This is a genomic window from Massilimicrobiota sp. An142, assembly GCF_002160725.1.
GTDB classification, from domain to species: Bacteria; Bacillota_I; Bacilli_A; order Erysipelotrichales; family Coprobacillaceae; genus Allocoprobacillus; species Allocoprobacillus merdigallinarum.
Map to the genome: position 1 here is coordinate 57672 of NZ_NFLD01000002.1, position 57671 is coordinate 115342.

Annotated in this window: 59 protein-coding genes, 1 riboswitch and 3 other annotated features (1 of these 63 only partly in view); of the genes, 49 read left to right on the plus strand and 10 right to left on the minus strand. The window is 32.6% G+C overall.

Translation table 11 applies throughout. The features are described 5' to 3' along the window. Positions 1-286 precede the first annotated feature (286 nt). The 6 genes from mltG to greA all read left to right on the plus strand — a co-directional run bounded on the left by mltG (position 287) and on the right by greA (position 5264). Positions 287-1327, plus strand: coding sequence for an endolytic transglycosylase MltG (mltG, locus tag B5E87_RS01375; protein ID WP_087243149.1), 1041 nt, complete (start codon positions 287-289; stop codon positions 1325-1327). Position 1328: 1 nt separating this feature from the next. Next, a complete protein-coding gene (locus B5E87_RS01380; RefSeq protein WP_087243150.1) occupies positions 1329-1928 on the plus strand; it encodes an O-methyltransferase in 600 nt (199 codons plus the stop codon). Then, on the plus strand, positions 1925-2857 hold the full coding sequence (locus B5E87_RS01385) for a peptidase U32 family protein (protein WP_087243151.1): 933 nt from the start codon (positions 1925-1927) through the stop codon (positions 2855-2857). The genes B5E87_RS01380 and B5E87_RS01385 overlap by 4 nt, the downstream gene beginning before the upstream one ends. Beyond that, entirely contained in the window at positions 2832-4082 is a 1251-nt protein-coding gene (locus B5E87_RS01390; RefSeq protein WP_087243152.1) for a peptidase U32 family protein, read from the plus strand. The genes B5E87_RS01385 and B5E87_RS01390 overlap by 26 nt, the downstream gene beginning before the upstream one ends. Further along, entirely contained in the window at positions 4079-4705 is a 627-nt protein-coding gene (gene udk / locus B5E87_RS01395; protein WP_087243153.1) for a uridine kinase, read from the plus strand. Before B5E87_RS01390 ends, udk begins: the two co-directional genes overlap by 4 nt. A gap of 73 nt (positions 4706-4778) precedes the next feature. Continuing rightward, on the plus strand, positions 4779-5264 hold the full coding sequence (greA, locus tag B5E87_RS01400) for a transcription elongation factor GreA (RefSeq protein ID WP_087243154.1): 486 nt from the start codon (positions 4779-4781) through the stop codon (positions 5262-5264). Between the two features lie 46 nt (positions 5265-5310). Here the strand turns inward: greA and B5E87_RS01405 are convergent, their stop codons facing one another. Beyond that, entirely contained in the window at positions 5311-5631 is a 321-nt protein-coding gene (locus tag B5E87_RS01405) for a PTS sugar transporter subunit IIB (protein WP_087243155.1), read from the minus strand. 156 nt (positions 5632-5787) lie between these two features. Between B5E87_RS01405 and B5E87_RS01410 the strand changes: the two genes are divergently transcribed. Beyond that, positions 5788-6084, plus strand: coding sequence for a hypothetical protein (locus B5E87_RS01410; protein WP_087297163.1), 297 nt, complete (start codon positions 5788-5790; stop codon positions 6082-6084). Between the two features lie 66 nt (positions 6085-6150). Here the strand turns inward: B5E87_RS01410 and B5E87_RS01415 are convergent, their stop codons facing one another. Next, positions 6151-6504 carry a DUF3792 domain-containing protein gene (locus B5E87_RS01415; RefSeq protein WP_087243157.1) on the minus strand — a complete coding sequence of 118 codons (354 nt, stop codon included), beginning with the start codon at positions 6502-6504 and terminating at the stop codon, positions 6151-6153. A 41-nt stretch (positions 6505-6545) separates the two neighbouring features. On the opposite strand from B5E87_RS01415, the gene B5E87_RS01420 reads away from it, so the two are divergent. Then, positions 6546-7190: a DUF421 domain-containing protein gene (locus B5E87_RS01420; protein WP_087243158.1), complete on the plus strand. Its 645-nt coding sequence runs from the start codon at positions 6546-6548 to the stop codon at positions 7188-7190. On the opposite strand, the gene B5E87_RS01425 is transcribed toward B5E87_RS01420, so the two are convergent. The 6 genes from B5E87_RS01425 to glmS all read right to left on the minus strand — a co-directional run bounded on the left by B5E87_RS01425 (position 7187) and on the right by glmS (position 14334). Continuing rightward, on the minus strand, positions 7187-7981 hold the full coding sequence (locus B5E87_RS01425; protein WP_087243159.1) for an ABC transporter ATP-binding protein: 795 nt from the start codon (positions 7979-7981) through the stop codon (positions 7187-7189). The two genes, B5E87_RS01420 and B5E87_RS01425, sit on opposite strands and share 4 nt — an antisense overlap. Then, positions 7974-8900, minus strand: coding sequence for an ABC transporter permease (locus tag B5E87_RS01430; protein ID WP_087243160.1), 927 nt, complete (start codon positions 8898-8900; stop codon positions 7974-7976). The genes B5E87_RS01425 and B5E87_RS01430 overlap by 8 nt, the downstream gene beginning before the upstream one ends. Before the next feature lie 2 nt (positions 8901-8902). Then, the gene (locus tag B5E87_RS01435; protein WP_241147107.1) at positions 8903-9880 is read right to left on the minus strand and encodes an ABC transporter substrate-binding protein; all 978 of its coding nucleotides are present in this window, start codon (positions 9878-9880) and stop codon (positions 8903-8905) included. A 48-nt stretch (positions 9881-9928) separates the two neighbouring features. Then, positions 9929-10151: a binding site (T-box leader), on the minus strand. 127 nt (positions 10152-10278) lie between these two features. After that, the gene (locus B5E87_RS01440) at positions 10279-11067 is read right to left on the minus strand and encodes a ZIP family metal transporter (RefSeq protein ID WP_087243161.1); all 789 of its coding nucleotides are present in this window, start codon (positions 11065-11067) and stop codon (positions 10279-10281) included. Between the two features lie 69 nt (positions 11068-11136). Then, entirely contained in the window at positions 11137-12390 is a 1254-nt protein-coding gene (locus B5E87_RS01445; RefSeq protein WP_087243162.1) for a hypothetical protein, read from the minus strand. Positions 12391-12531: 141 nt separating this feature from the next. Continuing rightward, complete coding sequence (gene glmS, locus B5E87_RS01450) at positions 12532-14334, minus strand: glutamine--fructose-6-phosphate transaminase (isomerizing) (protein WP_087243163.1); 1803 nt, start codon at positions 14332-14334, stop codon at positions 12532-12534. Between the two features lie 370 nt (positions 14335-14704). Between glmS and B5E87_RS01455 the strand changes: the two genes are divergently transcribed. The 4 genes from B5E87_RS01455 (at position 14705) to B5E87_RS01470 (ending at position 20801) form a co-directional block, all read left to right on the plus strand. Further along, positions 14705-15226: a hypothetical protein gene (locus tag B5E87_RS01455; RefSeq protein ID WP_087243164.1), complete on the plus strand. Its 522-nt coding sequence runs from the start codon at positions 14705-14707 to the stop codon at positions 15224-15226. 40 nt (positions 15227-15266) lie between these two features. Next, positions 15267-15962 carry an AzlC family ABC transporter permease gene (locus B5E87_RS01460; protein ID WP_087243165.1) on the plus strand — a complete coding sequence of 232 codons (696 nt, stop codon included), beginning with the start codon at positions 15267-15269 and terminating at the stop codon, positions 15960-15962. Then, entirely contained in the window at positions 15962-16273 is a 312-nt protein-coding gene (locus B5E87_RS01465; protein WP_087243166.1) for an AzlD domain-containing protein, read from the plus strand. Before B5E87_RS01460 ends, B5E87_RS01465 begins: the two co-directional genes overlap by 1 nt. Positions 16274-16424: 151 nt before the next feature. Continuing rightward, positions 16425-20801 carry an MSCRAMM family protein gene (locus B5E87_RS01470; protein WP_087243167.1) on the plus strand — a complete coding sequence of 1459 codons (4377 nt, stop codon included), beginning with the start codon at positions 16425-16427 and terminating at the stop codon, positions 20799-20801. Between the two features lie 61 nt (positions 20802-20862). Here B5E87_RS01470 and B5E87_RS01475 read toward each other — a convergent pair whose 3' ends face one another. Beyond that, positions 20863-22053: an acetate/propionate family kinase gene (locus B5E87_RS01475; RefSeq protein ID WP_087243168.1), complete on the minus strand. Its 1191-nt coding sequence runs from the start codon at positions 22051-22053 to the stop codon at positions 20863-20865. A gap of 110 nt (positions 22054-22163) precedes the next feature. Then, a riboswitch (TPP riboswitch) is annotated at positions 22164-22263 on the plus strand. A gap of 66 nt (positions 22264-22329) precedes the next feature. Between B5E87_RS01475 and B5E87_RS01480 the strand changes: the two genes are divergently transcribed. The 25 genes from B5E87_RS01480 to B5E87_RS01600 all read left to right on the plus strand — a co-directional run bounded on the left by B5E87_RS01480 (position 22330) and on the right by B5E87_RS01600 (position 45976). Continuing rightward, positions 22330-22878 (plus strand): energy-coupled thiamine transporter ThiT, encoded by a 549-nt coding sequence (locus tag B5E87_RS01480; protein WP_158095522.1) that lies wholly within the window; start codon positions 22330-22332, stop codon positions 22876-22878. Positions 22879-23651: 773 nt separating this feature from the next. Then, complete coding sequence (locus B5E87_RS01485; protein ID WP_087243170.1) at positions 23652-24242, plus strand: PBECR4 domain-containing protein; 591 nt, start codon at positions 23652-23654, stop codon at positions 24240-24242. Positions 24243-24888: 646 nt separating this feature from the next. Further along, positions 24889-25452: a DUF402 domain-containing protein gene (locus tag B5E87_RS01490; RefSeq protein WP_087243171.1), complete on the plus strand. Its 564-nt coding sequence runs from the start codon at positions 24889-24891 to the stop codon at positions 25450-25452. Between the two features lie 7 nt (positions 25453-25459). Next, on the plus strand, positions 25460-25888 hold the full coding sequence (gene tsaE, locus B5E87_RS01495; protein WP_206080666.1) for a tRNA (adenosine(37)-N6)-threonylcarbamoyltransferase complex ATPase subunit type 1 TsaE: 429 nt from the start codon (positions 25460-25462) through the stop codon (positions 25886-25888). Beyond that, positions 25873-26478 carry a tRNA (adenosine(37)-N6)-threonylcarbamoyltransferase complex dimerization subunit type 1 TsaB gene (tsaB, locus tag B5E87_RS01500; RefSeq protein WP_087243172.1) on the plus strand — a complete coding sequence of 202 codons (606 nt, stop codon included), beginning with the start codon at positions 25873-25875 and terminating at the stop codon, positions 26476-26478. Before tsaE ends, tsaB begins: the two co-directional genes overlap by 16 nt. Further along, positions 26469-26918, plus strand: coding sequence for a ribosomal protein S18-alanine N-acetyltransferase (gene rimI, locus B5E87_RS01505; protein ID WP_087243173.1), 450 nt, complete (start codon positions 26469-26471; stop codon positions 26916-26918). Before tsaB ends, rimI begins: the two co-directional genes overlap by 10 nt. After that, the gene (gene tsaD, locus B5E87_RS01510; RefSeq protein ID WP_087243174.1) at positions 26915-27925 is read left to right on the plus strand and encodes a tRNA (adenosine(37)-N6)-threonylcarbamoyltransferase complex transferase subunit TsaD; all 1011 of its coding nucleotides are present in this window, start codon (positions 26915-26917) and stop codon (positions 27923-27925) included. The genes rimI and tsaD overlap by 4 nt, the downstream gene beginning before the upstream one ends. Beyond that, positions 27925-28563, plus strand: coding sequence for a redox-sensing transcriptional repressor Rex (locus B5E87_RS01515; protein ID WP_087243175.1), 639 nt, complete (start codon positions 27925-27927; stop codon positions 28561-28563). The genes tsaD and B5E87_RS01515 overlap by 1 nt, the downstream gene beginning before the upstream one ends. Before the next feature lie 38 nt (positions 28564-28601). Continuing rightward, positions 28602-28814, plus strand: a binding site (T-box leader). Positions 28815-28852: 38 nt separating this feature from the next. Further along, complete coding sequence (gene asnS, locus B5E87_RS01520; protein ID WP_087243176.1) at positions 28853-30238, plus strand: asparagine--tRNA ligase; 1386 nt, start codon at positions 28853-28855, stop codon at positions 30236-30238. Between the two features lie 82 nt (positions 30239-30320). Next, positions 30321-31802 (plus strand): metallophosphoesterase family protein, encoded by a 1482-nt coding sequence (locus B5E87_RS01525; RefSeq protein ID WP_087243177.1) that lies wholly within the window; start codon positions 30321-30323, stop codon positions 31800-31802. Next, positions 31774-33168: a D-2-hydroxyacid dehydrogenase gene (locus tag B5E87_RS01530; protein ID WP_087243178.1), complete on the plus strand. Its 1395-nt coding sequence runs from the start codon at positions 31774-31776 to the stop codon at positions 33166-33168. Before B5E87_RS01525 ends, B5E87_RS01530 begins: the two co-directional genes overlap by 29 nt. Before the next feature lie 144 nt (positions 33169-33312). Next, positions 33313-34128, plus strand: coding sequence for a folate family ECF transporter S component (locus tag B5E87_RS01535; RefSeq protein ID WP_087243179.1), 816 nt, complete (start codon positions 33313-33315; stop codon positions 34126-34128). 202 nt (positions 34129-34330) lie between these two features. Next, positions 34331-34774 (plus strand): stage V sporulation protein AC, encoded by a 444-nt coding sequence (gene spoVAC / locus B5E87_RS01540; RefSeq protein ID WP_087243180.1) that lies wholly within the window; start codon positions 34331-34333, stop codon positions 34772-34774. Beyond that, positions 34752-35759, plus strand: coding sequence for a stage V sporulation protein AD (gene spoVAD, locus B5E87_RS01545; protein WP_087243181.1), 1008 nt, complete (start codon positions 34752-34754; stop codon positions 35757-35759). Before spoVAC ends, spoVAD begins: the two co-directional genes overlap by 23 nt. Further along, positions 35756-36106: a stage V sporulation protein AE gene (gene spoVAE / locus B5E87_RS01550; RefSeq protein ID WP_087243182.1), complete on the plus strand. Its 351-nt coding sequence runs from the start codon at positions 35756-35758 to the stop codon at positions 36104-36106. The genes spoVAD and spoVAE overlap by 4 nt, the downstream gene beginning before the upstream one ends. Then, on the plus strand, positions 36103-37374 hold the full coding sequence (locus B5E87_RS01555; RefSeq protein ID WP_087243183.1) for a spore germination protein: 1272 nt from the start codon (positions 36103-36105) through the stop codon (positions 37372-37374). Before spoVAE ends, B5E87_RS01555 begins: the two co-directional genes overlap by 4 nt. Before the next feature lie 67 nt (positions 37375-37441). Beyond that, positions 37442-37795 carry a hypothetical protein gene (locus B5E87_RS01560; RefSeq protein ID WP_087243184.1) on the plus strand — a complete coding sequence of 118 codons (354 nt, stop codon included), beginning with the start codon at positions 37442-37444 and terminating at the stop codon, positions 37793-37795. 73 nt (positions 37796-37868) lie between these two features. Continuing rightward, positions 37869-39137: an L-cysteine desulfidase family protein gene (locus B5E87_RS01565; protein ID WP_087243185.1), complete on the plus strand. Its 1269-nt coding sequence runs from the start codon at positions 37869-37871 to the stop codon at positions 39135-39137. Positions 39138-39714: 577 nt separating this feature from the next. Beyond that, complete coding sequence (locus B5E87_RS01570) at positions 39715-40443, plus strand: segregation/condensation protein A (RefSeq protein WP_087243186.1); 729 nt, start codon at positions 39715-39717, stop codon at positions 40441-40443. After that, a complete protein-coding gene (scpB, locus tag B5E87_RS01575) occupies positions 40443-41009 on the plus strand; it encodes an SMC-Scp complex subunit ScpB (protein ID WP_087243187.1) in 567 nt (188 codons plus the stop codon). The genes B5E87_RS01570 and scpB overlap by 1 nt, the downstream gene beginning before the upstream one ends. 22 nt (positions 41010-41031) lie before the next feature. Beyond that, positions 41032-41847 (plus strand): metallophosphoesterase, encoded by an 816-nt coding sequence (locus B5E87_RS01580; RefSeq protein WP_087243188.1) that lies wholly within the window; start codon positions 41032-41034, stop codon positions 41845-41847. A 96-nt stretch (positions 41848-41943) separates the two neighbouring features. Continuing rightward, the gene (locus B5E87_RS01585) at positions 41944-43665 is read left to right on the plus strand and encodes an ABC transporter ATP-binding protein/permease (protein ID WP_087243189.1); all 1722 of its coding nucleotides are present in this window, start codon (positions 41944-41946) and stop codon (positions 43663-43665) included. Further along, complete coding sequence (locus B5E87_RS01590; RefSeq protein ID WP_087243190.1) at positions 43658-45307, plus strand: amino acid ABC transporter ATP-binding/permease protein; 1650 nt, start codon at positions 43658-43660, stop codon at positions 45305-45307. Before B5E87_RS01585 ends, B5E87_RS01590 begins: the two co-directional genes overlap by 8 nt. Then, complete coding sequence (locus tag B5E87_RS01595; protein ID WP_087243191.1) at positions 45307-45594, plus strand: nitrous oxide-stimulated promoter family protein; 288 nt, start codon at positions 45307-45309, stop codon at positions 45592-45594. Before B5E87_RS01590 ends, B5E87_RS01595 begins: the two co-directional genes overlap by 1 nt. A gap of 10 nt (positions 45595-45604) precedes the next feature. Continuing rightward, the gene (locus B5E87_RS01600; protein ID WP_087243192.1) at positions 45605-45976 is read left to right on the plus strand and encodes a YbaN family protein; all 372 of its coding nucleotides are present in this window, start codon (positions 45605-45607) and stop codon (positions 45974-45976) included. A 33-nt stretch (positions 45977-46009) separates the two neighbouring features. Here B5E87_RS01600 and B5E87_RS01605 read toward each other — a convergent pair whose 3' ends face one another. Beyond that, positions 46010-46219: a cold-shock protein gene (locus tag B5E87_RS01605; protein ID WP_087243193.1), complete on the minus strand. Its 210-nt coding sequence runs from the start codon at positions 46217-46219 to the stop codon at positions 46010-46012. Between the two features lie 215 nt (positions 46220-46434). On the opposite strand from B5E87_RS01605, the gene B5E87_RS01610 reads away from it, so the two are divergent. The 12 genes from B5E87_RS01610 to B5E87_RS01665 all read left to right on the plus strand — a co-directional run. Beyond that, on the plus strand, positions 46435-47652 hold the full coding sequence (locus tag B5E87_RS01610) for an aminopeptidase (protein ID WP_087243194.1): 1218 nt from the start codon (positions 46435-46437) through the stop codon (positions 47650-47652). 61 nt (positions 47653-47713) lie between these two features. Then, positions 47714-49303 (plus strand): peptide chain release factor 3, encoded by a 1590-nt coding sequence (locus B5E87_RS01615; protein ID WP_087243195.1) that lies wholly within the window; start codon positions 47714-47716, stop codon positions 49301-49303. 77 nt (positions 49304-49380) lie between these two features. Further along, positions 49381-49623, plus strand: coding sequence for a hypothetical protein (locus B5E87_RS01620; RefSeq protein ID WP_087243196.1), 243 nt, complete (start codon positions 49381-49383; stop codon positions 49621-49623). Between the two features lie 56 nt (positions 49624-49679). Continuing rightward, complete coding sequence (locus B5E87_RS01625) at positions 49680-51623, plus strand: P-type ATPase actuator domain-containing protein (RefSeq protein WP_241147108.1); 1944 nt, start codon at positions 49680-49682, stop codon at positions 51621-51623. A gap of 36 nt (positions 51624-51659) precedes the next feature. Continuing rightward, the gene (locus B5E87_RS01630) at positions 51660-52781 is read left to right on the plus strand and encodes a glycerate kinase (RefSeq protein ID WP_087243197.1); all 1122 of its coding nucleotides are present in this window, start codon (positions 51660-51662) and stop codon (positions 52779-52781) included. Beyond that, the gene (locus tag B5E87_RS01635; RefSeq protein ID WP_087243198.1) at positions 52771-53610 is read left to right on the plus strand and encodes an RluA family pseudouridine synthase; all 840 of its coding nucleotides are present in this window, start codon (positions 52771-52773) and stop codon (positions 53608-53610) included. Before B5E87_RS01630 ends, B5E87_RS01635 begins: the two co-directional genes overlap by 11 nt. 74 nt (positions 53611-53684) lie before the next feature. Then, positions 53685-53805: a sequence feature (ribosomal protein L20 leader region), on the plus strand. A 16-nt stretch (positions 53806-53821) separates the two neighbouring features. Continuing rightward, the gene (gene infC, locus B5E87_RS01640; protein ID WP_087243199.1) at positions 53822-54361 is read left to right on the plus strand and encodes a translation initiation factor IF-3; all 540 of its coding nucleotides are present in this window, start codon (positions 53822-53824) and stop codon (positions 54359-54361) included. Positions 54362-54376: 15 nt separating this feature from the next. Further along, the gene (gene rpmI, locus B5E87_RS01645) at positions 54377-54571 is read left to right on the plus strand and encodes a 50S ribosomal protein L35 (RefSeq protein WP_087243200.1); all 195 of its coding nucleotides are present in this window, start codon (positions 54377-54379) and stop codon (positions 54569-54571) included. A gap of 18 nt (positions 54572-54589) precedes the next feature. Further along, positions 54590-54949 (plus strand): 50S ribosomal protein L20, encoded by a 360-nt coding sequence (rplT, locus tag B5E87_RS01650; protein ID WP_087243201.1) that lies wholly within the window; start codon positions 54590-54592, stop codon positions 54947-54949. 109 nt (positions 54950-55058) lie between these two features. Next, positions 55059-56117, plus strand: a complete 1059-nt coding sequence (locus tag B5E87_RS01655; RefSeq protein WP_087243202.1) for a M42 family metallopeptidase — start codon at positions 55059-55061, stop codon at positions 56115-56117. Further along, positions 56117-56959, plus strand: a complete 843-nt coding sequence (locus tag B5E87_RS01660; protein WP_087243203.1) for a patatin-like phospholipase family protein — start codon at positions 56117-56119, stop codon at positions 56957-56959. The genes B5E87_RS01655 and B5E87_RS01660 overlap by 1 nt, the downstream gene beginning before the upstream one ends. Before the next feature lie 117 nt (positions 56960-57076). Then, a protein-coding gene (locus B5E87_RS01665; protein ID WP_241147109.1) for a S1C family serine protease crosses the window boundary here: on the plus strand, positions 57077-57671 show its 5' portion. It continues 509 nt past the right edge of the window; the window shows 595 of its 1104 coding nt (coding positions 1-595); its start codon is at positions 57077-57079; the stop codon falls past the right edge of the window.

Below are 57671 nucleotides of genomic sequence, written 5' to 3' on the forward strand. Positions count from 1 at the left end.
TGTATGGTCCATAAAATGGTCCGTAAAATGGTCCGTAAACAAGTAAATGGTCCATAAAATGGTCCGTAAACAAGTAAATAGTTAAAAATAGAAGATTCCATAATCTCATTATACAAAAACGACAATGAGCATCATTAAAGATATTCAATGTCGTTTTCTTATTTAAATGACCATACTAATATTTATTTTGTTACAGCCTCTTTTTTATCTATGATGATAAAAAAAGAAGGAAAGTTGATAAATCCTGTCAAATAACCTATAATAAATAAATGATGGAGGATATTTTATGAAGAATAAAAAAATCATTTATATTGTTGGTGGCATCATTATTGCTTGTATGATTGGTATAATTGTTTTCTATAATTGGGGTATTTCTGCATCTTCATCAAAAGATGAAGAAGTGATTGTAACCATTGAACAAGGTTCAACAGCTTCACAGATGCTTAATACTTTAGAAGATGCTGGACTTGTGAACAATAAATTATGTGGTCAGATTTTTCTCAAATTAAATCACTATGATCGTTTACAGGCCAATACATATGTACTCAATAAAAATATGTCATTATCTGAGATTTTCTCTATTATTGAAAATCCAGACTTTAAGTATATATTGTCATCTAAATTGACAATTAAGGAAGGAACAACGATTCCAGAAGTTGCTGAAAGTTTTGCTGAAATTTTAAATATATCTGCTGATGAAGTGATTAAGCAGTGGGATGATCAGGAATATTTACAGTCATTAATTGAAGAATACTGGTTTTTAGATGAAAGTATTTTAGATAAAGATATTCTTTATCCATTGGAAGGTTATCTCTATCCTGAAACTTATTATATTACAGAACAGGAACCTGATTTAAAAAGTATGACAAAACTCGCATTAGATATGATGGATGAGCGTTTATCTGAATATAAAGATGATATTGAAAAATTAGGATGGACACCACATCAGTTTTTAACATTTGCTTCTATTGTAGAAAGAGAATCATTATTTGATGAAGATCGTCCTAAAATTGCAGGTGTTTTTATCAATCGTTTAAATAAAGATATGTTATTACAAAGTGACATTACAGTGAATTATGCATGGCAAAGAACTGGAGTTGATGTGAGTGTTTCACATACACAAATTGACTCTCGATATAATACATATAAATATACTGGATTACCAGTAGGACCTATTAGTACAATCTCTAAAGTCACAATAGAAGCATGTATTCAATATGAACATCATGATTACTATTACTTCTTTGCAAAAGAAGATGGTACAGTGATTTATAGTCGTACTTATAAGGAACACCAGAAAATAGTAGAGGAGAATAGATGGTATTAATATGATGACATTAGAAGAATTAGAACAGGATGCATTAAAAAGAAATATACCAGTTATGCAAAAAGAGGGAATCCTCTTTTTGATTGAACAACTTCAAGAAAGAAAAGCAACATCATGTCTGGAAATAGGTTCTGCTATTGGTTATTCAGCGATGATGATGACAACACATGTTGAACATTTATGTGTAGAAACCATTGAACTTGATGAACAGCGTTATTTAGAAGCTGTAAGGCATATTCATGAACATGGATTAGAAAAAAGAATTACAATTCATCATGATGATGCTTTAACTTTTCAAACAGATAAACTTCAATTCGCTCCTTATGATTGTTTGTTTATTGATGCTGCTAAGGCTCAGTATCAGAAGTTTTTTGAAAAATATGTTCCTTTTGTGAAAAAAAATGGAATCATTATTGTTGATAATTTAGATTTTCATGGTATGATTTTTGATATTGATCATATTAAAAATCGTAATACACGACAGTTAGTTAAAAAAATCAAAAGATTCAAGGACTGGATTTTTCAACATGATGCATATGATGTTGAATATTATGCAGTTGGTGATGGAATCTGTGTAATTCGAAGAAAGGATGAACAATGAAATTAATAATATCACTCAATCGTAAAGAAAGACTTTATGACTATGTATCTATGGGTATTGATTGTTTTATATTAGGCGGCCAATATTCTTTCTATGCTCCCTCTTATTTTTCATTAGATGATATATCTCAAATGGTGAAACAATACCCACAGTGCTCATTTTATGTGGCAGTGAATGCTTTATATGATGAACATGAAATTGAAGCAGTTGAAGCTTATATAGATGCTTTATCAAAGATGGCAATACATGGCATTTTATTCCAAGATTTTGGTGTTTTACAGATTGTGAAAAATAAGGGATATCACTTTGATATGATGTATGCACCAGAAACATTAAATACCAATGCTATGACATTAAATGTCTTAAAGCAACAAGGTGTGACAAGTGCTCAACTGGCACGTGTCATTCCATTAGAAGAGCAGTTATCAATTCATCAGCAAGTTCATATGCCATTGATGCTACAAGTTCATGGTGTAGAATATATTGCAGCGAGTAAACGTGCTTTATTGACAAATTATCAGGAAGCATCAGGATTGGCTTTTGATCATAAGAGTCAGACACGTTTAACTATTCAACCACGAAATTCATATTATGTTTTTCATATTTATGAAAATGAAAGAGGAACACATATTTTTTCAAAGACAAGATTATATATGTTAGATTTATTGAATCAAATTCAAAGTTTTGAATATTTATACATTGAAACTTTGATGATGAGTGATGAAGAGGCTATTGAAGTTGTTTCGTTATATAGTGATGCTTTAAAGAGCTTTGAAAAACAGACTTATGATAGAGATGTCAAAGCTTATATGCAACTTCTTTATCAGTTAAAAACACCTATTGATCGTGGCTTTTTATTTGACCAGACAGTTTATAAATTAGAAGATGTAAGGAAGATGGATCATGAGAAAAATCAGTCAAATCATTAATGGAAAAAGAAAAATTATAAAAAAGCCAGAGTTGCTTGCGCCAGCAGGAAACTTAGAAAAATTAAAGGTGGCTATTATGTATGGGGCTGATGCTGTATTTGTAGGTGGAAAAGAATTTTCGTTACGTTCTCAGGCTTCAAACTTTTCGTTAGAAGATATTCAAGAAGGTGTAGAATTTGCGAAAAAGTATGGAGCGCATATTCATGTCACTTGTAATATTATTTTACATCAGGATAATTTAGAGGGGTTAAAAGATTATTTAAAAAAATTAGATGAGATAGGGGTAACAGCTATTATTGTGGCAGACCCATATATCATGAAAATAGCTAAAGATATGAAACTTGGTTTGGAAGTTCATGTGTCTACACAGCTTTCGACTTTAAATAGTCAGGCGATTTCTTTTTATCAGAATATGGGAATGGATCGTGTTGTCTTAGGGCGTGAAGTGACGTATGATGATTTAAAACGTATTATGGATAAAGTTGATGTGGATATCGAATATTTTATTCATGGAGCCATGTGTATCCATTATTCAGGAAGATGTATGCTTTCTAATTATTTAAGTCGACGTGATGCCAATCGTGGCGGTTGTTCACAGTCTTGTCGCTGGTATTATGACTTGTATCAGGATGGTGAATTGGTTAATCAGGAAAATGATATGCCATTTAGTATGTCCAGCAAAGATATGTCACTTGTTGCACATATTGGAGAGCTTATTGAGCTGGGAGTAGATTCATTTAAGATTGAAGGAAGAATGAAATCAGTTCATTATATTGCGACAGTCGTATCGACTTATCGTAAATTAATAGATACCTATTGTGAAGATCCTGATCATTTCCAACAAAGTGATTATTTTGAAAAAGAATTGTTGAAAGCAGCCAATCGTGCTTTCTGTCATGGTTTTTATTATGAACATCCTACTGTCAATGAACAGTTGTTTAATATGCGTGATGAACATCCAACACAGGAATTTGTTATGCGTATTGTAGATTATGATAAAGAAACAAAGCTGGCTAAGATTGAACAGAGAAACTATTTTAAAATCGGTGATCAGATTGAAGTTTTCTCACCTCATCATGATAATCTTTGCTTTACTGTCAAAAAACTTTATAATGAAGATATGGAAGAGATTGATGTAGCTAATCATCCAATGGAAATTCTTTATGTAGAAATACCTTATCAGGTTTTAAGCAATGATATGGGAAGAAAGGTGAGAAATGTATGAGAGAGCAAGCCGTTATTATTGGAATAGCAGGAGGAAGTGCATCGGGGAAGACGTCTATCGCAAAGCAGCTTTATGATTATTTTAAAGGACATCACAAAGTCAAAATTATCAGACAAGATGACTATTATAAAGATCAGAGTCATCTCACTTTTGAACAACGTGTAAAAACAAATTATGATCATCCACTGGCTTTTGATACAGATTTATTAGTCATGCATTTAAAGAAGTTGAAGAATAAAGAACGTATAGAAAAACCAACATATGATTATACTTTACATACACGTAGTCAAGTCACAGAAGTGATTGAAGGTCGCGATGTTATTATTTTGGAAGGAATCTTTGTTTTGGCTGAACCGACTGTAAGGGAACTTTGTGATATTTTGGTTTATGTAGATACTGATAGTGATATTCGCTTTATTCGACGTTTAAGACGTGATATTGAAGAAAGAGGAAGAAGTTTGGACTCAGTATGTCAACAGTATTTAAAGACTGTTAGACCAATGCATGAACAGTTTATAGAGCCATCTAAAAAATATGCACATATTATCATTCCAGAGGGTGGAAGTAATCATGTTGCTGTTGATTTATTGATGACAAAGATTAAAAGTATTGTCGATGAATAATGAAAATTTACATGAGAAATGCTAGTATTTTCAAGGTATTTATGTTATAGTATAGTCTGCGAGGTGAATAGATATGGATCATGATGCAGTTTTATTAACCCAAAGTGGGGTTGAAAAATTAAAACAGGAAAAAGAACAATTAATTAATGTTGAAAGACCAAAAGTTATTGAAGAGTTGCAATTAGCACGTTCTCAAGGTGACTTGTCAGAAAATGCTGATTATGATGCGGCTAGAGATAAACAGGCACATATTGAAGCGAGAATCAAAGAAATTGATCAAATGTTACTACATGTGCAAATTATTGATGAATCACAATTAGATAGCACAGTTGCGAAACCTGGTGCTACTGTTACAATTTTAGATTTATCTGAAGCAGATGCTCAAGAAGAAACTTTTACAATTGTTGGGACATTTGAAACAGATCCATTAAATGGTAAAATTTCAAATGAATCACCTCTAGCAAAAGCTATTCTTGATCATGGTGTCAATGAAATTGTTTCAGTCGGGGTGGCTGAACCATATGAAGTCAAAATTTTAAAGATTGAATATATGGCTTAGATGATGTACTGACATCATCTTTTTTTATTTCAATAAAAAAAGATGGTTATCCCATCTCATCCGATTTATTTTGTTCAATCATTTCCATAGCATTTTGGAATACGTTTTTACCATTCATTGTTCCATAATCACGCATAGAAATATCCATAACTGGTATATCTGGTAAAGCTTTTTGTAATTGTTTTTTTATATATTTCACTTGTGGAGCTAATAAAATGATATTGGCATCTGTAGCCTGATGAACATCATGAACTCCAACAGCTCTTATATCAACACGAATTCCTTGGTAATCCGCTTCTCTTTTCATTTTTTCTACCAATAAGCTTGTTGACATGGCAGCTGCACAGCATAAGACAATATGTATCATTGACAACCCCTCACTTTCAATTTTTCATATTTCTTTCTTATATTATAGGGGAATTTAATAAAAAATCCAATAATTTTATAGTGAAACGTTTGTATGTTTGTTATTTTTATGAAAATAGTATATAATAATTATGGCAAAGAAGTAGGTGGTGATCATATGCAAGAAAGTCGTCAATTTAATCGAACAGTGTTAACATTGTGGGTTGTCTTTTTAATCATTGTTGTTGTTGTCAACGGCATCTATGCTTTTATTCTTCCTATGAGTACACTGGAACTTTATTTGGGACCATTAAATTTCTTTAATATTGCTGCAGCAACATTGTTTGTAGGAGTATTAGAAGATTCTATGGTTAATGATTTAAAGAAAAATACAGCGTTGGCTTGTTTAGTACGTATACCTTATGTCATATTAATAGTAGTAGCAGTATTCTTTTCATGCTTATTATTATTTTAAAAAGGAACTGTCCTGAAGTGAATCTTTATGATTGAATTTGGATTCATTTCAGATAAGTTCCTTTTTTTATGCAATCGTACGTGTTTTGATTTCTTTAAAAAAGCCAATCAATAAAAATATGCATGACTTGAAAATCAAATGAACATATTGAATATCATCAAGATGAAGGCATAAGCTTATTAAAAAATACAAGAGAGAAAAGAATAAACAGTGTTTCATGCGATGATCAGGTAAATGTGATGTCAAATATAACGCTGCAATAATAAGTGTCATATAAGCGAATACTTGCAGAATGATTTGAATAAATAAATGATTGATTTGCATGAAATAAGATAAAAGGGAAAGAATAAGAGAGATAAGTATAAAAGGAATAAGAAAAATTAAACATGTATAAATATAAGTACGTAGTGTTTGTTTCATGGTTTCCTCCTAATATACTGTATGCAAAGGAGTTTTCTTTTATGAAATATATAGAAATCTTTATAGAAAGTTTTGGAACGTATATTTTACTTGTCTTGATGATTCGTTTTTTAGGTAAAAAAGAAATGAGTAAACTCAGTGTTTCAGATTTAATTGTATTTTTAATTATTAGTGAATTGATGACAATTTCAATTGGAAATGAAAATGTTAACTTTTTACAGGCAGCACTTGCAGTTTTAGTCATTGTTTTTATGGATAAGCTATTTACGCTGATTTCATTAAAGAGTCCATTTTTTAAAAAGATGGTAGAAGGACATCCAACCTTTATTGTCTTTCAAGGAAAACTGAATCAAAAGAAAATGGCTTCATTAAAATATAGTGTTGATGATCTTTGTCATCATTTAAGAGAGCAGGGGATTGGTTCTTTATCAGAAGTTGACTTTGCAGTGTTAGAAACAGATGGTCAGTTATCTGTGATTGAAACGAAAAACAGTGAAGTGAAAGCACCAGCAGCCATTATTAGTGATGGTCAAATTAATTATGAAATCTTGCAGTTAATGAATCGTGATGAAAATTGGTTGATTAAAAAGTTAAAAGAAGCTGGGATTCATGATTATCATGAGGTTTTTTATTGTGTTGTGGAAAAAGAACGTTTATTTGTCATTAAAAAAAGGCTAGATAACTAGCCTAATAACATTCTATCATTGACAAATTCTTCACCAATGGCTTCTTCAAATTTCTTAAGCAAATCATTCACAGTTAATTGTTTTTTCTCTTCACCTTGAACATCATAAATAATACGACCATCATACATCATAATGAGACGATTTCCAATATCTATGGCATCTTTCATATTATGTGTAACCATCATGGCAGTTAAATGTTGCTCAGTCACGATCTGTTTTGTCAGAGTTAAAACTTTTGTACTGGTAGCAGGATCTAATGCCGCAGTATGCTCATCCAGTAATAACAGCTTAGGTTTATTGAGCGTAGCCATTAAAAGTGTTAAGGCTTGACGCTGTCCACCTGATAATAAGCCAACTTTCGTTGTTAAACGGTCTTCTAAGCCTAACCCTAATGCTTTAACAATTTCATAGTATTCTTCTTTTTCTTTTTTTGTTACACCCCAGTGTAAACTACGTTTTTGACCACGACGTGCAGCCATCGCCAGATTTTCAATAATTTGCATATCAGAAGCCGTCCCCATCATAGGATCTTGAAAAACACGCCCAATGAATTTGGCACGCTGATATTCAGGCGATAAAGATATATCTTGACCATCTAAAGTCATGATTCCACAATCAATAGGATAAACCCCAGCAATAAGGTTTAAAAGGGTACTTTTCCCAGCACCATTGCCACCTATCACAGTCACAAAATCTCCCTGTTTGAGTTCTAAATCTAGTTTGTTAATGACACATTTTTCATTTGGAGTTCCAACATGGAAAGATTTAGAAACTTTTTCTAATTTAAGCATGATTTTCAAATTCCTTTCCTGTTAATTTTTTATACATTGTTAAACGTTTCTTTTTATCAATAATGACAGGAACAGTCAGTGCAATGGCAACAATCAAAGCCGTTAAAAGCTTTAAATCATCTGTATTTAATCCCATCTGTAAAACAATTGCTACAATCATACGATAGATAATAGAACCCACAACAATAGATGTTAAACGTAATTTAAAACCAGCTTTTTTACCAAAAATCACTTCACCAATGACAATGGAAGCCAAACCAATGACAATGGCACCTGTTCCCATTTTGACATCAGCTACACTTTGTTGTTGAGTGACCAAAGCACCACTCATAGCGACAAGTCCATTACTTAACATTAAACCAAAAAGTTTCATCGTATCAGTATTGACACCATTGGCTCTCACCATATTTTCATTATTTCCAGTTGCTCTTAAACATGAACCAAATTCGGTTCCTAAAAACCAGTAAATACCAGCCACGACAATGAAACTAAAGACAAGACCGATACAGATTGTAATCCATTGTGATGTTAATGGAATGACATTAGCTAAATCTTTAAAAAGCGTCGAAGACTGTAATAATGGAATATTACTTTTTCCCATGATTCTTAAATTAATAGAATAGAGTGCAAGCTGTGTTAATATCCCAGCTAAAATGGCAGGCATTTGACATTTGGTATGCAAAAATCCTGTTATAAATCCTGCTAAAAAACCAGCCAGTGTTGCTAAAATGATGGCAACTAAGGGATGTACACCAGCGATCAGTGCAACAGCACAAACGGCTCCTCCGGTCGCAAAACTGCCATCAACTGACAAATCTGCAATATCTAAAATGCGAAAAGTTAAATAAATGCCTAGAGCCATAATTCCCCATAAAATACCTTGACCAATGGCTCCCTGTAAAGATAATAATATCGCCATAATTATTCTCCAATCATAGTTGCATTCAGCTCAGTAGGAATATCAATACCTAATTGAGAAGCAACTTTTTGATTAATAAAATATTGACAGTCTTTTCCTTCAACAAAAGTAACAGGTGTTTCTTCTACTTGAGCTTCACCATTAAGAATAGCTAAAGCCTGTTTTCCAGCATTTTGACCAACAGTATAGTAATCTAAACTCAAAGTTGCAAGACCACCATTTTCACACATACTTTCTTCACCAACGATCACTGGCAGATTGTTTTCATTTGTTACTTGTGCAACAGTTGCCATATTAGAAGCAAGAAGATTGTCAGTTGGAATATAAACAGCATCATAATGACCAATCATAGATTGTGCAACCTGTTGAATAGCACTTGAATCATTAGATACTGTCACTTCACTGGCTTCTAGTCCTAAATCTTTTGCAGCCTGTAAAGCAATTTCTCCTTGATATACGGAGTTTGCTTCATCGCTACAATAGAAAATTGCGATTTTCTTAGCATCAGGAATCAATGTCTTTAAGAGTTCTAATTGTTCCTTGATTGGATTTAAATCACTAGCTCCAGTGACATTTGTTTCTGGTTTTTCATTAGATTTGACAACGCCAGCTGTTTCAAAATCAGTAACAGCAGCTCCTACAATAGGAATATCAGTTGTTTTATTAGCAGCAGCCTGTAAGGCATCAGTTGCGATAGCATAAATCAAGTCATCACCATCATTGACAAATTTTTCAGCAATTGTCTGGCAGTTGGAAGGATCACCACTGGCATTTTGAAAATCAATATTTTCTTCTTTGACACCAGCTTCGATTAAAGTATCTTTAAATCCTTCATATGCTTTATCTAGTGCAGGATGTTGTGCAAACTGTATAGCCCCAATCTTGACTTCAGATAATTCTTTTGTTCCAGTTGTTTCACTGGCACATCCTGTTAAAAGCAACCCCATTGTCAATAATAATACAGATAGTTTTTTGATCATATTTTATTCCTCCTCATTTTTAAGATTATAAAACAAAAAAACCCGTCCCAAGAGGGCGAGTGAACGCGGTACCACCTCAATTTATTATAATCTCACAATTATAACCTTTATAAGTTGAATAACTTTACATAAATAACGTTATGTCCCCGATTACCCCTTATCAAAGTAATAGCTCCGTGGTGTATTCAAAATTTCTTTTCGTATGATTCGCACCAGCCATCATATCTCTTATGTCACAGAAATTTTTACTTCGTCACATCATTGCTTTTTGTTTTATATATCACTTATCATAAATAAATGAAAATTGTTTGTCAATCATTTTTTTAAAAATAAAATAAAAATAAGTATTTAACGAATTATTTTTATAAAATTTGTTAAAATAGTAAAAAATAGAGCGATTAAGATAACATCATATCTAAAATCATCATCACTGCAAAGCCAATCATGCAAGACAGAGCACCTATATCAATCTGATGTTGGCAACAGGCTTCTGGGATCATATCTTCCACACAGACAAATAGCATAGCACCAGCTGCAAAACTTAAGGCAAATGGAAGAATATTTTGAATCAAAGAAGCAAAGATATATCCAAGGATAGCTGAAGGAATTTCAATAATCCCTGAAAATTGTCCGTACATCATAGATATGAATTTACTTTTTCCATATTGATGCATAGGGAGTGCAATGGCAGTCCCTTCAGGAAAATTCTGAATACCTATTCCAATAGAAAGAACCAATGCTGGAATAAACTGTTGATGCGCACTGGCAAAAGCGACGCCAACAGCCAAGCCTTCAGGAATATTGTGCAATGTCATAGCAAGCATTAATAATTGATTCTTAGAAAAACGTGATTGAACACCTTCTATTTCACCTGATATCATATGTTTATGTGGCAAGAAATGATCACATAAAGCTAAAAATGCAACACCACATAAAAAACCAAATGGAATAATCATAAGATACCATTTATTCATATTTTCTAAAAGGTTCATTGCAGGTAAAATTAAGGAAAAAAATGAAGCAGCAATCATAATACCCGCACTGCTTCCTAAAGCAATAGAGACCAGATGTTTATTTTCTTTATTTGTAAAATAAACCAAAGAAGCACCTAAAAAGGTAGAAAACCAATTAAAAATAATAGCTCCGATAAAAATAAGAACAGGCATTTCTTGTAATATTGATAACACATTTTCACCTCATTATAGAGTATGAAAAAGACAGTTTTGTGTGACAAAAAAAGCTATGCAGGGCATAGCTTAGTATTGGATGTCTTCATATAAAGTTTTAATTAAAATGGCTTTTGAAGATGGTTGCTGCTTTTTGAAATCAAATGTTTTCATTAAGCTATATTCAACAACATCATATTTTTCAACCATTTCATCATAAATATAATCAGATTGTCTAAAGAATAAATGATCACCACTATCATTATCTTGATCGATACTACCAAATTCTTTATCTTTGTTGTAATAAACAACTTTTCCTTCAAAACGATCAATATATTCATCAAGATGTTCCATTAACTGATTATATAAGCGATCATATAAAGAGCTGCTATCCGTATCTTGATATTGTTCAGAAATTGAATTTTGAGAAACATCTTTTTGATTTTCAGCTTTAAGCTGATAAACAAAAGCATTTGCTAAATCAATCACTTCCTGATTTTGACCAGTTTTCACCATATCTAAAATCATTTCATATAATCCCAATTCATCAAGATTATATCCAGCTTTAAAGAATTTATAAACAAGATTTGTATAAGCTTCTTTCACTTTACCAGTATTCATATATAAATCATAAAGCACTTGGAATGAATCAACGTTTGGAATCTTGTTTCCTAATGATAAGAATTCATTTTCAGCTTCTTCATATCTTTTTAAATGTACAAGTGAAGATGCACGATAGTATTTAACCCAATTTAAATTGTTATAATGCCATTTAATAGGTTGTGTAAAAGCCATGTTTGCATATTCTACACAAGATTTATAATCTTCCATTTCATAAGAACATCTAACTTTTAAACGATACCATTTTTCTTTCTTTGATTCATATTCTTTACCTGCACTATTAACAAAAGGCTCAATGCTAAGTGTCTGAACATCAAGTTTATCTAAAAGTTCAGATAATTTTTGATAACGAACAGGTTTTTGATTCATGACATACTTCATAGCTTTATTGATTGTCGCTTCTAAAGGAGAATATTTTTCTTGTTTACATAAGTTTGTGATTTCATCAACAATAGAGAAAAATAAATCTTCTTTTTCTTTGATTTTATCGTCATCAATATTAATGTATTTATTATAAAGTGCATAACCATAATGATTAATAAAACCACTTAATCCTTCTCCAACTTGCAAGAAAGTCTTACCTACTTCAATTGCATCATCAGTACGACCTTGATTTTTCAATTCTTTTACATAATCCATAGCTTGAAAATCATTAAATGAGCTTGGATCTTCTTCAAAACGTTTATCATAATTTGTTAAATCTTTTGGTTCACGTTTTTCCACGATTCATCACCTCGATTATTATTATATCAATTTCATAACTTCTTGTGAAGAATAAAGATTTATTTTTCAAAATCAATCATAAAAATGAACCTCTGTTATGAGGATGTCCAAATAACAAGGTTCATTTGAATCTGATGTTTTTTATTCGACAGTTACAGATTTTGCAAGATTACGTGGTTTATCAACATCACAACCTTTAATGCATGCTGTGTAGTAGGCAATAAGCTGTAAAGGAACAGCAACCAATATTGTCTGAAGAGTAGGGTCAATATCAGGAAGTTCATATACGTTTTGAACATTTTTCACTTCCATATTTTGAGTTGTCAGTAATATAACACGTGCTCCTCTGGCCATTGTTTCTTGAATATTGCTGATTGTTTTTTGTGCAATATGTGGTTGAGTAGCTACTGCAATAACAACAGAATCGTTTTCTATTAAAGCAATAGGACCATGTTTTAATTCACCGGCTACATAAGCATCAGCATGGACATATGACACTTCTTTTAATTTTAAAGCACCTTCTAAGACACTGGCATAATCTAAATTTCTACCAATAAAGTAGGCATCATGTTGATTTTCCAGCATTTTTGCATACTGGGCAAAAAGATTTTCATCCTTTAAAATAGTATCTACATGTTGAGGAATAGACATTAATTGTTGAATAATTTGTTTGTTGATGTCCTTGCCAAGTTGTTGAGCAATATAATAAGCTAACAGAATCAATAAAACCAATTGTGTTGTATAAGCCTTCGTTGATGCTACCGCAATCTCAGGACCCGCACATGTATATAAAACATAGTCACTATCACGAGAAATTGTACTTCCTAATACATTTGCAATAGCAATTGTTGTTGCCTTTTTTTCTTTTGCCAGACGTAAAGCGGCTAGGGTATCAGCTGTTTCTCCAGATTGAGAAACAAAGATTGCTAAAGTCTTTTCATCTACAAAAGGATCATCATAACGAAATTCACTGGCAACTTCGCTTAAAACAGGAATGTCTAATACTTTTTTAAGAATATGAGCACCACACATAGATGCATGATAAGCTGTTCCACAAGCAACCAGATAGATTTTATTGAACTGAGAAAAATCAATATCTTTTAATTCATCTAAAATAATGTGATTGTGATTGATACGACCTCTTAATGTTTCAGCAATGACATGAGGCTGTTCATGAATTTCTTTCAACATAAAAGTATCATAACCATCTTTTTTAGCTGCTTCTAAATCATAAGGAATAGTTGTTGTTTGTTTTTCAATCGGATGTCCGTGTTGATCATAAAATGAAATATGATCAGTTGATAAAACAGCCATTTCATAATCTTCTAAAAAATAAACTTCTTTTGTATATTCTAATAAGGCTGGGATATCACTAGCACCAACATAACCATCTTTTGTTTTCCCAATAATTAAAGGGCTGTCCTTTTTTGCAACAATGATGTGTTCTGGTTCTAATGTTGAAAGAATACACAAAGCATAGCTTCCTTTGATTTGAGCCAATACTTTTTGTGTTGCTTCTAATAGATTGCCATCATAAAGACTATCAAGAAGTTGAACAACAACTTCACTATCTGTATCAGATTGAAACTGATATCCTTTTTTTAATAATTCATCTTTTAATTCACGATAATTTTCAATAATCCCATTATGCACTAAAGCAATTGTTTCATCCTGATTGGTATGAGGATGAGAATTAAGATTAGAAGGAACACCATGAGTTGCCCATCTTGTATGTCCAATCCCCACATGTCCACTTAGATGCTGATTTTTTAGTTTGTTTTCTAAATTTTCTAATCGTCCTTTACATTTGACAGTGATAAGCTGATTGTTTTCAAGTGTTGTGACACCTGCACTGTCATAACCACGATACTCCAATTTAGATAAACCTTGCATTAAAAAAGGCAAAGCTTCACCTTTTCCACAATAAGCAGTAATTCCACACATAAAAAATTTCCTCCATCAATTTCATTTTTTATTATTGAATGAAGTGATGCCTAATGATATTTGTTTAATGATCACTCATTAGTTTTGTTCATTGTTCAGGTAGCATCATACCTCCAGATCATCCGCCGAATCTTTCGATAAATCTGGTCCTCGTCAACTTTATATGTATAAAGTCCTGGCGCTTTTCTTTTGTAACTTCATCAATAATAGATATTATTATACATGAAACATCATCGAATAGTTTTCATATTTTAAAAATGTTTCCATTATAATATATGAAATATAAAAATTTGATGTGAAATAAAAAAAGTTTGTTTAAAAAAAAGAAAAATGAGAAAAATATGCGTATATATATAATAGGAGGGTTATTATGAGTATACGTAATAATTTACTGGAAATGAATAAATCATTAAAAAAACTTGAAGAATCCGGTGTTTATGATGTAGAAAAATATAGCTATGCATTATTACATCAGACCAGTCAGTTAGAGTATTTTTACTGTCATTTGGTTAAGGATGGCGACTGTAATCAGACGTTCTATCATGTACATAAAAGACCACATATTCATGAATTGGCATATTTCAATATTGGACGAGGCTTCCCTAAAGAACTTATGGATGGACATTGGTGCTATGTTTTAAAAGATATGGGATATAAAATGCTTGTTGTTCCATGTACATCTATCAAAAAAGATTCAACCCCTGCTAATCCCATATTTGAAAAGGATATTAAAATAAAAACAGATACACATATAACACATTGTCGTATTCAATTGAGTGATATTCGTTCAGTTGATATCCAAAGATTAGATTTAAGAAAATCTTTTTATCAGGTATTAACATCAAGAGAAGACATTATCGAATTTATTGAAAAAAATTTGTTTGATAAGTAATTTTGATTCATGTATCATAGGGATATATGGAGGGGATTTGATGGAGGAATTTTTAAGAGGCTGTAGAAGATCTCTGCCGATTGCTTTGGGGTATTTTCCAGTTTCTTTTTCTTTTGGGGTTTTTGTTGCTTCAAGTGGTTTACCATTTGGTTTAGCAACATTGATTTCATTGACTAATTTAACATCATCGGGGCAATTTGCTGGAGTATCTTTGATGCTGGCTCAAGCTTCGTATATGGAAACTGCATTAACATTATTGATGATTAATGCAAGATATTTTTTAATGTCTTTATCTTTAAGTCAAAAGATTGATCAAAAGATGTCAACGCTGGAAAGAATGGTGATTTCTTTTGGAATTACTGATGAAACATTTAGTTTGGCATCTTTAGAACATGGAACATTATCTTTTTCTTTTATGGCAGGATTTATTTTGGTACCTATTATTGGATGGACGAGTGGTACACTTGTTGGTGAAACGCTGACAAATATTTTGCCACCTGTTTTACAAAATGCAATGGGGCTGGCTTTATATGGCATGTTTTTAGCGATTATTGTTCCAGCATCTGCCAAATCACGTGCTATATTAGAAGTTGTAGTCATAGCAGCAATTCTTTCAACAATCATGTATGAAGTGCCTTTGTTTCAAGGATTATCTAGTGGATTTCAATTGATTGTGGCTACAATACTGGGAGCTTTCTATGGGGCTTTACGTTACCCTATTGAGGAGAATGTCTAATGTCAAGTTATTTATTACTGACTGTTTTTGTGATGGCCGTTATGACCTACTTGCCAAGAATGTTGCCACTGACGTTTTTTAAAAAAGAAATCCACTCACGTTTTATACGTTCGCTTCTATATTATGTGCCTTATGCTGTTTTGTCGGCATTGACATTTCCAAGCATTCTATATGCAACTGGACATATGGGCAGTGCTTTGGTTGGAGGACTGGCGGGTATTTACTTCGCTTATCGTCAAAAAGGCCTGGTTTTTGTTGCCTGTGTGACCGTTATATGCAGTTTCATTGCGCACATACTGATTCCATTTTAGATGGAATTTTTTAATTGATTCATGATATTTTATGGTGATGGAAAATAAGGAAGATGTTTTAAGACAGGATGATGACCTGTCTTTTTTGATATGTAAAAGGAGGTGATGTGTTCGAAAACGATTATGTTTAGCTAAAAAGGAGGGAAAAAAGATGGATAAACATAAGCATTTTATAAAATTAAAGAAAGTCATACTTTTGATGTTGTCGTGTATTTTTATGTTGAACATAGGTGAAGTTTATGGAGCTTCATATGAGATGAATACTTATAATTATCTGGCAGGTGTCACCACAAAAGCTGGATCCAAACTAAATGATGGAACTGTTTTGGAGGCCAGTTCATATGATGAAGGTGTGACGGTTCTTCTGACGACAAATGGACAGTATTTTTATTGTCTAGAGAATGGAAAGGCTGTTCATGATGGAACACAATATACGCCTACTGACACAATTGAGCTTATTGAAGAAGCTCAAAAGAACAAACATTTAAGTTCGTCAGAAAAGGAAAAGCTTATTAGTCGAGTGCTAAGTCTAGCACCAACAAAGATCAATGTTTCATATCATACAAATGGATCATTAAAAGCAGTGAATGGAAATGCCTATCAGTGGTATGCAGCACAAATTATTGTATGGGAAATCATGGTTGGTGAAAGAAATGCAGATGGTAGTTATCGAGGTGTGACAACCAGTGGTGCGACTTCTGTTTATAATTCTTTGAATTGGTCTAACTCTACGACAAAGTCCAATGTCAAAACATACTATGATTCTTATAGTCAGATTTTAAAGACATGGGGGCAGATTCCTAGTTTTGCATCAAAGAGTGAAAATCTTGCGAAAACATATGAAATGACTGTATTTGATGGCAATCATTATTATATGGAAATGAATGATCAAAATCAGGTTCTTGAAAGATATGATTTTAAGGCCAACGGGCTTTCGTTTGTTAAAAATGGGAATGCTTTAAAAGTCACAGCGAATGCTTCATTTGATGATACGAAAACAGTATCTGGAATCAATAGTCTTGATCTCAATAAAAGACAGCTGCTTTGTTTAGACAGTTCTGAAAGATATCAGAAAGTCGCGATTGCAGGAGAATTGGATGAAGCTATACCAAGTGCTTTCTTTAAGATTAAGATTGGAGCATCTGCTTTAAAGATTACTAAAAAAGATAATAAGGGTAATAATATTGCTGATGTACAGTTTCAAATTTCTTATCATGCAGACATGAGTCAAAGTCTAGGTACATATACAACTGGAAAAGATGGAACAGTTACGATTGACAAACTGCAACCAACAACCATTTATATACAGGAAATCAAGGTTCCAGATCATCTTGTCTTGGATTCAACAGTCCATTCAGTAGAGTTAAAAGCTGGTCAAACAGCTTCGTTTACGCAAACGAATAACTGGAAACAGGGTTATATTCAGGTTGTGAAAAAGGACAAAAAAACAGGTGAGGTTGTTAAGAAACCAGGTACAAAGTTTGAGGTCTTAAGTGGAAATCAGGTAGTTGCGACAATATCTACAAATAGTGAAGGTGTTGCTAAAACAGGATTACTTGATTATGGAACATATACGATTCGTGAAAAAGAAGCACCACAGAACTATGTCATTGCGACACTTGAAAAGAATCAGAGTGTGACTGAAAATGGTAAGACTTATGCCATTGAAATCTATAATGAACCAGTTCTAGGGAAAATTGAATTAGAGAAACAGGATAAAGAAACTGGGAATATCTCTCAAGGTGATGCAACTTTAAAAGAGGCTGAATATGTTTTAAAAGCCAATCAAGATATATTGAATCCATCTGATGGAACTGTGCTTTATAAGAAAGATGAAATCATCTCTCAAAAGACAGTTGGAAATGGTGTCTGGGGTGATACAGGAACAAAGAAAACAAATGATCAGGCAAAAATTTCATGGTCTAATTTACCGATGGGTGTCTATCGAGTAGAAGAAACAAAGCCAAGTGAGGGATATTTATTAGATGGGCCTCAGATAGTGACATTGACATCTTCAAATTCGAATCAGCAGGTTGTCACACAAAGTGTTGTTTCTAAAGAACAGGTCATTAAAGGAAAACTTGAAGTTGCCAAAATGGGAACTGATGGATCAAGTGGCATTACACAAGGATTGGCAGGTGTAGAATTTACTATCAAGCTTTACTCAGATGTTCAAAAGAATGGATGGGATCAGGCAAGAGCTTATGATGTTCTTGTGACAGATTCAACGGGACGAGATACATCTATTGATCTGCCTTATGGTATTTATCAAATAAAGGAAACAAAAACACCAGAAAATTATTATCCTGCTGGTGATTTTTTTATTACCATTAATGAAGATCAGGAAATTGAATATAGAATGGTCAACAACGCACCATTTCAGGCATGGTTAAAAATTGTGAAAAGAGATAAAGATGGACAGAAAGTGGCTTTATCTCATGCGACATTTAAGTTAAAAGATAGCGAAGGAAATGATGTCAAACAAAAAGTTGGTATGGTTTATAAAGATGAATGGGCAACAGATGAAAATGGATATGTTGTACTGGATGATATGGTCAAATCAGGAACATATACAATCGAAGAATTGAGAAATCCTGAAGGATTCCTTATTGGAGATGATATTCAAGTGAATATTACAGCAGATAATGATGAAATCTATTTTGATGAAGACAATCAACCTGTCATTGAAGTTTCATTTATCAATGAAAAACCAACAGGACATTTGATTCTTCATAAAGAATTTGAAAGAGAGGAAGATACAGCTGTTGGTGGAGCACAGTTTAAAGTCACTGCTGATAGTGATATTATAGATCCAGCAACAGGAAAGGTGATTTACAAAAAAGGTGATCCTGTCAGTATGGGGAATTCAACTGATGGTATTTATATGATTAATGAAAGTGGAAAACTGGAATTAAAAGATTTACCACTTGGAACAACTGGGGCCAGATACAAGGTTGAAGAGATTTCAACGATAGATGGATATGTTCTTTTGGATGAACCAGTCATCTTTGAATTTGATATCAAAGACAATACTACAAAAGAATATACAGTGGAAAAGACAATAAAGAATAAGCTAACAGAAACATATTTCTCTAAACAGGATTTAAACGGAACAGAACTCAAAGGTGGAGAATATTCTGTCATTGATGCTAAAAGTGGAGAAATTATTGATCAATGGACAAGTGATGGAAGAGGTCATCTCGTTAAAGGACTTGTCATTGGAAAGGATTATATCTATCGTGAAGATTTAACACCCCTTGGATATACTTATGCCAAAGATGTGAAGTTTACAATGTCAAAAAACAAACAGACAATTGTCATGAAAGATATACAGGTGGATGTCAATAAATTAGATGCAGATGGTAACGCTGTTCAAGGAGCGACTCTTCAGATTGTCAGTGATAAGACCAAAAATATTGTTGACCAATGGGTAACTGACGGAAGTGTTCATCACGCTGAAGGACTTATTGTTGGTCAAACATATATCCTTCGAGAAATCAAAACACCAGATGGATTTGCGATGGCTAATGAAATACAGTTTACTGTGAAAGAGAATGAAAATATGAATTTATCTATGATAGATAAGAAAGTCATTTTCTCAAAAGAGGATGCAGGTGGACAGGAAATTGAAGGTGCATCTATGCAGGTCATTGATAAAGAAACAGAAGAAATTGTTGATGAATGGATTTCTACAAAGGATAGTCATACTATAAATAATCTTATAGTAGGTAAGACTTATATTCTTCATGAAGATTTAGCACCAATTGGTAAGAATCTGGCGCAGGATATTGAGTTTACTGTCACTGATGATCAACAGAATCAGCATATCACAATGATTGATACAACAGTTGGTATTCAAAAGAAAGATGAATTAGGAAATAATGTCAAAGGTGCGACATTACAGATTGTGTCTAATAAAACAAAAAACATCATTGATCAATGGACAACAGATGGATCAGTTCATTATGCGCAAGGATTGAAGGTAGGGGAAACTTATACAATTGTTGAAGTCAAAACACCAGAAGGATATGAAACATCTCCGTCCGTGACTTTGACTGTTGATGGAAAACAGGATATGTCACTGACAATGACAGATCATCGTATTATCACTGATATTTTGATCAATAAGGTTGATAGTCAAACACATAAGAACATTGTTCATAATGATTTTGAGTTTACAATTTATTTAGATGAAAAATGTCAAAAGCCATTCAAAACATTAAAGGCTGATACAACAAAAGGGACTGTCACTTTTGAAAATTTAGAGTATGGTCAAACAGTTTATGTCAAAGAAACAAAAGCGCCAAAGGGTTATCAGTTATCTGATGAAGTTGTTAAGATTGTCATTGATGATCAGCTTGAAGGAATTGGAAAGGTGCATAGTTTTCAGTATGAAAATGAAAAGATTCCAGTTGTCGTTGTGAAAACAGGAGATACGACGCACATGTTTTATTATCTGATATTAGCTGGAGGATGTTTGATTTTCATTATAAAGCTTTGTAGAACTCAAAAAGAAACAGATAGGTAAAGAAAAAGATGCAGGGATTTTGATCCATGCATCTTCTTTTCTTTTATATTGTTTTTTTATTTTATAGATTTAATAAACGTTTTGTATCTCTGGCAATCACAAGTTCTTCATTTGTAGGAATGACATAAACTTTGATTTTTGATTCAGGTTTAGAAATTAAACGTTCACCTTCACCATTTTCATTAGCATCATCATCAACAACAATACCTAATGCTTCACTTACTAATGATAGAATTTCTTTTCTAGCATAAGCAGAGTTTTCTCCAATACCAGCTGTAAAGGCAATTGCATCACATCCACCTAAAGCAATAAAATATCTACCAATGTATGCAATAACTCTTCTAAAGAAAATGTCAATAGCTAACTTAGCTCTTTCGTTTCCTTCATTAGCAGCATTTAATACATCTCTAAAGTCACTTGATACACCTGATACACCAAGTAATCCAGATTCTTTATTTAACATATGAATGACATCTTTCATATCCATACCAACTTGTTCAATCAAGTAATCAATGATAGAAGGATCCAAATCTCCACTACGAGTTCCCATCATAATTCCAGCTAATGGTGTAAATCCCATAGATGTATTAATAGATTTTCCATCTTTGACAGCTGTTAAAGAACCACCAGCTCCTAAGTGAGCAACAATGATTTTAGAATGTTCAGGGTTACCTAGTTTTTCAATAACTTTCTGTGATACATAATAATGTGAAGTCCCATGTGCACCATATTTTCTCACTTTATAATCAGTATAGAAACGATATGGAATTGGGTAAATATAACATCTTGGTTCAAGTGTCTGATGGAAAGCAGTATCAAACACAGCAACAGCACCAGCATTTGGAATAGCTTCCTTAAAAGCATAATATCCTGTTAAGTGAGCAGGGTTATGTAAAGGTGCTAATGATTTTAATTCATCAATCTTGCTGACAACATCTTCATCAATAATAGCAGATTCTTTAAAATAAGAACCTCCTTGTACAACTCTATGTCCTACACCTTTAATGTCTTCCAATGAAGACACGATATTCTTTTCTAATAATGTATCTAATAATAAATGAACAGCTTCTTTATGTGTTGGAATAGGTAAAGTACGAACATCTTTTTCACCATTGAATTTAATTGTAAAAATAGAATCTTCTAAACCAATTCTTTCAATAACACCAGAAGTAATGACTGTTTCATCATCCATTTCAAATAATTGAAATTTAAGTGATGAACTACCAGCATTCACTGCAATAATTTTTGCCATTTTTCTTATCCTCCCTTAATTCCCTTTTATTATAGCATTTATTTATAAAAAAACTAGGAAAAAATGTTTTGTAAAAAATATTTGTATTTTTTCTAAAAAAGAATATAATAGATATGAGCCAGGGGCGCATTTGCTGAGAAAGGTTTTCACCTTGTCCCTTATGATCTGAACTGGGTAATGCCAGCGTAGAGAGTGCAAATAATGATTTTTGTGACTTTTTTACGTGGGTAGAAAAGTCTTTTTTATTTGTTGGCTTCAATGAAAGGGGATCGAATTATGAAAAGAATTTTAAAAGTTGATTTCACAGTCAAAAGTATGTGTCAGCTTGCAATGTTTATGGCTATTACAGTGATTTTGAGCTATGTGAATGAAATTATTCCTTCTTTACCACAGGGAGGAACAATCTCTGTTGATGTCATTGCCATCATGTTATGTGGTTATTTAATGGGAGCTGGATATGGTGTCATTTGTGGAATAGGGGTATCTATTTTACAGTTTGTCTTAGGTTTAGCAACTTACTATGGACCATGGTCAGTTTTACTTGATTATGTATTACCACTTGCAGTATGTGGATTAACACCTTTGATGAAAACACAAAAAATTGGAAACCTTCCTATTTGCTGGGGTATTGTTTTTGTCATGTTTTTAAAATACTTATCTCATTTTGCTTCAGGCGCTTTCTTGTTTGCAAGTTATGCACCAAAAGGTATGAATCCAATTGTTTATTCATTAAGATATAATATTATCTATGTTGCACCAACACTTATATTATGTATGATTGTTGTTCCATTGTTATATCCTCGTTTAAAAAGAGCGTTTATGTAATCTCTCAATACTGAGAGATTTTTTAATATATCATAAAAAGTTCGTATGGAGTGGATAGTGAAGTGATATGATTCCACTATGGTAGACACATGAAATAAACAAACATATTGATTATATCATTCTTGCTTAATACAGTCTTTTTTATCTCATATTGTTTCAAAAAAAGGACTATGAAAAATAATGGAAAGAAATAGATTTTATTTCGACTAGAAATGAATTGGTGATTGCCATGGACAAATAAAGTCGTTTTGTTATAAGTATGTTGTATAAAGGAAGTTCATTCAAATTTGATGATTGAAACACCTCTTAACGTTATTTATAATAGATATGTCAAGGGATAATTTTTTATTGTGACTTTAAAAGCTAGTGTTGCTTCGATAAAGAGTTTATCATTGTTTTAGAGTAGGCTTTAAGCAGAATTTACTGATTTGATTTTGTTAGAAAGATTTTGTATTAATCTCTAGAGTTTTCTAGAAAATGTGTTATAATGAATGTGGAATTAAAAGGAATATTTAATTTCGAAGAAAATAAGTATATGAATGGATAAGATTATCCATAATATAATTGCTGAGGATGACAGTTATTTCATCTGCGACATTTCGTTTTAAACGAAGATGTGATCATTCGAAAGTCGATGGGGACCCGACTGTGGCGGGCGCAAAAACAAATACTACAGCCCTGGAACTAGCCATTTCCTAAATTTGGCTCAGACTTTCTGAATAGAGGGATTGTTTTACAATCCCTTTTTCAGTGCTTAAAAGAGGAATAAAAATATGGAATTAAACAAAGCAAGAAATAGAATTGATATGAGAAGCTATTCTTTTCATGAATATGCATTATACTTCTGTCAATTTGATAATAAAATTCTTTGTATTGAAACGGTTGATAAAGTGTTGCAAATAAAGATCAGTACTACACAGCTACCTCATTTAATTGGGTTACAATATGCTTATGATAAACAAAGGCATAAATCAAAATATAAAGGGAAGAATGGATTTCAAATTTTATTGAATAATGAGATTGATTTAGATATGTTCGAGAATAGAATTAGACGAAATAGACCAACAGCAAATCATAAACATATTACATGGGATATGATATTATCAAGAATTGAATGGTTACCATATTTTTTTAATAATATATCAAAAAAGCCAAGGATGAAAGAAAATAGAGAAGAACGATTGATTAACAGTTCTTTGAAAGGGGATTATTTTTATTTTAAGGTGAATAGTAATGAATATCTTATTTTATCATTGTTAAAAATTGGGAAAAAATATACTCTTGAATCGTTCATAGTATATAATGATATTCGATATTTAGGAGACCTGAATGAAGTGTGTATTAAAAATGTTTATTGGAAATAAAAAAGATAAATATGTTGTTATTATAAATGGCATATTAAATAATTAAGAGCACAATTAAAAATATTTTTAGGAATGATGTCTTTTGTCATGTCTGCTTTTTATTGTGATAGTAGGTATATCTGTTGCAGAAGTAAAGCTAAATAGAATATCTAAAGAAAAACATTTTTGATCAATGATATATGGAAACAAGTACGTTAACACTACGAATGTATTGGTTAATGATTCATCTCATATTTTTGAGGTGTTAATCTGGTATTGAAAAGTTTCATTTTCTTTTTTGTAAGTTGAAAACAAAAATCTTCTGGAAATTGTTTTATATTTTTTAGTGCATGATTTCATGCCTTTTTGGCTTGATACAGTATTGTAAAATCGCTATGGAATATTATTTGCGATTACAAGTAATATATAAATTTTTTTATCAAATTGAACTAACTGTACAATTGTCATGTTGTTTGTTCATTTTTCTGCACCATCGCTTATATTGTTTATGGTTGATGTTCCATTGTTATATCCTCGTTTAAAAAGAGCATTTATGTAATCTCTCAATACTGAGAGATTTTTTTACTATATAGAAAATAGTAAATTTGCTTTAAAAAAGAGTATAACTTGTGTATAATATTTCTGTTATAGAAAGAGGTTATTGATTATGAATAAGACATTTGTTGGTCAAAATATCCTTATTCATTGTTATAAACATGATGGAAGCATTCATCGCTGTTGGGATAAAGGACTTGTTTTAGAAGAAACACCATATCATTTTATTGTGGTGAATAATAGAACGCTTGTTACGGAATCAGATGGACGTAAATGGTATACAAGAGAACCAGCTATTTGTTATTTCCCTAAGCGAAAATGGTATAATGTCATTTGTATGATTCGTAAAACAGGGGTGCATTTTTATTGTAATATTGCATCACCAACATTGTATGATGGAGAAGCTTTAAAATACATTGATTATGATTTAGATTTAAAGGTTTTTCCAGATTATAAATATAAAATATTAGATGAAGAAGAATACCAGCAACATAAAATGATGATGAATTATGGTCAAGAACTAGATGAGATATTATATCAGCAGCTAGATCAACTGATTGAGATGGCTATGAATATGGCAGGACCTTTTAGACCTGGTTTTGCACAACATTGGTATCATTATTATCAAAGTGGAAATTATAAAAAAAGGAGAGATCATCGTGGATTTTCAAAATGAACAAGATATGATTGATTTTGGAGAAGAACTTGCTAAACACTTATTTCCTAATGCTGTGATTACATTAGAAGGAGATTTAGGTGTTGGTAAAACAACATTTACAAAAGGAATTGGAAAAGGTCTAGGTGTTAAAAAGATTATTAATTCACCAACTTTTACGATTGTGAAGGAATATCAGGGAAGATGGCCTTTATATCATTTTGATGCTTATCGTTTAGAAGGTGAAAATGAAGAATTAGGATTTGAAGAAATGTTTGAAAATGATGGTGTTTGTGTTATTGAATGGCCAATGTATATTCAAGATATATTACCTCAAGAAAGATTAGAAATACATATGACAAAAAATAGTGATCAGACACGTCGAATGACATTTGTACCTTATGGAGAAAAATATCAGCAATTATTGGAGGAGATGAAAATATGTTACAGCTTATAATGGATACATCGAATCAATATTTAATGGTTGCTTTATATGAAGATGATCAATGTTTGTCATCTCTTCAGGAAATGGGGTCTAAACGCCAATCAGAAAATGCAATTCCCTATCTTCAAAAATTATTAGAAAAACATCAAAAGGAATTACTGGATATTGATGAAATGGTCATTACATTAGGACCTGGTTCTTATACGGGAGAAAGAGTTGCTTTAACAATAGCGAAAACATTAAGTGTTATTTCTTCAGTACATATCAAAGCTATTTCTTCTTTAGCAGCTTATGCAGGTTTACAAAAATGTGTATCTGTGATTGATGCACGTAGTCAAAAAGTTTTTGTCTGTGCTTATGAAAATGGACAGGCAGTTATTCCAGAACAAATGATAGATATTCAACAGTTTCCACAATTTATGCAAGATTATAGTGATTTTCAAGTTGTTGGACAAAATGAAGTTGTGGGGTATGAACCTAATACGGTTGATTTGGCTAAAAATTTACATGAATTAGCCAAGCAGACATCAATAGTGCAAAATGTTGATGCTTTAGTACCACGCTATCTTAAAGATGTTGAGGCTAAAAAAATATGCTTATAGAAGCTTTGCAGTCAGAAGAAATTGAGACGCTCGTGCAGTTAGAACACACTTTAATGACATCACCTTGGTCAAAAGAAGATTTTGAATACGAATTGTTAGAAAATCCATTTGCACATATTTTTGTTTTAAAAAAGGAAATGGAAATCATTGGATATGTTGATTTTTGGGTGATGTATGAACAGGCACAAATTGCATCCATTGGGATAAAAAAAGAAGAACAATCTCAAGGTTATGGACAAAAGCTTTTAGAATTTGCTTTATCTTATGCCAGGGATGCAGGTGTAAACACGATGAGTTTAGAGGTACGAAAATCTAATCAAAAAGCGATTGCGCTTTATCAAAAAAATGGATTTGATATTCAATCCATACGTCGAGATTATTATCAGGATAATCATGAAGATGCTTATTTAATGACAAAAGAAATGGAGGGAAAAGCATGAGTCTTATTTTAGCAATTGAATCAAGTTGCGATGAAATGGCAGTGGCGATTTTAAAGGATAAACGTGAACTCTTATGCAATGTTGTCGCATCACAAATTGATACACATCGTATGTTTGGTGGAGTTGTTCCAGAAATTGCCAGTCGTATGCACGTTGAATGTGTATCGACTGTCTTAAAGACAGCCTTAAATGAAGCCCAAATCAATATGCAGGATATTGATGCCATTGCCGTTACCAAAGGGCCTGGACTGGTAGGATCTTTACATGTTGGGATGCAGGCTGCCAAAACACTGGCATTAGCTTATCATAAACCATTAATTGGTGTTCATCATATTGCTGGACATATTTATGCTAATGAACTTGTCGAAGACATTCAATATCCATGTTTGTGTCTAGTTGTCAGTGGTGGACATAGTGAACTTGTTTATATGAAACATGAATTTTCATTTGAAGTCATTGGTCAGACTTTAGATGATGCGATTGGAGAAGCTTACGATAAGGTTGGACGTGTATTGCATTTGCCTTATCCAGGAGGACCAGTTATTGATCGTATGGCCAAAGAAGGAAAACATACTTATGCTTTGCCATTACCCATGAATGATGAAAGCTATAATTTTTCTTTTAGTGGTTTAAAATCAGCAGTGATTAATCTTTGTCATAATGCATCACAACGTGGTGAAGAGATTATTCCTCAAGATTTAGCATGTTCTTTTCAGGAAGTTGCTGTTGATGTTCTGGTTTCTAAAACAATCAAAGCGGCTCAGGATTATCATGTTAAACAGATTATCGTGGCTGGGGGAGTCAGTGCAAATCAGGGATTAAGACAAGCACTGACAAAGCGTAGTGAGATACCTGTTTTATTTCCACCAATGCGCTATTGCACAGATAATGCAGCTATGATTGCTTCGGCAGCACGTGTGATGTTTGAACATCAGAAATTTTCATCACTTGACTTAATGGTCAAACCGTCATATGATTTAGAAGAGGAAAGTCTTGGTGAATCTTAATGGAAAAAAAACAGCATAAAATTTCAAAAGCAACAATGTCACGTTTTCCCGTTTATTTAAAGGCATTGCGTAATATGCAACATGAAGGGCAAAACAACTTTTTATCAAGTGAATTATCTGAAGCAACAGGAATCTTGGATACAACCATTCGTCGTGATTTTAGTTTTTTGACACACAAAGAAACATTAGGTAAACGTGGTATCGGATATGATACAAAGGAAATTATCAATATTCTTAATAATGTTCTTGGTTTAGGGTTAGATGAATCTATTATTTTGATTGGTGTTGGTAACTTAGGAAGTGCCATCTTAAAATATAATCGCTGGCAATATACAGTTGGAAAAATTGTGTGTGGTTATGATTTGGATCAAAATAAAGTTGGAGAACGCTTTGGGGTTAAACTTTATCATATTGATGATTTAGAAAAAACATTTCCTCAAGGCTGCAAGATTGCGATATTGGCTATTAGTGAAAATGTTCAGGAAACAGTCGATCGTTTAATGGATTTAGGCATTAAAGGAATTGTAGATTTTACGCATACACATTTTACAGTTCATAGTGATGTTGTTGTACAGACAGTCGATGTTGTTGTGGCTATTCAGGAATTGGTTTTAAAAATGCATGTCAATGATGAATAAAGTATTGAAATTTTGTGAGAAAGATGTTAATAATAGATGTACAGGTAATGATTTGAGAACGTATTATAGTGAAGTTTAATAGCGACTTTTGGATGGTGTAAGCAAAAGAAACTGTTATAATATGGAACACTCAATGAACCGGATAGGAGAAATGTAAGTAGACTATCCCGCTAAACAGCGTTATGGTAAGAGAGCATATTCATGATGAATATGAATGAGGATGGTACCGCGATATTATAGTCGTTCCTTTTAGGAACGGCTTTTTTTATAAAAAGGAGGAGAGAGAGTCATGTTTGAATTTATGACAGTCAGAGAATTGTATGAAATGGTTTTATCTGGGGAAGATTTTGAAACTGAAGGTTTAGAATATGTTGAATTAGATGGATGGGTACGTACAAATCGTGATAATGGAAAAGTTGGTTTTATTGCTTTAAACGATGGAACATATTTTAGAAACTGCCAGATTGTATATTTACAGGAAACTTTATCAAATTATGATGATATCAAACATATCAGTACGGGAAGTGCTATTCGTGTTTTAGGAAAATTAAAACTCACACCTGAAGCTAAACAGCCTTTTGAAATTGAAGCAACACAGGTTGTTGTAGAAGGTGCATGTGATGAAGATTTTCCACTTCAAAAGAAAAGACATTCTTTTGAATATATGAGAGAAATTCCTCATCTTCGTCCACGTGCTAATACATTTTATGCTATTTTTAGATTAAGAAGTGTTTTATCAATGGCTATTCATGAATTTTTCCAGTCACAAGGTTTTGTTTATGTGCATACACCAATTATTACAAGTAATGATGGTGAAGGTGCTGGAGAAATGTTTAGAGCAACAACTATTGATAATACTGAATTTGATAAAGATTTCTTTGGTAAAGAAGCATTTTTAACCGTAACAGGACAATTACATGTCGAAGCATTCTGTATGGCTTTTAGAGATGTTTATACATTTGGACCAGCTTTTAGAGCTGAAAATTCAAATACATCACGTCATGCCAGTGAATTCTGGATGATTGAACCAGAAATTGCTTTTGCTGATCTAGAAGATGATATGGATTTAATTGAAGATATGGTTAAATACTGTATTGACTATGTTTTAGAAAATGCACCTGAAGAAATGAAATTCTTTGAACAGATGATTGATAAAGAATGTATTCAAAGAATTACTCATGTCAGAAATAGTGAATTTAAACGTATGACATATACAGAAGCTATTGATATTTTAAAACAGGCCGATGTTAAGTTTGAAAATAAAGTTGAATGGGGTATGGATCTCAATAGTGAACATGAACGCTATATCTGTGAAAAAATTGTAGGTGGACCAGTGTTCTTAACAGATTATCCAAAAGAAATTAAAGCTTTCTATATGCGTTTAAATGATGATGGCAAGACTGTTGCAGCATGTGATTTGCTGGTGCCAGGAATTGGGGAATTAGTTGGTGGAAGTCAGCGTGAAGAAAGATATGAAGTTCTAGAAAAAATCATGGATGAAAAACAAATGTCTAAAGAAGGACTTCAATGGTATATGGATTTAAGAAGATTTGGTGGATGTAAACATGCTGGATTTGGACTAGGATTTGACCGTTTCTTAATGTATTTGACAGGTATGCAAAACATTAGAGATGTTGAACCATTCCCAAGAACACCAAGAAACTTAAAATTCTAAAATATAACGGGATTCCCGTTATATTTTTTCATATTCAATTATTTCAATTTGTAGTATAATAAAATTATGAGGTGAAAAGACAGTGAATGAAATCTTCTTTATCAATACCTTTTTTAATATTGTTTATCGTAATGAATCAGCATATATGCGTGATTTATTGATGTCATATGACTATATACAAAGTTTTGTTCAATGGCTTTGCCAACGCCATATTTCGTGTGATGTTTTATCTTCTATCACAAGGGATGATTATGCATTGTTGTCACGTTTTATGAAAGCTGAAGATGTGGATCATATTTTGCATAAGCCTTTTTCTAGTGAAATGGAAACAATGGCTCAAACATATCAGGAAGCGATTCACATTGTTTATGTGCCTGGATTTGATGAATCTTCTTTTCAAATGACATCTTTTCCTGAATACGAGAATATTTATTTCTATGCTATTTCAGAACATTTTCAACGTGATAATTTATCTTTCTTTGATCCTTTTCCAGCCTTTTTCTGTGCTTTAAATCATGCTGATATGTGGCCAGGATGTTTAATTTTTAAAGGACAACAGGCAGTATTTGCGCCGATACATAATCAAAAAGATTTCTTGCAGTTAACATCCTATATTGAAAATCATCTTTGCTTATTTGACGTTTATAATCAGTATCAGGATGATGCCTATTTCATTCAATTGAGTGATTTGCATCTCGGTAAAGATAAACGTCAAAAGGGGCTGGAGCATCTTTATGCTTCATTGGATGAACTGATTCCAAGATTACCTTCTTTATGGGCAGTTAATATTTTGATAACAGGTGATTTGATGGAATCTCCTAATCGTAAAAATATGTATTTAGCCAATGATTTTATGAATAGTCTTAAAAAGCGTTATAAGGCGAATGTGACTTTTATTTTAGGAAATCATGATGTGATTGTTCATGGCTTTAATTTTGCTAGAAATCAAAAAAGTAAAGTAATTGCTTATCTGTTAGGTGAAAATGTTAAAGTTTTAGAACAGGAAAAAATCGTTATTATTAAAATGGATACAACAAGTGAAGGAAACTTAGCGAGAGGAAAAGTAGGAAAAAGACAACTTGATGAAATAGATGATGAATTGTCAGCTATTGATCATTTAGAAGAATATACATTATTAGTGATGTTGCATCACCATGTTTATCCCATTAATAAAGCAGAGTTTATTAAAACCAAATGGCATGAAAAAACATTTATCAATCGTATTATAGAAACTTCAAAAGTTCTGGTTGATGCACCATTATTAATTGATTGGCTAAAAAAACGACATATTCATTATGTGTTTCATGGCCATAAGCATTTACCTTTTTTTAAAAAAGAAGATGATTGTTATTATATTGGAGCAGGAAGTGCTACGGGTGGCTTAAAAGAAAGTCGTAGCCGTTATATTTCCTATAATGTGATGAAATATAATATTCATGAACAGAAAATGAAAATCTGTATGATTTTTTATGATGATAAAGCTAAGGCTGAAAGACAAAGAGTAGAAGTTTATTTATTTGAGGGAGGAAATAATCATGAAATTAGTAGATTGCATGAAAGATGAAGAATTAGGAACAGCTATACTGTATAATTTTACAAAAGGGTATGGAAAACCTGTGCCATTAGAATTGTATGATGTTGTTTTACCACTTCTTTATCATGATTTTATAAGAGAACATGTTTTAACATATACGTCATTACAGGAGTGTATCTATCAATGTATACAAAATGAAAAACATTTTAAACAACATCTTTTAGAAAAAATTGAAGATGATAAAACAATGACATCTAAAGCTTTAGGTGTTGCGATGATTCAGCATATTTTAAAATTTGAAATTGTAGATACTGTGATGTGTGGGGTGGCTTTACCAACTGATATTTTAGATTTAAATGAAGCTATCTGGCTTGGAAAACTTTTCCAGGATGTTTCACTAGAAGATTTTATGACATTATTAAAACAGGAAGATACACATATTGTTGTTTTACAAAGTGCTTCTGTTGGAAAAGATGTTGATTTGTCAAAAATTGCTTCTTTAGGACAAGTGACCATGTATGAAGATACAAAACCTTCAGAAATTAAAGGTCGTATTTTAGGTGCTGATATTGTGATTACAAATAAAAATGAAATGACAAAGGAAGTGCTGGAAGGTTTAAAACATTTGAAATTAATCTGTTTATTTGCGACAGGAACGAATAATGTTGATTTAGAATATTGTCGTGATCATGGCATTAAGGTCGCTAATGTAAAAGATTATTCGACTAAGACAGTTGCTCAACATACGTTAGCTTTATTGATGCATTTGGTAGAAAAAAATGTGACATACGATCATTTTGTCAAATCAAAAGCATATTGTCAAAGTCAGCGTTTTAGTTATTTTGATGATGTTTTCCATGATGTTGCTTCTATGACTTGGGGAATTGTCGGATTAGGTCATATAGGTCGACAGGTCGCAGGTATCGCAAAGGCTATGGGTGCTAAAGTTCAATATTATTCGACAAGTGGTCAAAATGCAACCAGCGATTATCAGCAGGTTGACTTTGATACTTTGTTAAAGACATCAGATATTATTAGTATTCATGCACCATTAAATGAAAAGACACATTATTTATTTAATGAAGAAGCTTTAAGAAAAATGAAACCAACGGCATATCTCATCAATGTTGGACGTGGTGGCATTATAGAAGAAAAAGCTTTAGTGAAAGTCTTGAATGAAGGACATTTAGCGGGAGTTGGCTTAGATGTCTTTGAACATGAACCATTATTAGAAGATGATGTGCTTTATTCTATTCAAGATATGAATAAGGTTATCTTCACACCACATATTGCCTGGGGTTCTATTGAAGCAAGACAAAGATGCGTAGATGAAGTTTATGAAAATATACTTGCCTTCTTAAAAGGAGAAGAAAGAAATATTGTCAATAATGAATAAATCGTGTATGATAGAAAAAAATAAAAAAAGAAGGAGGAGTCTACGTCAGTAGCAAAGCATGTACGGTCTTATGATCGGAATTAACGCCTGTGGACTAGAAATGAGGATGAAGCAGGAAAATTTTGTTATATGTAGCATGATGTTATGGAACAAATTATTATTGCAATCATTATTATTGCACTCGGTTTTTATGTATTTAAGTTTTATCCTTTTGAAAAAGGAAATGTCATGAAATTAGTGATAGCAGCTATTTTTATTATCTTAACAGCTATCTGTAAAAGATTGGCTATTATGATTCCGTTATTTGGAGCTGAAAGTCTTAAAATTGGATTTGAATATATTCCCTTGATGTTAGCGGGGTATTTCTTATCACCAAGTTATGCCTTTATTGTTGGTTTGTGTAGCGATGTGATTGGTTTGATTTTAGTACCTACAGGATTTCCATTCTTTGGATTTACCTTAGGAACAATTCTTGTCAGTGTCATTCCGTCATTGATTCATGAACATTCAAAAAATATCAGCCCACAAAATGTTTTACGCATTGTGATTGGACTGATTTTGGTTTTAGGTATTGGGGCTTCCATTTATATTGGACAGCTTGATTCAGTGAATATTTCTGAAACAGTGTATCATCTTCAATCACAAGATAAAATCACACTGATTAGTATTTGTCTGTTGTTATCATTGATATTTATGATAGTGATTGCATTTTTAAAACGTAAAATTAATGCACAGGAAGCCAAAACCTTTTCAACATGGGTTTTATGTGTTGTCCTTACGGAATTGGTTGTCACTTTATGTTTAACACCATTATGGTTAGATATGATGTATCAGATTCCTTGGACAATCTCACTATGTATAAGAGTTGTTAAGGAATGTGCAGTTTTACCAATTGAAATTTTTATCGGTTATATTCTGATTCCTATTTTAAATAGAATATGGGTACGTTTAGAAAAATGACAACAAGAATTAAGATTCTTGTTGTTTTTTGATTTCATGCCCATCTTCATCAACTTCAATCACTTCAAAAAAGTATTCAAAGATACGCGTTAAAAGTTTTTTCATGATTCATCATTTCCTTTCAAGAAGAGTATATGTACAACAAAAAAAATCATGTTTGAAAAGTCAAAAAATGTAAACACTATGTAAGAGGTGATGAAAAATGGATCGTAAAGAATATGATCAGTTGGCTGAATCTTTGAAACCAACTGGACATAAGATGAAAAATGCGTTTTATGCATTTTTGTATGGAGGTGTCATTGGTGCTATTGCACAAGGTGTTTTAGAGTTTTTTATGAATGTTTATCATGTTAAACAAGAAGATGCAACACCTATGATGATTATTACATTAGTTTTTATAAGCTGTTTGTTAACGGGATTAGGTATTTATGATAAATTGGCTCAAAAGGCAGGAGCAGGGACATTTATTCCCATTACTGGTTTTGCTAATAGTATGACATCATGTGCTTTAGATAGTCAAAGTGAAGGATTGATTATGGGGATTGGCAGCAATATGTTTAAGCTAGGAGGAACTGTCATTACATATGGCATTGTCAGTTCAGCACTGCTGGGAGTGATTCGTTATGTCATTACACTTTTTGGGTAATTCGGTGACTTTAGAAAATGTTTATATTGCTTCTTCAGGGACAGTCTGTGGACCATTGGAATATTTAGGACCATTAGGAAGCTGTTTTGATAAAAGTTTGCAGGATTATCATTATGGTGAAAAATCATTTGAAAAAGCTGAACGTAAAATGTTGAGGGATGCCTTGGATATTTGTTTGAAAAGAGAAAAACTGAAATATAAAGATATTGATTTATATTTAGGAAGTGATTTGTTAAATCAGATTACATCTGTCAACTATCTGGCAAGAGAACTGCCTCAACCCTTTGTTGGATTATATGGCGCATGTTCAGGTTTTGCCCTGTCCATGGCGATGGCTGGCTTGTTGATAGATGCTGGCTATGTAGACAAAATTGTGACAATGGTATCAAGTCATAATGCAACAGCTGAAAGACAATACCGTTATCCTGTTGAATATGGTGTCCAAAAAAAAGACACAACAACCTTTACAGCGACCGGAGCTGTGTCCACTTTATTAACCAATCAGCCACAGTCTGTAAGAGTTGAAGCTATCACATTAGGACGTGTCATAGATTACTCGCAGAATGATGCTAATGATATGGGACGTGCCATGGCACCAGCGGCTTTTGATACTCTCATGAATCATTTTCAGGATTTAAAACGCACTTTTCATGATTATGATTTGGTTGTGACAGGGGATTTATCTATGTATGGTCATCAGATTTTAAAAGAAATGCTGCAACGTCATAAAATGGATGTTGTGCGATATAACGATTGTGGATGCATGTTATATGATTTATCTTCACAGCCTGTTTTTCAAGGTGGCAGTGGCTGTGCCTGTAGTGCTTTGGTGACAATGGGTTCATTATACCCACAACTTAAAGACAAAAAATTAAAACGTGTGCTAGTTGTTTCAACAGGAGCCTTATTATCACCAATGATGAGTGCGCAAAAAGAAAGTATTCCATGCATTGCTCATGCCATCAGTCTGGAGGCGATAGAATGAATTATATCATGGCTTTTTTGTTTAGTGGTTTTGTTTGTCTGATAGCTCAGCTTATTTATGATCATAGTCGTTTGACACCGGGTCATATTACCAGTTTATTTGTTGTTTTAGGTTCGTTTTTAGATCTTTTCCATATTTATGATCTTCTGGTTGATATTTTTCATGCAGGAGCATTAATACCTATTACCAGTTTTGGGCATTCTTTAATGCATGGAGCCATGGCAGCTACCAAAGAGTATGGTGTTTTTGGTATTGCAATGGGAATGTTTGATTTAACAGCTGCTGGAATTAGTGCAGCCATTCTCTTTGGATTCCTTGTGGCTATTCTTTTTAAACCGAAATCATGAATAATTCTTATGATTTGAAACATCGTATTTTAAATTTTAAAGGAAGACTGGTTCATCTTTATTTTTTAGCCAGTTTATCTAACGATGTTTTGATTTCACGACTGGTAGAAGGTATTGAAAATAGAGAAGGAAAAGATTTAGAAAACTGTATCAACATGGGAGATGTTGAAATCGTTTCTACAAATCAGATTCAAAAAATTCAAAGAGCTGTTCTTGGTGGTAATAGTGCTTTATTTGATGGTGAAATCACCTATTTAATGGATACTAAAAATTTTCCAAATCGTGCTATTCAAGAACCAGAAACAGAAAAAAGTGTCCGTGGAGCTAAGGATGGCTTTAATGAGTCTATCTTAAATAATACAGGGTTGATTCGTCGGCGTATGCGTTCACCTGAATTATGTTTTCATTTAACAACAATGGGAACACAAAATCCCATTGATATTGCCGTGGCTTATCTGGAAGATAAAGTTGATCGACATGTCTTACAACAACTTTTAACTCGTATTTCTCAAGTTCAAACTCAAGAATTTATCATGACTGATCGTGCTATTGAAGAAGTTTTATTGAATCAGGGATATAACCCTTTTCCTTTAGTGCGATATAGTGAAAGACCTGATATTGTCGCAACACATATTCAACATGGTTATATTGCGATTATATGTGATACATCTTCTTCTATAGTGATGTTGCCAACAACTCTTTTTGAAATCTTAGAACATGTTGAAGAACATCGTCAGACACCATTGATTGGGACATTTATACGATTCATACGTATGACTGCAGTCTTTTTATCTATATATCTTGTTCCTATTTTTGCTTTAAGTTCATCCTTTTTACAATGGGATTATTCCTTTTTTATACAGATTCTCATTATGGAATTATCTATTGAACTCTTACGTATTGCGACTGTTCATACGCCACAATCATTGTCTAATGCGATGGGATTGATTGCAGCTATCTTACTTGGAGAATTTGCTATTCAGCTTGGCTTTTTTTCAGAAGATATTTTGATGTTTTGTGCGATTGGAACCGTGGGTGGTTTTGCAACCCCTAATTATGAATTATCACTGACCAATAAATATATCAAAATCATGATGATTATCTCCGTTATGTTATTGAATATATATGGATTTATTCTATTTAATCTGATTTTTTGGATCAGTTTAGCCCGTATCAAAACCTTTGGTGTTTCTTATTTATATCCCTTGTATCCTTTCCATGGTAAAGAATTATTACGCTTTTTTATTAGACAACCTAAAAAAGATTAATATCTTCTTAATCATTTCTTAAAGAAGATATTTTTTTATTTTGATAAACTCTTACAGGGTGATCAAGATGACACATAGATTAATGAACGCTTTTTTGATTAGTATGCTGCCATTGTTTTTTATACAATATAATCCATTATATGAAATGGTTGTGATAGATTGGTTGAATCTTTTAGCGTGTATAGGTATTCTCTTTTATTTGATAGGTGTATGGTCTTATCTTTATCAAAGAAGACATGGCTGGTTTTATACATTTTTAGGTTCTTTTGTACTTGTTATCGCAAAGATGGGCTTATTGATTGTTTTTTTACAGGAAAAATATTTGATGAATGCTATGCTTTTTTATAATCTTTATGTTATATTTTCAATAGGATTGATGTTTTATGTCATTTGGTGCTATGTCGATGAGTCACAATGTTGAGATTTGTCAGATAATGGTATTTCATATCTTCTAAAATAATGTTAGAATAAGAAAGTAACGGGGAGAAGAGAATATGGAAGAAAAAAATTATCGTCATTATATACAGATTTTAAAAGAAGAACTGGTTCCTGCTATGGGATGTACAGAACCTATTGCTTTGGCTTATTGTGCAAGTAAATGTCGTGATGTTTTAGATGATGACATTGTAAAAGCTAAAGTCAAAGTGAGTGGGAATATTATTAAAAATGTTAAAAGTGTTGTTGTTCCTAATACTGGAGGTTTAAAAGGAATTCCTTCAAGTATTGGAGCTGGTGTAGTGGCAGGAATTACAGAAAATGTATTAGAAGTCATTGCGCATGTGACTGATCAGCAAAAAAAGGAAATGCAACAATGGTTGAATCGAACACCTATTGAAATTATACCTATAGAAAGTGAATATGCATTAGACATCTGTGTTGAATTAATTGGTCAAAATCATCGTGCAAAAGTACGTATTGCAGGTTTTCATACCAATATTGTGTATATTGAAAAAGATCAGGAAGTCCTTTTCCAGATGGGAGTCGTTGCTTCTACGGATCAGACTTTAACAGATCGCAGCTTATTGAATATTCGTGATATTTATGAGTTTGCCAAAAATGTAAAGATTGAAGAAGTGCAAGATATTTTACAGCGACAAATTGATTATAATTATGCTATTGCATGTGAAGGATTAAAAAATGACTGGGGTGCACATATTGGCCAGATTCTATTAAAGACATATGGTGATGATGTCAAAGTCAAAGCCAAGGCCTATGCAGCAGCTGGAAGTGATGCCAGAATGAGTGGCTGTGAAATGCCAGTCATTATTAATTCGGGAAGTGGTAATCAGGGAATGACAGCATCTTTACCAGTCATTGTATATGCCAAAGAATATCATAAAAGCCAAGAAGAACTTTATCGTGCATTGATTGTATCCAATTTATGTACAATTCATCAAAAAACTGGGATTGGAAGACTATCTGCCTATTGTGGCGCTGTCAGCGCTGGAATTGGAGCAGGATGTGGAATTGCCTATTTGCTTGGTGGTGACTATGAAGCTCTTTGTCATACAATGGTTAATGGATTAGCTATTGTATCAGGTATTATCTGTGATGGGGCGAAACCATCATGTGCTGGAAAGATTGCTGCCAGTGTGGATGCAGGAATATTAGGATACTATATGTATAAAAATGGCTGTGAATTTAAAGACGGTGAAGGTCTTGTTTTAAAAGGTGTAGAAAATACGATTCAAAATATTGGTCAACTATCAAGAGAAGGTATGAAAGAAACAGACAAAGAAATTATTAAATTGATGTGTCGATAAGAAGAAAATCCTTTGTAAAAAGGATTTTTACTTTATCAAAAAGTATGCTATAAGCAAATATTATGTTATAATCTTTATAAAGATAAAAAAGTGTGTCATAAAAAAATGCGTATATAAATAATAGGAGGAGCTATTATTATGATGAATTTTAGAAATTGATTTGATACGCATATTAAGAATTATTTTTGTCATCCTGACTGCTTTGCTAGTCTTTTGAATGGTCTTATGTTTCAAGGAAAGTGTGTCATTGATGATAGTCATGTGTAGATTGTATATATACAACATTCCTTCGTCAGCATGAAGTCATGTCTATAATGAAAGAATATTTGATGTTTATTGGTCTTGATGAAAAGTAGTTTTAAAACAAGAATAAAAGAGATTTGATCTATGGATTAAAGATATTCAATAGAAGAATGCCGATAGAAAAGAAATTGACTGTTAGTCATGAAGTTAAGAAAATGATGTAAAAGATGTTTTCTTTAAAAAACAACAATCTCATAGAAAAATATTTAGGTATTCTATATAGTCATGGCATTGGACTTTATGTTATAATACATAAGTTAGTGGAGGTGGAAGCATGGCATATGAAGTTGTTCTTGAAGATTTTCAGGGTCCATTAGATTTATTGTTGCATTTAATTAAAGAAAAGGAAATGGATTTGGAAACTTTGGAAGTCTCAGTTATTACTGATCAATATCTTGCTTATATTGATCAAATGGATGCTCAACAATTAGAAACAATGTCAGAATATTTAGTCATGGCAGCACAGTTAATTGAGATGAAAAGTAAAATGCTTTTACCAGCCCAAAAGGTTGAATTGGAAGATGATTATCAGGAAGATCCAAGAGAACAGTTAATCAAACGATTAATTGAATATAAAAAATATAAAGATGTCTTAGATGAATTTAAAGAAAAATATGAACAAAGACAATATATTCATACAAAAGCTCCTGCTTTTATGGATGAATATGTTATTGATACAACAGAAATGATTCCAGATAATTTGGAAGTCTATGATTTAATTAGAGCTATGCAAAAGATGTTTCAAAGAAAAGCATTATTAGCACCATTAGAATCTAAAATAGCACGTGTTGAGATTTCTATTGATGAACGTAGTGATCAGATTAGACAGTATTTTCGTATACATAAAAATCAAAGAGTCAAGTTAGAAGATTTGTTTGAGGAACCAACAAAAATCTTCTTTGTGATTACTTTTTTATCTGTTCTTGTTTTAGTCAATAAAAATGAACTGGTTATTGAACAGGATGGAAACTTTGAAGATATCTATTTAAAGGAGAGAACTTGATGGACAAAAATGAAATATTAAGTGTGATAGAAGGTATGTTGTTTTTATCAGGAGATGAAGGTTTAACAATCAAACAAATCTCTTCTGTTTTAAAATTAAGTAAAAAAGAAGCGACACAATATGTTGATGAACTGATTCAAATTGAAAATGATAAGACAATCAAAGGGTTTGAACTGGTTAATTTTGGTGGTGTCTATAAATTTGCCACACTTGCCAAACATCATGAATATTATCAAAGAATGATTGAACAAAGTGAAAATACATTGTCTAATGCAGCATTAGAAACTTTAGCAATCATTGCTTATAATCAACCTGTTACACGTGTACGTATTGAAGAAATACGTGGTGTTGGATGTGATGCGATGATTAGAAAACTAGCTGCGAAAGCTTTAATTAAAGAAGTTGGACGAGAAGATACACCGGGTAAACCCATCTTATATGGAGTGACAGATGAATTTATGGATGCATTTTCATTGACTTCCTTAGATGAATTGCCTGAATTAAAAGAAATGAAGGAAGATTTTGATCAGGAAGATATTTTTAATACGAAATATACAGAAGAATAATATTGTAGGGTAGGAAAATATCATGGCATATATTTATGCAATTTCAGATATTCATGGAAGATATGATTTATTAAAGAATGTTGTTGATGAATGGGTTCGTTTTGAAAATGGTGATCAATTGATTTTGGTTGGTGATTATATTGATGGTGATCGTCATGGAAATTCATATCTGACACTGCAATATATTTATCAGCTACAAGTTGCATATCCTCAACAGGTGATAGTTTTACAAGGAAACCATGAAGAATGGTTATTATCTTTTTTAGAAGATCGTGAAACTTATTTGGATACGCAAATAGATATGTCTATTTCAACGTTAGAAAGTTTTACAGGTGAAGATGAAATGACATCCATCTATCAACGAGCATCTGCTTATCATCAAGATCGTTTCTCTATAATAGAAGATATGTATCATCAATGTCGTGAACTGATATGTCAAAAACATGCTTCTGTTATGAACTGGTTAAAACATTTACCTTATTATTATGAAAATGATCATCAGATCTTTGTGCATGCTGGTATTGAAGTCATTGATTATCAACCAGAACTATGGAAACAGGTATCAACAGTCAATACCTATTTGATGAAATATCCTGCCTCGCAAGGACAGTTTTATAAAAAAGTCATTGCTGGACATATTGGTACACATCAAGTATCAGGTCAATCTGATTTTCATCAAATCTGTTGTTTAGGTGATTTTATATATTTAGATTCTTCTGTGATCACAACACAATTTTTAAATGTTTTACAATATGATTGTCAAACATGTCGTTATCAGGGATTGATCAAAAAAAATCAACAATGGCAAACATATGATATAGCTCATTTTAACAAGTGATAGGATATTCTATCACTTTTTATTGACTTGCAAGTTACTCTATGCTAACATTTGGATACTTCGGTTAGATAAGACTAACAAAAAAGGAGAGTATTCATGTTTGACAAGAGATTATTAAAAGAAATGCCAAATGCAAAATCATATATATGGAAACAGGTATTTTGTCAATGGATAGCTTTATTGATGAATATTGTGTTGACGTTATTGATATGTGTTTTGTTTATACAGTTGTTTGATCAACAACTTTCCATAGAAAAAGTTGTTTTGATTTTACTTGTTATGATTGTATCTTTGATGATACGAGCTTATGTTTTAAAAAAGGCAACTTATTATTCTTTTAAAGGAGCAAGTCTTGTGAAAAAGACTTTAAGACAGCGTCTTTTTGAAAAAGTTTTAAGTTTAGGAAGTCATTATCAAGATCATGTTAGAACAAGTGAATTGGTTCAATTATCAGTGGAAGGTATTAATCAGTTAGAAACTTATTTTTCATTATATTTACCACAATTGTTTTATAGTGTTTTAGCACCAGTCACATTATTTGTTTTGACAGCTTTCTTAGACTGGAAAAGCGCTTTGGTTTTATTTGTCTGTGTTCCATTGATTCCTGTTTCAATTATTTTCGTACAGAAGTTTGCCAAAAAACTGCTTTCTAAATATTGGAACAGCTATACAACACTAGGAGATAGTTTTTTAGAAAATCTTCAAGCACTCACAACATTAAAAATTTATCAAAGTGATGCTTATAAACAACAACAGATGAATCAGGAAGCAGAGAATTTTAGACGTATTACAATGCGTGTCTTGATTATGCAATTAAATAGTATCAGTATTATGGATGTTGTTGCCTATGGAGGGGCAGGATTAGGATGCTTTTTTGCGATTACACATTTTCAAAATCAGACTTTATCATTGTTTGGCGCATTGTTTATTGTTTTAATGTCTTTTGAGTTCTTTATTCCCTTAAGACAGTTAGGCTCTTTCTTTCATATTGCGATGAATGGTATTGCTGCGAGTGATAAAATCTTTAAAATCTTAGATTTGCCTGTATCATCAGATGGTCAATATGATTTAGATACTTCCTTTGATATCAGATTTGAACATGTTTCTTTTCAATATGATGACAAAAGACCTATTTTAAAGGATGTATCTTTACATATTCAGCCACATCAATTTATTGGTATTGTTGGAGAAAGTGGTTCAGGAAAAAGTACAATAGCCAAGTTAATGATGGGCTATCATCGTTGTTTAGAAGGATATCTTTATATGGGTGATCATCAACGTAGTGATATTCGTGATGAGAGTTTTATGGAACATGTGATGTATGTGACACATGATCCTATGATATTGAAAGGAACGGTTAGAGAAAATCTAAATATGTTTTCACAATATCGTGATGAACAGTTATGGGATGTATTAAAGCAAGTGCGTTTAGATGGCTTTTTCCATGAACAAATGGGATTGGATACGCCTTTATTAGAAAATGGAAGTAATTTATCTGGTGGACAAAAACAACGATTGAATCTTGCCAGAGCATTACTTAAAAACGTAGATGTCTATATTTTTGATGAAGCCACAAGTAATATTGATGTAGAGAGTGAAAACCATATTTTAAATGTCATTAAGACATTAACACAAACAAAAACGGTTATTTTCATTACCCATCGTTTACAAAGTGTGATTCATTGTGATGAGATTTATGTGATGCAACAAGGGGCTTTGGTAGAACAGGGAACACATCAAAAACTTATGCATCAAGAAGACATTTATCATCATATGTATCAAAGTCAGCAGGAATTGGAGGTGTATAGCCATGAATAATGTACAATTGATATGGAAAATGTTAAAACTTGTCAAACCATTAACACTTCCAATGTTAGGAGCTGTTTTGTTAGGTGTTTTAGGTTTTCTTTGTGCGATTGGTATTCCCGTTATAGCGGTGATGGCTATTTTACAGACAACGGGGATGTATGCACACTTTCCTCTTTCATGGATTTTAGGTATTTTGCTATGTTTGGCAATACTAAGAGGTGTCCTTCATTATGGTGAACAGGCATTGAATCACTATATTGCGTTTAAACTTCTAGCGATTATACGTGATCATGTATACACGGCATTAAGACGTCTGGCACCAGCCAAATTGGATGGTAAAGACAAAGGCAACTTAATTTCTATTATTACCAATGATATTGAGTTACTTGAAGTTTTCTATGCTCATACGATTTCACCAGTTTTGATTGCTTTTTTCACATCTTTGATTTTATTGAAATTTTTTGCTCATATACATATATTCGCTATGATGATTGCTTTGATTGCTTATTTGATGATGGCTATTGTGATTCCCTTTTATGTCAATCACAAAGGGCAGGAGATAGGGCAGAAGAATCGTGATGAAATTGGCAATATGAGCAGTTTCCTATTAGAAAGCTATCGTGGTTTATCAACACTTTTACAATATCATGCTGGTAACAAACGTCTTGAACAGATGAATGAGCGTAGTGATTGTATTGAGGATATGCAAGGACACATGAAAAATATTGAGGCTACGCAAATTGTATGTTCACAATTGCTGATATCTATCTCATCTTTCGTTATGTTTATCGTGATGTATATTTTCTATTTACAAAATCAAGTCAATGTTTATCATGTTATAACGGCAGTAGTACTGATGCTTTCAAGTTTTGGACCAGTGATGGCCTTGTCTAATCTGGCAAATAATTTACTTTCTACATTAAGCAGTGGTCGTCGTGTCATGGCCATTTTAGAAGAAAAGGAAGCTATCTGTGAAGTGACGGGACAGCCTCATATATCATTTGATGATATCCACGTTGATGATGTGACGTTTGCTTATCAACAAGATGATCCTATTTTACAGAATCTTCATCTTCATTTTGATAAAGGAAAAGTGACAGGTATTATTGGAAAGAGTGGTAGTGGAAAATCGACTTTATTAAAGTTACTTATGCGTTTCTATGATCCTCTTCGTGGTGTGATCCAAATAGGTCAAACACCTTTAACAGACATCAATACATCCAATATGCGTCATATGTTTGCTTATGTCACACAGGAAACTGTGTTATTCCATGATTCGATTGAAAATAATATTAAAATCGCAAAATTGGATGCTACAAGTGATGAGATTCAAGCCGCCTGTCAAAAAGCCAGTCTGCATGATTGGATTATGTCTTTACCTGAGGGTTATCAGACACCTGTTAGTGAACTGGGGTCATCATTATCAGGAGGAGAAAGACAAAGAATTTCACTAGCAAGAGCATTTCTTAGCCAGGCAGAATGTATTTTATTAGATGAACCAACAAGTAATTTAGATGTTTTAAATGAAGGGATTATTTTAAAAGCATTACAAAATGAAAAAGAGAGAACCATTATTCTTGTTTCTCATCGTGAATCGACAATGAAGATTGTTAATCAAACAATCAAAATGGATCAAGGCAGGGTCAGCTAATGAATATTGAAAAGAAACGACAAAGAGAAATGAAAGTTGTGGCTTTGATGATTCATTTATATTGTTTACATCATGATGATATAGATGAAAAGACTTTAGTCAATTATGCTTTGAAGCGTATTGAAAAATGTCCCATGATGAAAGATAAAACATTTTGTAGTCAATGTCATATTCATTGTTATGAAAAGAATATGCAAAAGCAAATCAAAAAAGTCATGCGTTATAGTGGACCGAGAATGATTTTTTATCATCCTCTATTGGCTTTACGTCATGCTTTAAAAATTTAGGAGGAAACGTATGCGTTATATTTATTTGATGATAGGAATGATTAGCTTTGGTCTAGGATTTATTGGGATTGTATTGCCTATATTACCAACAACACCCTTTCTTTTACTGGCTGGCTTTTGTTTTGCAAGAAGCTCTAAGCGTGTGCATAACTGGTTTGTATCTACAAAGGCTTATCAAAGACATTTAGAACCATTTGTTCAAAAAAGAGCAATGACTTTAAAAACAAAAATCTGTATTTTAAGTCTTGCCAGTTTCATGCTTGCTTTTCCATTGTTTTTGACAGACTTATGGTGGTTAAGAGTTTTTATTATTGGATTATATATTTTTAAATATTATTATTTCCTTTTTAAAATCAAAACAATCAAGTTAGAACACATATAAAAAACACATCCGAAGATGTGTTTTTTATATGGTTTAATCATCAATAACTGTTACGTTAGTAGCTTGAGGTCCTCTATCTCCTTCAACGATATCAAATTCAACAGTTTGACCTTCCTGTAAAGTTTTAAATCCTTCAGCGTTAATAGATGAGAAATGAACAAAGATATCTTTGTCATGCCCTTCCATAGTAATAAAACCATACCCTTTGTCAGATTTAAACCATTTCACTTTACCTGTACTCATTATGAAGTACCTCCTTAAAAGATTTCGCAAAAAACCAGTACTTCATTTTTAAACGACTAATAAATCTTTGCTTTGAAGAATAACTAATACTTTTAAAAATACGTGCTATGTTCCTTTGCTTTTTTATTATAACATAGAGTCGTTTATGGCACAAGTTCTTGTTGACAATAGAACAAAATAGGGTATCATTTGATTAGATAGAAAGGTGGATAATCATGTTAGAAAAATATGCTGAACTTATTATTAAACAAGGTGTGAATTTACAAAAAGGACAGGACTTATTCATTGAAGCGTCTATTGACAGTTATCAGCTTGTCCGTTTATTAACAAAAAAAGCTTATGAAGTGGGTGCAAAGGATGTGATTGTCAATTATCGTGATGAAGAAGTAACACGTTTAAGATATGAACATTGTGATCAAAAACATTTTGAAACAGTTCCACTTTATATTCAGGAAATGAGAAACCAATATGCGCTTCAACATGCAGCTTTGATTTCTATTGAATCATCTGATCCTGAATCATTGAAAGATATCGATCCATTAAAAATTCAAACTTGGAGTAAAGCGGTGCGTCAGGCTTGTCAGCCATTTTATGATGCATTAGATTTAGGAATTAATCGCTGGTGCATTGTGGGCGCTCCAAGTATTGGATGGGCAAATAAAGTCTTTCCAGAAATGAGTGACGGGGAAGCGGTTGATGCTTTATGGAAAGCTATTTTCAAGGTGACACGCTGTGATCAGGAAGATCCTATTGAAGCGTGGAATGAACATCGTCGTTCATTTGAAAGACGTGTTCGTATTTTAAATGAAAAGAAAATCAAATCCTTACATTATTCTAATAGTCTTGGAACAGATTTAACTATAGGTATGAATCCTCAATATTTATTTGCTGGAGGAGGAAGTTATACAACTGATGGGATTTATTCTTTCCCTAATATACCAACTGAAGAAATCTTTACTTCACCTGATTTCCATCAGGTCAATGGCGTTGTTTATAGCTCTATGCCTTTACATTATCAGGGACATATTGTTGATGAATTTAATATCACTTTTGAAAATGGACGTATTGTGGATTATCATGCTAAAGTGGGGCAGGATGTTTTAAAAAGCATTATTGAAACGGATGAAGGCAGTCATTATTTAGGTGAAGTGGCTTTCGTTCCTTATGATTCACCTATTCGTCAGTTAAATCTGATTTTCTATAATACATTATTTGATGAAAATGCATCTTGTCATTTGGCTATTGGTAAAGGTTTTGGTGAATGTATCAAAGATGGTCTTCAAATGAGTAAAGAGGAACTTTATCAACAGGGTATTAATGATTCTTTGACACATGTTGATTTTATGATGGGGACAAAAGATTTGTCTATTGAAGCCACTTTAGAAGATGGATCAACATTTATGATTTTTAAAGATGGAAACTTTGCATTTTAAAATTGACAAACGATAAGATTTTCATTAATATGATTTCTTAGAGACGTTAAGGAGGAAAATCATGTCAGAATTCAAAGAAGAAGTGCAAAAACGCAGAACTTTTGCGATCATTTCGCATCCAGATGCTGGAAAGACAACATTAACTGAAAAGTTTCTTCTTTATGGAGGAGCTATTCAGGAAGCTGGTATGGTCAAAGGAAAAAAGCAATCTAAACATGCTGTCAGTGACTGGATGGAAATTGAAAAACAAAGAGGAATTTCAGTCACATCCTCTGTATTACAATTTAATTATGATGGTTTTTGTATTAATATTTTGGATACACCAGGGCATCAGGACTTCTCAGAAGATACGTATCGTACATTAATGGCGGCAGATAGTGCTGTCATGGTTATTGATGGTTCAAAAGGGGTCGAAGATCAGACACGTAAGCTATTTAAAGTTTGTGCTATGCGTCATATTCCTATTTTTACTTTTATTAATAAAATGGATAGGGAAGCTAAAGATCCTTATGAATTAATGGAAGAAATTGAACGTGAATTGGGAGTCGAAACATGTGCTGTTAACTGGCCAATTGGTTGTGGTAAAGAATTTAAGGGCGTTTATGAACGTCAAAAAGAAGAAGTTATTCGCTTTATTCCAGTTCAGGGTGGTAAAAAAGAAGTGGATGTTGAAGTTTGTGATGCGCATGATGAACAGTTAAAACAACATCTTGGGGAAACTTTGTATCAACAATTACAAGATGATATTGAATTATTAGATGGGGCAGGGGCACAGTTTGATATTGAACGTGTCCACAAAGGTGAACTATCACCTGTCTGCTTTGGCTCAGCACTTACAAATTTTGGTGTTGAACCATTCTTGAAACATTTCTTGTCAATGTCAACATCACCATTGCCTCGTCAAAGCAATATAGGTGAAATAGATCCATTTTCTGAAGATTTTAGTGCTTTTGTCTTTAAGATTCAGGCCAATATGAATAAAGCACATCGTGACCGTATGGCCTTTATGCGTGTTTGTTCAGGAAAGTTTACAAAAGGTATGGAAGTCTTCCACTATCAGGGTAATAAAAAGATTAAGCTAAATCAGTCTAAACAACTGATGGCTGAAAATCGTGAAGAAATCGAAGAAGCTTATTCAGGAGATATTATTGGTGTTTTTGATCCAGGTATTTTTTCGATTGGTGATACATTATGCACGGCTAAAAATAAATTTGCCTATGAAGGTATTCCGACTTTTGCGCCAGAACATTTTTCAACAATCAGAAATAAAGATACAATGAAACGTAAACAGTTTGTTAAAGGTGTAGAACAGATTGCTCAAGAGGGAGCTATTCAGATTTTTACTGAGCTTGGTGGCGGTATGGAAGAAATTATCGTTGGAGTTGTTGGAGTCTTACAGTTTGAGGTTTTAACATATCGTTTAAAAAATGAATACAATGTTGATATTGTCAGTACCCCTCTTCCATATCAATATATTCGTTGGATTAAAAATGATCAGGTTGATTTTAAGAAATTGAATCTTTCATCAGATACAAAGAAAGTTCAAGATTTAAAAGGACAATATTTATTACTGTTCTCTAATGAATGGGGTGTTCGTTGGGCAACAGATAAAAATCCTGATCTTGTTTTAGCAGAATTTTCACAAAACTAAATGATACTCACATGGGTATCATTTTTCTTTTTTAGCCATATGAAAAGTGATAGAATATCTTTAAGGAGGTGTCACCTGTGGCTAATGAAGGAAAACGCTGTTATTGTCGCTGTGTTCAGGACATGCGTATGCAAATTGGTAAAGAAGAACTGATTATTTTTAAAAAAGGTCAAGTTTATTTATGTCTGATTCGTACAGGTGACATGGAAGTTTCTTTTTATAAAATTTATGGAGAAGAGTTTTCTTTAAGTTGCAGTGAAGCTGAATTTAAAGAGTATTTTCAATTAGTAAAACATGCTCAATCTTATGAGAAATCATGATGTTTCTTTGTTTTTTATAAAAAATATGTTATGATGTCGTAGAAAGGGTGATTGTATTGACAAAAAAGACTTTTGAAATCTCTCATATTCAATCGGTTGAAGAATTGAATCATTTAAGTTTGAAATTAAATGAAAAAGAACAAGTTTCGCATATTAAGGTTAATAAAGATAGTATTGTTTTTCATTGTCTTGATATTGATGCTTTATTAAGTCTTATTCAAAGTATAAATAAAGATTTGGTTGTCAAAGAGGTCATTGATGGTAAAAAACGTGAATATGATTTTGCGAAAAAGAAAGATCGTCAATATTATTTCATGTTTAAAAATATGATTACAGAAGATGATATTTATGTTTTGGTTGAAAGAATAGAAAAAGATCATAGATATCAAAATGTACGTTATGATGCACAAAACAAGCTGTTATTACTGACATCTAATCAACGTGATGTTTTAAGTTTATTAAGAAAAGAATTGTTTAAGATCAATCCTTCTGTGGAAATCATTGAACATCATCGTCCTATTCGTTCACAGGATGTCTTTAATGAAAAATATTTGCATACATATATTCGTGTGGGAATATTATTGGTTGTGATTGCTTTGGCTTTGGTAACATCTAAAGATCATACATGGATGACACCTGTTTTATGGTTGGTGACAGTCATTTTATTAGGAACACCTTTATTAAAAAAAGCTTGGGGAGATATTTTATCTAAGAAGTTTTTGAGTGAATCTCTTATCATATTTATAGCGATGGTTTTTGGAATTGTTTCAGGAGCTTACATTGAAACATGTTTTGCTTTGATTCTTTATGAACTGTCGACACCATTTTTAAATAAAGTTCTAGAACGTTCTTTACTTAAAATTGATAACGCTGTGGAAATGCCTGAAACAGGAATCAAATGGAAAGATGATACAGAAGAAAAAGTTTCTTTATATGATGTAGAAATTGGTGATATTCTGGTGGTTAAACCAGGAGAAACTGTTTCTATTCCAGGGACTATTCATAAAGGTGTTTCAGCAATGAGCACTTATTCTAATACCAGTACATATGAACCTGTTGTTGTGAAAGAAGGAAGTCATGTGCGTAGTGGTGATGTCAATGTTGGTGATATGCCTATTTATGTGCAGGTTGATGAAACTTATGAAAGTTCTAACTACATGAATTTAATGAATATTGCCAGTGTAGCACCAGTCTATGAATCAAAAGTAGAAAAATATACAAAACGTTTAGCACAATTTTATACACCTGTTATGACTGTTTTAGGACTTCTTTTAGGTATTGTTTTACCACTTGTTAATTTTGAAGATTATGGAGCATATATTCATGTTGGAGCCATCTTCCTTGTTATATCTGGCGCTTTATCAAGTGATCAGGCAACATCTTTAGGGATGTTGGCAGGATTTGCGAAAGCATTTCAAAATGGAATTATTGTTGAATCATCAATGGGGCTAGATTCAGTGAATGCAGCTCAGACTATTGTTTATGACCGTTTTGATGGGGTAGAGGTCACAAATGAGGAATTAAATCTGTTTAAAAAGCTATCTCATATGGGAAGAACATTAGTTATTTATAATGATGGTCCAGTGGCATTAGAAGATGATCAATATATGATTTATAACAATCTGACAAATGAAGAAAAAATGGAAAAAATGGATTCTTTAACAGGACCAATTGTATATATTGGTGATACTTTTAAGGATATTGAACTTTTACAGAAGAGTTATGTCGGTATTTCTCGTGGTGGACTTGCTGATCCAAAAGTTGTAGAAAATAGTGATATTGTATTGATTGATGCCAATTTAAATAGAGTTTATGAAACTTTTGTTATTGCACGTCATATGCGTACAATTGCAGTTATGAATAATATTTTAACTGTTGTTGTTAAGATAGCAATGTTAATTGTCGCATTAAGCTGGACAGCTATTCCTTTATGGATTATTGTCTTGATTGAGATTTTATTAAAAGCTTTTGTAATGAGAAATTCAACATGTATTTTATAGAGTAGAATAATCTACTCTTTTTTTGGAGGTGGAGAAATGAAGATTGTGATTGCGCCTGATTCTTTTAAGGAAAGTATGAGTGCTTTAGAAGCCAGTATGCAAATCAAACAGGCTATTCAAGATTATGATGATGCGATTGTCACACAATGTCTACCACTGGCAGATGGTGGAGAAGGAACGCTAGAAACATTGATTCATTCTATGAATGGACGTATTTACGAATATGAAGTGACAGGTGTTTGTTTTGAAAAGCGAAAAGCGCCATTAGGAATTGTTGGAGATTTGGCTATTATAGAATGTGCTCAGGTTTGCGGATTAGAACTTTTAGATGAAAAAGATAAAAACCCATATTTGACCACAACATATGGATTAGGAGAATTGATTTTAAAGGCTCTAGAGTTTCCTATATCACGTATCATGATTTGTTTAGGAGGCAGTGCAACAAATGATGGAGGCATTGGTATGTTAGCGGCTTTAGGTGTATCTTTTTTCAATGACCAGCATCTCACGGTCCCATTGACAATGGCTGGACTTGAAGAGATTGTTTCTATGGATTGGAGTCATTTCCAAAAACGACTCAAAGATATTGAAATCATAGGTGTTTGTGATGTTTCCAATCCTTTATGTGGACAACAGGGTGCAACATATGTTTATGGTCCGCAAAAAGGATTAGCTCCTCATGATTGTCAAAAAATCGATCAGGCCATGAAACATTATAGTGATCTTATTGAAAAGCAGCTAGGTGTGTCATTTCATAACGAACCAGGAGCAGGAGCAGCAGGAGGACTCGGTTATGCATTGTTGTTGTGTCAGGGACATTTAAAACGTGGTTTTGATATTGTTAGTGAAATGGTCGGTTTAGAATCAGCTATTGCCTCATGTGATTGTGTGATTGTAGGTGAAGGCAAGATGGATTATCAGACACAATATGGAAAAACACCATATGGTGTTTTACAGCTGGCTCAAAAATATCATAAAAATGTTTATGCTTTTTGTGGTCGTGTGGAAGACTTGGATGTATTAAAGACGTTAGGTTTTCAAAATGTCTGGAGCATAACACCATCATCCATGCCATTATCACAAGCTCTTCAAAAAGGCAAAGAGAATTTAAGAAACTGTGTTTATGATCATATGGAGGAAATGATTCATGGAATATAAAGTCGAAACGTCAACGACATTACTACCGTTTTTATTAGAACAAACATCTAAGAAACGTTCTGAACTAAAAAATCTTCTCAAATTTCAATGTATTTATGTAGATGGACATATTCAGACGCATTATGCATATCCTTTAAAGAAGGGGCAAATTGTTTCTATTGAAAAAAAGAAAGATGCTTTGCCTTTTCCTATTCTTTATGAAGATAAAGAATTGATTGTTATTGATAAACCATGTGGTTTATTAAGTGAAGCGACAACCAAAGAAAGTCAAAAGACAGCCTATGCTATTGTGAAAAAGTATTTAACATCAAAAAATGAAAATATCTTTTTGGTTCATCGCTTAGATCAATATACTTCTGGGATTTTGATGTTTGTCAAATCAAAAAAGCTATATGATATTTTAACTCATCATTGGAATCAATATGTTAAAACAAGAGGTTATATTGCGATTGTGGAAGGAAAAATGTCAAAACCATCAGGAACTATAGATAATTATCTGGCAGAATCGAAAACTCAAAATGTTTATATAACAAGCAAACAGAATGGAAAAAGAGCCATTACACATTATCGTGTGATTCGCTCTTGTCCAAAATGGAGTATGCTGGAAGTTTATTTGGATACAGGACGTAAAAATCAGATACGTGTCCATCTTTCTTCATTACATCATCCTATTGTGGGTGATGACAAATATCATTCTACTTCAAATCCTTTAAAAAGACTGGGATTGCATGCGCATGAATTTATGTTTATTCATCCTTTGACTAAAAAGGAAATGCGTTTTGTATCACCAACACCACAAAGTTTTGAAAAACTATTCAAAAAACGATAAACTCAACAATATTATTAAGAAAAAGATTGACATATCATCAAAAATCTATTATGATATGACAGTAAATGAAAAGTAGTGGAAAGAAGAAGTGCCTACTTCTCGCCTGAGTGTTTATGATGCTAGGCTTATGTCACTAAGATGAATATCTTAATGTCAATGTGTGGGTGCTTTATGTGCTCACTTTTTGTTTAAACTACACAATTTATAGGAGGTGGCTATTATTAGCAAGTATAACAATCAATCAAATGACGATTTAGTGAATGAAAAGATTCGTTTCAAAGAAGTTCTAGTGATTGATCAAAATGGAGACCAGTTAGGTGTCATGTCACGTAATCAGGCTATTAACACAGCATATGATGAAGATTTAGACTTAGTGTGTGTTGCACCAAAAGCCAAAACACCAGTATGTCGTATTATGGATTATGGAAAATATCGTTTTGAACAACAAAAGAAACAAAAAGAAATGAAGAAGAATTCTAAAACTGTTTCTTTAAAAGAAACGCAATTATCACCAACGATTGATGTTCATGACAAAAATGTCAAATTAAAAAGAACATTGAAATGGCTAGAAGCTGGTGATAAAGTTAAAATTGCGGTTCGCTTTAGAGGTAGACAGCTCGCTCATATTGATATTGGTCAAAAAATACTAGATGATTTCGTCGCTGAATGTGCAGATTATTGTGTGATTGAAAAACCTGCCAAATTAGAAGGACGAACATTAACTGCTATATTAGCACCAAAGAAAAAATAACAGGAGGATATTATTATGCCAAAAATGAAATCTCATAGTGGACTTAAAAAACGTTTAAAAAGAACTGGTTCAGGAAAATATAAACGTGGACATGCGTATGTTTCACATTTATCTCATAACAAGACTCATAAACAAAAGAAACATTTAGCAAAAGCAACTTTAGTACACCCTTCAGATATGAAACGTATTAAATCTAGATTACAAGGGTAATGAATAGGAGGATAAAAAATGGCAAGAGTTAAAGGTGGATATACAACTAGACGTAGAAGAAAGAAAGTCTTAAAATTAGCCAAAGGATATTTTGGTTCTAAACATGCGTTATATAAAACAGCTCATGAACAAGTCATGAACTCTTTAGAATATGCATATAGAGATAGAAGAAATTTAAAACGTGAAATGAGAAAATTATGGATTGCACGTATTAATGCAGCTGCAAGAATGAATGATATTTCTTATTCAAAATTAATGCATGGTTTAAAATTAGCTAATGTAGAAATTAACAGAAAAATGTTATCTGAAATCGCAATTGCAGATCCTCAAGGATTTACTGCTATTGTAGATACAGCAAAAAAAGCTTTAGCAAAATAAAGAGGGATTTTCCCTCTTTTTGTTTTTTTGGAGAAAAAATGGGAATAATTTTTAGGACTCTTGTGATGATATAAAAATAAGGTATAATAGAAAACAGGAGGTTGAAAAAATGGCTGATTTAGAAATGTTGAAACAGTTCAGTTTAGCCAATGGTATTTCTGGCTATGAAAAACATATAACAAGATTAATGAAAACATATTTAGAAGAATATGCAGATGAAATACAATATGATGGGTTAGGAAGTTTAATAGCGATTCAAAATGGAGAGAGCCCATTTAAGGTTTTATTAACAGCTCATGTTGATGAAATAGGATTTTTAGTTAAAAATATAGATGAACATGGATTTATACAGGTTCAGCCTGTAGGAGGATGGAATCCACGTCATTTACCATCATCTTTAATGAATATTGAAACACGTGATGGTCAAAACATAAAAGGTGTCATGGCTCTTAAACAACAGACACCTAAAGAAAAGGTGCTTACTGTAGATGACTTATATTTGGATGTAGGAGCTTTTTCTAAACAGGATGTTTTAGATATGGGAATTGGTAAAGGTGATCCTGTAACGCCTGTATCTGATTTTATCATGATGCAAAATGAAAAATGTGTACTTTCCAAAGCATGGGATGATCGCATTGGAGTCGCAGTCATGGTAGAAGTTATGAAACGTTTGCATCATGAAAAGATTTATCCCACTCTTTATGTAGCAGGAACAGTACAGGAGGAAGTGGGATTACGTGGTGCTAAAACAGTGGCACAAATGGTTCAACCGGATTTGGCTTTAGCCATTGATGTGACTTTTTCGTATGATCTTCCTGGCGGGGAACAGGGCGATGTCAGATTGGGAAATGGTGTCGCATTATGTGTGATGGATGGCAGTGTGATTGGTCATACTGGTTTATTAAAACAATTAGAAAATATTTGTCGAAATCACCATATTGCTTATCAGCTTGATATGGATTTGGCAGGTGGAACAGATTCAGGAGAGTTAAGTAAAGTGGGACAGGGTGTCATGAATTTAACTATTTCTATCCCGACACGTTATATGCACTCTCATTATACGATGATTCATCTTGATGATTTTGAAGCGACTGTTGATATGCTGGTTGCTTTCTTAAAGGAATTTGACGAAGACATGTATATGTCTATGGTAGAGGATAAACGCTAATGGGTGCTCTTGTATTAGAAGGAGGAACTTTTCGTCCTATTTTTTCTAGTGGTGTGATGGATGCATTGAATGATTATGGTGTTGATTTTCCTTATGTTATTGGAGTATCAGCAGGTATTACAGATGGTTTTTCTTATGTATCTAAGCAGCCAAAACGTAATTATGATATTTTAATGAATCATCGTCATGATAAAAGATATGTGGGACTTCGTAACTATTTGCATGATCGTAGTTTATTTGGATTAAAGTATGCTTATGAAACGATTCCTAACGAAATCTATCCTTTTGATTGGGATACATTTTTAAATAATCCAGCTCAAGTGAAAGTTGGTGTGACCAATGTGGAAACAGGTCAATGTGAATATTTGGATGGAAAACAATTAGATGAAAAATGTACAATGTTGAAAGCAACTTGTGCCATTCCTTTTGCTTTTCCAGTTATTTCTTTAAATGGTAAGAAATATTATGATGGAGGAATCTGTGATCCTATTCCAGTTAAAAAAGCTATGGAGGATGGACATCAGAAACTATTGATTGTCCTAACGCGACCTAAAGGATATCAAAAAACACTATCAAAGGCTAATGTTGTTGCGAGTCGTTTATTAAAGAAAAAATATCCTCAATTAGTACAACCCTTATTAACAAGACATCTTTTATATAATGAAACATTGGCTTATTGTGAACAGTTAGAACAACAGGGACAGGCGATTATTTTAAGACCAAGTGAAGAACTTCAAATTGATTCTTTTGAAAAAGATTTACAGAAGATTGATCGTATTTATCAATATGGCTATCAATTAGCTTTAGAACATATGGAAGAAATCAAGAAACTCCTTGAATAGACATTATTTTGACATTTTCACACATTTTTAAAATAATGTTAAGGTATTTATATATTATATTAAAAATATAAAAAGAAATCATCTGATGATGGAAAGGAAAGATAAATGATGAAACATATGAATAAAAATAAGCTATTTAAAATCTTTGTTGTGTTATTATTGATTGTATCATTAGGATGTAATGGATTTTTGATGTATAAAGTCTTAGGGAATCAGGGAAGTGGTCATTCTGCTTCTTCATCTAATGCGACTGTTCAAACAGTTAATTATGATGTGCAATCTGATTTAACAGATGTTATTGAAAGTGCCAAGGAATCCGCTGTTGGTGTTGCAGTTTATCAAAATAACCAACTTGCTGGTAGTGGTAGTGGTGTCATCTACAAAGTAGATGGAAAAACAGTATATGTCATTACAAATCACCATGTTATTGAAAATGCTCAATCTATTGAAGTCATCTATTCTAATGGTGAATCAGTGAGAGCTGAATGTTTAGGTAGTGATGAGTATGGTGATATTGCTGTTTTGAAAATGACAGTTAATTTTGATGTATCAGCCTATAAAGTTGGAGATTCTGATTTATTAGAAGCAGGAGAACCTGTTCTTGCTGTGGGAAGTCCATTAGGTATTGAATATGCGGGAACAGTTACTCAAGGGATTGTATCTGCTCCATCAAGAACAGTATCTGTTGATTTGAATGATGATGGTAGAGAAG

Bases quoted from the DNA above. Each gene is read 5' to 3' on its own strand.
- mltG (WP_087243149.1), top strand. From the start codon at position 287: ATGAAGAATAAAAAAATCATTTATATTGTTGGTGGCATCATTATTGCT.
- B5E87_RS01380 (WP_087243150.1), top strand. From the start codon at position 1,329: ATGATGACATTAGAAGAATTAGAACAGGATGCATTAAAAAGAAATATA.
- B5E87_RS01385 (WP_087243151.1), top strand. From the start codon at position 1,925: ATGAAATTAATAATATCACTCAATCGTAAAGAAAGACTTTATGACTAT.
- B5E87_RS01390 (WP_087243152.1), top strand. From the start codon at position 2,832: ATGAGAAAAATCAGTCAAATCATTAATGGAAAAAGAAAAATTATAAAA.
- udk (WP_087243153.1), top strand. From the start codon at position 4,079: ATGAGAGAGCAAGCCGTTATTATTGGAATAGCAGGAGGAAGTGCATCG.
- greA (WP_087243154.1), top strand. From the start codon at position 4,779: ATGGATCATGATGCAGTTTTATTAACCCAAAGTGGGGTTGAAAAATTA.
- B5E87_RS01405 (WP_087243155.1), bottom strand. From the start codon at position 5,631: ATGATACATATTGTCTTATGCTGTGCAGCTGCCATGTCAACAAGCTTA.
- B5E87_RS01410 (WP_087297163.1), top strand. From the start codon at position 5,788: ATGCAAGAAAGTCGTCAATTTAATCGAACAGTGTTAACATTGTGGGTT.
- B5E87_RS01415 (WP_087243157.1), bottom strand. From the start codon at position 6,504: ATGAAACAAACACTACGTACTTATATTTATACATGTTTAATTTTTCTT.
- B5E87_RS01420 (WP_087243158.1), top strand. From the start codon at position 6,546: ATGAAATATATAGAAATCTTTATAGAAAGTTTTGGAACGTATATTTTA.
- B5E87_RS01425 (WP_087243159.1), bottom strand. From the start codon at position 7,981: ATGCTTAAATTAGAAAAAGTTTCTAAATCTTTCCATGTTGGAACTCCA.
- B5E87_RS01430 (WP_087243160.1), bottom strand. From the start codon at position 8,900: ATGGCGATATTATTATCTTTACAGGGAGCCATTGGTCAAGGTATTTTA.
- B5E87_RS01435 (WP_241147107.1), bottom strand. From the start codon at position 9,880: ATGATCAAAAAACTATCTGTATTATTATTGACAATGGGGTTGCTTTTA.
- glmS (WP_087243163.1), bottom strand. From the start codon at position 14,334: ATGTGTGGAATTACTGCTTATTGTGGAAAAGGTGAAGCTTTGCCTTTT.
- B5E87_RS01455 (WP_087243164.1), top strand. From the start codon at position 14,705: ATGAGTATACGTAATAATTTACTGGAAATGAATAAATCATTAAAAAAA.
- B5E87_RS01460 (WP_087243165.1), top strand. From the start codon at position 15,267: ATGGAGGAATTTTTAAGAGGCTGTAGAAGATCTCTGCCGATTGCTTTG.
- B5E87_RS01465 (WP_087243166.1), top strand. From the start codon at position 15,962: ATGTCAAGTTATTTATTACTGACTGTTTTTGTGATGGCCGTTATGACC.
- B5E87_RS01470 (WP_087243167.1), top strand. From the start codon at position 16,425: ATGGATAAACATAAGCATTTTATAAAATTAAAGAAAGTCATACTTTTG.
- B5E87_RS01475 (WP_087243168.1), bottom strand. From the start codon at position 22,053: ATGGCAAAAATTATTGCAGTGAATGCTGGTAGTTCATCACTTAAATTT.
- B5E87_RS01480 (WP_158095522.1), top strand. From the start codon at position 22,330: ATGAAAAGAATTTTAAAAGTTGATTTCACAGTCAAAAGTATGTGTCAG.
- B5E87_RS01485 (WP_087243170.1), top strand. From the start codon at position 23,652: ATGGAATTAAACAAAGCAAGAAATAGAATTGATATGAGAAGCTATTCT.
- B5E87_RS01490 (WP_087243171.1), top strand. From the start codon at position 24,889: ATGAATAAGACATTTGTTGGTCAAAATATCCTTATTCATTGTTATAAA.
- tsaE (WP_206080666.1), top strand. From the start codon at position 25,460: ATGATTGATTTTGGAGAAGAACTTGCTAAACACTTATTTCCTAATGCT.
- tsaB (WP_087243172.1), top strand. From the start codon at position 25,873: ATGTTACAGCTTATAATGGATACATCGAATCAATATTTAATGGTTGCT.
- rimI (WP_087243173.1), top strand. From the start codon at position 26,469: ATGCTTATAGAAGCTTTGCAGTCAGAAGAAATTGAGACGCTCGTGCAG.
- tsaD (WP_087243174.1), top strand. From the start codon at position 26,915: ATGAGTCTTATTTTAGCAATTGAATCAAGTTGCGATGAAATGGCAGTG.
- B5E87_RS01515 (WP_087243175.1), top strand. From the start codon at position 27,925: ATGGAAAAAAAACAGCATAAAATTTCAAAAGCAACAATGTCACGTTTT.
- asnS (WP_087243176.1), top strand. From the start codon at position 28,853: ATGTTTGAATTTATGACAGTCAGAGAATTGTATGAAATGGTTTTATCT.
- B5E87_RS01530 (WP_087243178.1), top strand. From the start codon at position 31,774: ATGAAATTAGTAGATTGCATGAAAGATGAAGAATTAGGAACAGCTATA.
- B5E87_RS01535 (WP_087243179.1), top strand. From the start codon at position 33,313: ATGGAACAAATTATTATTGCAATCATTATTATTGCACTCGGTTTTTAT.
- spoVAC (WP_087243180.1), top strand. From the start codon at position 34,331: ATGGATCGTAAAGAATATGATCAGTTGGCTGAATCTTTGAAACCAACT.
- spoVAD (WP_087243181.1), top strand. From the start codon at position 34,752: ATGTCATTACACTTTTTGGGTAATTCGGTGACTTTAGAAAATGTTTAT.
- spoVAE (WP_087243182.1), top strand. From the start codon at position 35,756: ATGAATTATATCATGGCTTTTTTGTTTAGTGGTTTTGTTTGTCTGATA.
- B5E87_RS01555 (WP_087243183.1), top strand. From the start codon at position 36,103: ATGAATAATTCTTATGATTTGAAACATCGTATTTTAAATTTTAAAGGA.
- B5E87_RS01560 (WP_087243184.1), top strand. From the start codon at position 37,442: ATGACACATAGATTAATGAACGCTTTTTTGATTAGTATGCTGCCATTG.
- B5E87_RS01565 (WP_087243185.1), top strand. From the start codon at position 37,869: ATGGAAGAAAAAAATTATCGTCATTATATACAGATTTTAAAAGAAGAA.
- B5E87_RS01570 (WP_087243186.1), top strand. From the start codon at position 39,715: ATGGCATATGAAGTTGTTCTTGAAGATTTTCAGGGTCCATTAGATTTA.
- scpB (WP_087243187.1), top strand. From the start codon at position 40,443: ATGGACAAAAATGAAATATTAAGTGTGATAGAAGGTATGTTGTTTTTA.
- B5E87_RS01580 (WP_087243188.1), top strand. From the start codon at position 41,032: ATGGCATATATTTATGCAATTTCAGATATTCATGGAAGATATGATTTA.
- B5E87_RS01585 (WP_087243189.1), top strand. From the start codon at position 41,944: ATGTTTGACAAGAGATTATTAAAAGAAATGCCAAATGCAAAATCATAT.
- B5E87_RS01590 (WP_087243190.1), top strand. From the start codon at position 43,658: ATGAATAATGTACAATTGATATGGAAAATGTTAAAACTTGTCAAACCA.
- B5E87_RS01595 (WP_087243191.1), top strand. From the start codon at position 45,307: ATGAATATTGAAAAGAAACGACAAAGAGAAATGAAAGTTGTGGCTTTG.
- B5E87_RS01600 (WP_087243192.1), top strand. From the start codon at position 45,605: ATGCGTTATATTTATTTGATGATAGGAATGATTAGCTTTGGTCTAGGA.
- B5E87_RS01605 (WP_087243193.1), bottom strand. From the start codon at position 46,219: ATGAGTACAGGTAAAGTGAAATGGTTTAAATCTGACAAAGGGTATGGT.
- B5E87_RS01610 (WP_087243194.1), top strand. From the start codon at position 46,435: ATGTTAGAAAAATATGCTGAACTTATTATTAAACAAGGTGTGAATTTA.
- B5E87_RS01615 (WP_087243195.1), top strand. From the start codon at position 47,714: ATGTCAGAATTCAAAGAAGAAGTGCAAAAACGCAGAACTTTTGCGATC.
- B5E87_RS01630 (WP_087243197.1), top strand. From the start codon at position 51,660: ATGAAGATTGTGATTGCGCCTGATTCTTTTAAGGAAAGTATGAGTGCT.
- B5E87_RS01635 (WP_087243198.1), top strand. From the start codon at position 52,771: ATGGAATATAAAGTCGAAACGTCAACGACATTACTACCGTTTTTATTA.
- rpmI (WP_087243200.1), top strand. From the start codon at position 54,377: ATGCCAAAAATGAAATCTCATAGTGGACTTAAAAAACGTTTAAAAAGA.
- rplT (WP_087243201.1), top strand. From the start codon at position 54,590: ATGGCAAGAGTTAAAGGTGGATATACAACTAGACGTAGAAGAAAGAAA.
- B5E87_RS01655 (WP_087243202.1), top strand. From the start codon at position 55,059: ATGGCTGATTTAGAAATGTTGAAACAGTTCAGTTTAGCCAATGGTATT.
- B5E87_RS01660 (WP_087243203.1), top strand. From the start codon at position 56,117: ATGGGTGCTCTTGTATTAGAAGGAGGAACTTTTCGTCCTATTTTTTCT.